Source organism: Brachybacterium sp. P6-10-X1 (genome assembly GCF_001969445.1).
Taxonomy (GTDB): Bacteria; Actinomycetota; Actinomycetes; order Actinomycetales; family Dermabacteraceae; genus Brachybacterium.
In genome coordinates this window covers 1,480,601-1,538,271 of record NZ_CP017297.1, presented here as the reverse complement: position 1 = coordinate 1,538,271, position 57,671 = coordinate 1,480,601, and the positions used below count along the sequence as shown (strand labels likewise).

Genomic DNA, 57,671 nt, shown 5'->3' with positions numbered 1-57,671 from the left:
TACCCGGGCCAGGTCCCACAGCCGCCGGCCCCGTCGTTCGGCGAGCCGGCCCAGCAGTCTCCCTACCAGGCGCCCGGCTACCAGGCGCCCGGTGCGTCGGCCGAGCCCGGCCCGACCGCGCCCGCGGAGGGACGGCCGGGGGCCCCGTCGACCGGCCCAGGAGCACCGAACGAGCTCACCGGTGATGCCTGGGGCGGAGCCGACGACGCCGTGGACGAGCAGACCCGGCTGACCGTTCCCGATGAATCGCTCGAGGATCTGGAGCAGACGCGGGTCTCCGCGGTGCAGATGCCTCCGGTCAAGACGCTGCGCCTGACGGCCGACGACGGCACAGATCGCGTGGTGGACAGGGCCGTGGTGATCGGTCGCAATCCCGCCTCGGACGGCCAGGACCTGCTGTTCGTGCTCAAGGACGACACCCGTTCGGTCTCCAAGACGCATCTGCGCATCGATGGCACCGCCGAGGCCGTCGTCGTCACCGACCTCGGGTCGACCAACGGCTCGAGCGTCGTGCGGGAGGATGGCTCGCGCGAGAGCCTGGTTCCGAACTCGCCGACGGTGCTGCCGTCCGGTGCGCAGGTCACCCTGGGTGACCGGACGCTGTCGGTGGAGAGGGAGCAGTGATCGAGCGGTCCCTGTCCGACCCCGATGTCCACGGAACGATCCGCGTCGTCTCCGCCTCGGCGACACACGTCGGGCACGTGCGGGGGACCAACGAGGACAGCATCCTCAACGCTTCCCCGATCTACCTGGTCGCCGACGGCATGGGGGGCCACAACGCCGGCGAGGTCGCCAGCGCCATCGCGGTCGAGGAGTTCGAGAAGCTCACGATCCAGGAGAACGTCACCGTCGAGCAGCTCGGTGAGGCGCTGAGCAGCGCCGCGGACCGGATCGGCGAGCTCGGGGGAGAGTCCACCCTGGGCGCGGGCACCACGGTCTCTGCAGTCGCCACGATGGTCCTGGACGGCATCGGCTACTGGGTGGTGCTCAATCTCGGCGACTCCCGGGTGTACCGCCTCTCGGGCGACATCTTCGAGCAGGTCAGCGTCGATCACTCCGTGGTCCAGGAGCTCATGGACCGGGGCGAGCTCACCCTCGAGGAAGCCCGTGTGCACCCGTATCGGCACATGGTCACCCGCGCGCTCGGCGCCGGCCCGGAGTCCGATCCCGATTACTGGCTCATCCCCGCCGAGGTCGGCGACCGGATGCTGATCTGCTCCGACGGACTCACCGGCGAGGTCGACGACTCGACCATCGAGCGCACGCTGCGCGGACCCGCCGACGTGCGGACCCTCAGCGAGGACCTGGTGCGCCTGGCCCTGGACGGCGGCGGCCGCGACAACGTCAGCGTCGTCGTCGTCGAAGCGGTCGAGGTGATCGGCCTGTCCCTGGCCTCCGAGGACACCGCCGGCAGCAGCGCCGACTCCGCGGACGAAGAGTTCGAGATCGACGAGGACACCCTGCCCCGGGCGATCCCCGAGACCGGAGGCAGCGGTCGATGACCGAGGAGACAGAGGCGACCGCTCCGGCCCCCCTGCTCGGACTCGGCACCTGGACCCAGCAGGGCCCCGCCACGCTCGTCGTCCGGGAGGCGGGTTGGGCGGTCCTGGTGCCCGGCACGCGCAAGGAGGTCATCGAGGCCGCCTGGACCGTGCTGGGCGACGCTCCTCCCGCCGCGGATCTCCTCGACGCGCTGGTCGAGAAGTCCGGCCTCGACGGGGTCGATGACCTTGCCGCGATCCTGTTCGCCATCGTCGACGGCACCACCGCCACCCTCGGGGTGAAAGGAAAGACCCCGCTCGCGGTCTATACCGCGGAGGGCTCCCAGCAGGTCGCCGGGACCGACGACGAACCGTTCGTCCTGACGACTCTCGAGGGCGTGCACCGCATCGCGTTCGGCGATCTGCCTGCCGAGGAGCCCGTGGGGGCCCCGCGCGTCTCCTCCGGCATCGCCCGGGTGCGGGGTTTCGTGCAGATGGTGATCGATCCCGCGGAGATGGACGAGGACGCCCGTGCAGCCCTCGTCGCGCAGGTCGAGGAGGACGGCAGATCCATCGAGGACCCGGAGGCCGCCGAGCGACGCGCCAACAGGCCCGCTCCGGCGCCCCGGCCCTCGACCGGCACGTCCTCCTCATCGAGCTCCTCGTCCCGTCGCACGCCGAAGCTCGCGGACCGGAAACCGGGGGAGATGCCCCCGTCGATCTCCCGAGGTGGGTCCTCCCGCGCCGCGACCCCGGAGCCCGCCTCCGACGGACCCAACATGTTCGACGGACTCTTCGCCGAGTCGACCCCGGCGGCCCCGGCTGCCGCTCCCGAGCCGTCGCCGCCGTCCGAGCAGGCACCTGCGCCCGCGACACCGTCCGAGCTGTCGCCCGCCGCAGCCGCTCCAGCACGTGAGCCCGCCGCGTCCGCACCGGATCCCGCCACACCCGCATCCGAGCCCGCCGCCTCGACGGCCTCGGCGGATGCGCCGGCTGTGTCTGCCGCGTCAGCCACACCGGCCGCCGATGACTCGGAATCCGGCGACGGTCCCGCCGGGCCCGGCGCGCGCCCTGCCGCCGAACCGGTTGCCGCGGGGCAGGCCACAGGGGCTGCGCCTGTCCCGACGGCATCGGAACCTCCTCGCCGACGACTGGTGAGCACCTCGCTGTTCGACCGCAAGCGACCCGGTCAGGCGCACCCGGCGACGGAACCTGCCGGTGCCCCCGCGACGACACCTCCCGAGGACCCGGCGGACGCGCCTGTGAAGCAGCCCGCTGCGAGCGCCGCCCCGGCTCCGGAGCCCGCTGCGAGCATCGAGAGCGCCCCCGGGGCGCCGTCGGAGGCTTCGGCCGGGCCGGCATCGCCCGCCCTGGAAGAATCGCCCACCCCTGAGGCCTCGCCGACGCCGCCTGCTGCACCGACTCCGCCGCCCTCGATCCCCACTCCCGCACCGCCCGAGGAGGACGAGGAGGTCGTGTCCTCGGACACCCAGGTCGCTCCGCTCGAGGACGAGGCAGAGCCCGAGACGGAGGAGGCCGAGGGATCCGGTGCTCCGGTCACCCAGATCGCCCCGGTCGACGACGGCGAGCAGGTCGATTGCGGCGAGCCGGGGCGCACCCCGCGCCCGCGTCGCGCCGATCCATCGGCCGGGTCCGCACCCACCGAGCTGGACAACACCGGTGCCTACGACGACCTGTTCGGCAAGACCGTCTTCCGGCGGATCGAGGACGCCGCGGTGCGGCCCGCCGAGGACGACGACCTCGCCGAGGACGATGCCCCGGGCACGCCCGCCGAGGACGTCGCCGCACCGCCGGGCGCCGAGCCGGAGGAGGTGCAGAGCGAAGGTGCTGCCGCGGTGCCGGACGCGCCGGCGCCAGCGTCGGCGTCAGCATCTTCGGGAGGCGATTTCATCGACTGGGTGCCCGGCGTCGGTCGCAAGGCCCCGGAGATCGCACAGACGGCCGCGCGCCGGGCGGCGGAGCCCCAGCACCCCGCGCCCGCCTATCCGCAGGTGCACATGGCCGACCGTCCTCCGGCACCGCAGCCCGGCGAGCAGCCGTCCGCGGCTCCGCAGCGGTACGACCAGCAGTCGTACAGTCAGCAGCCGTACGGCCAGCAGCCGTACGGACACCAGCACCAGGGTCCGCACCCAGGCCCGCAGCCCTCCGGAGAGCAGAGGGGCAGCGGGTACGCCGGTCAACAGATCGGGCACCCGGGCCCGGCAGGTTCCGCGCCCCAGCACGGCGCCCCACCGTCGGATCCCGGGGCGGCCGGGGACCGTCACGCGAACGCCCCGCATCCCGTCGCGCCCTCCGGCCCCCCGGCCCCACCGTCCGGCCCGCCTTCCCCGCCGTCCGGCCCACCCGGCCGGCCGGCCGGTGCACCCGGCCGGCCGGCCGGTGCGCCGTCGTCCGGCGACCCCGCGGCCCCCTTCGCGTCCTCGGCCTCCGGCGTCGGCCAGCCCCCCACGGGGGCGGTCGCCCTGTCGGGTCTGGTCTGCCCGCAGGGACACGCGAACTCCCCGGAGCGCTCGATCTGTCGCGCCTGCGGCACCCCGCTCCACGGCACGCCCCGCACGGTCGCCCGGCCACCGCTGGGTGCCATCGAGCTCTCCACCGGGGACCGGTTCGTGCTGGACCGCTCCGCGATCGTCGGGCGTCGGCCCCGAGCCTCCCGCGTCAGCGTGCACGACGTCCCGCAGCTGGTCACCGTGCCGAGCCCGCAGCAGGACATCTCCCGCTCGCACCTCGAACTGCGGCTCGAGGGCTGGCACGTGGTCGCGCTCGACCTGGGCACCACCAACGGCACCACGCTGTACCGGGAGGGCGCCGACCCGCTGCGGCTGCGTCCCCGGGAGGGCGTGGTGCTGCACGAGGGAGACGTCCTCGACCTCGGCGACGGCGTCCACCTGCGGATGAGGGAGCGGGCATGAGCAGCAGACCGCCCTCACCGCCGCCACAGCTCCCCGGCTACGAGTACGAGCAGATGCTCGGCTCGGGCGGGTTCGCCGATGTCTTCCTCTACCGTCAGGCGCGTCCCCAGCGCCAGGTCGCGATCAAGGTCCTGCTCTCGAACGTGCTGGACGAGTCGGTGCGCCGGCAGTTCGACGCCGAGGCCAATGTCATGGCGCAGATGTCGACCCACCCGTCGATCGTCACGATCCACCAGGCCGAGGTCTCCGACGACCACCGCCCGTACATCGTCATGGAGTACTGCCCGCGGCCGAACTACGGAGTGCGCTTCCGCAAGGAGCGGATCACCGTGGCCGAGGCGCTGCGGGTCGGTGTCCAGATCGCCGGAGCCGTCGAGACCGCGCATCGTGCGGGCATCCTCCACCGCGACATCAAACCGGCCAACATCCTGGTCACCGATTACAGCCGCCCCGCGCTGACCGATTTCGGGATCTCCATCGCCACCGCCAAGGGCCACGACGTCGAGGACTCCCAGGGCATGTCCATTCCCTGGTCGCCCCCGGAATTCTTCGCCGATCCACCCCGCGCGGATGTGCGCAGCGACGTGTTCTCCCTGGCCGCGACCGTGTACTCGCTACTCGCGGGCAGGACCCCGTTCGAGCGCCGAGCTCAGCGGAACACGGCTTCCGACCTCATCCACCGTATCGCCGCGGAGCCGCTGGAGCCCCTGGATCGGCCCGACGTGCCCCCGGAGCTGAACCGGGTGCTGTCGATCGCGATGGCGAAGGACCCCGCCGGGCGCTACGACACCGCGCTCGCCTTCGGCCGCGGCCTGCAGCAGGTGGAGCTGGCGCTGTCGCTGCCGGTCACCCAGATGGATGTGATCGACGACCGCGGCGCCCCCGCGCCGCACGGCACCGATGACGACGAGATGGACATGCACACCCGGATCCGGAAGGTCGCCACGGTCGACCCGGAGACGGGGACCACCGGGCACGGCGAGCACCGCCGACTGGACCCCTTCGCCGGGGTCGCCCCGGCTCTCGGGGCTCCCTCCCCGGCCGGTCCGGCCCCCGGGAGCTCGGCATCCTCGTCCCCCGGGGAGACGACCCAGCTGCGCCCCGCCGGAGCGAGGACCTCCGCCGGTCCCTCGCCGCTGCCACCGCAGCGGCAGCAGGAGGAGGAGACGCCGAGGACGCCCGCCTGGCCGTTCGTCACCCTGGCCGCGATCCTGGTCGTTCTGGTCGGCGTGGGAGCGACCCTCGGAGTGCGGTACTTCGTGGCCCCCGAGGAGGAGGAACGGCCGACGATCGCGGTCAACACCCCCGACGCCCCGCGCGAACCGCCGGGGAAGCCGGGCTCCGTCGGCGTCGAGCAGATCGCGCCCGCGACGGAGGGCGGCGGCACGGCGCGGGCACAGGTCGAATGGGTGTATCCCCCGGATTACGAGGAGGGCGACCACTTCCAGGTGTACTGGAAGGACCTCCCCGAGAACTACGAGAAGTTCGCCGGGCGCAAGGACGTGTACGGACAGAACTCGACGGTGCTCGAGATCCCCCCGGGGATCGAGGACCTCTGCGCCGAGGTGGTCACCGTCGACGAGAACGGGGGCGCGAGCGGAGCGGTGGAGGCCTGCCTGGACGGCGGGTGAACGGTACCGTGCACGTGAACGGAGGGTCGGGCGGCGCGCCTCGACCTGGCGAGCTGGAACGACAGAGGGGAAAGGCAGACGATGGCGTCGACGATTTCGGTCGAGTTCTGCGGTGAGTGGTATCGCGCGGAGGAGGGGGAGGAGCTGACCATCGGCCGCGAGGCCGATCTCACGGTCGATGAGGACAATCCGTTCCTGCACCGCCGGTTCCTGACCATCGTGCAGGTCGAATCGATGTGGTGGCTGGCCAACATCGGATCGAGGCTGTCGGCGACGATCACGGACGGCTCCGGATCCATGCAGGCCTGGTTGGCCCCGGGAGCCCGCATCCCGCTGGTCTTCGACGAGACGAAGGTCGTCTTCACGGCGGGGCCGACCACCTATGACTTCTCCGTCCACGCCGAATCCCCCGAGTTCGCGCGGACTGCGGGCCCGGACGACCCGGCGGGAGAGACCACCGTCGGGTCGGTGCAGCTCACCCCGAGCCAGAAGCTGCTGGTCCTCGCCCTGGCCGAGGGGATGCTGACCCGGGAGGGCTCGGGTATGAGCTCGGTGCCGACGTCGGCCCAGGCCTCCCAGCGACTCGGCTGGCAGATGACGAAGTTCAACCGCAAGCTGGACAACGTCTGCGACAAGCTCGACCGCCTCGGGGTGCGAGGACTGCGCGGAGGCCCTGGCAAGCTGGCCAGCAATCGGCGGGCACGCCTGGTCGAGCACGCGGTCTTCTCCCGTCTGGTCACCTCCGAGGACCTGCCGCTGCTGGACCAGGCCCAGGAGGAGGTCGGCCAGGAGGAGGACTGACCAGGAGGAGGCCGGCCAGGAGGAGGATTGACCAGGAGGAGGACTGACCAGCTCCGTCCGGGGACGAGGGCCCACAGTCCGGGGCCGATCTGCACGGACTGATCGACCGGCCGTTCCGGACCGGTCCAACGACACACGATGATGGAGCGGGCCGTCCGGGCTGGACGGCCCGGGAGGACGGGCGAGGAGCCCGCCAGGGGGAGGACGACGGATGCGCATCAAGCTCACGCTGCGCAGGCCCGAGGACCGGCTGACGGATCTCGAGGTCACGGCGGACGCCACGGCGTCCGTGGCCGATGTGGCCAACGCGCTGTATCTGGCCGATCCGCTGCGTGACGACGTCGAGGCCCCGGACGGACTGACCCTGCAGGTCCAGGACCCCGGCGCCGGGCCGGGCGCCAACGGCGTGCGGTCCCTGGACCGCGAGATCGACCTGATCCAGGCCGGGCTGCGCTCCGGCAGCGTCGTCTCGATCGCGCGCTCCTCCCAGGAGTACGCCACCCGCTCCGAGTCCCGCGGGGCGGCGGTGGCCCTGATGCGGGTGCTCTCCGGGCCCGAGGCCGGGCGTGAGTTCCCGCTGCCCAGCGGCTCGAGCGTCGTCGGCCGCGAAGGCGACCTCGACATCCGTATCGCTGACCCGATGCTCTCGAAACGCCATGCCCGCATCAACGTCGGTGACGCGATCGAGATCGTCGACCTGGAGTCCTCCAACGGCGTCGTCATCGGCGGCGAGCAGGTCCAGCGCGCCGTGATCGGTCCGGCCGACACGGTCCTGATCGGCCAGACCACCTTCTCGGTGATCGCCCTGCATCGATTGGGCGGGACCGCACCGAGCTCCCCGGTGGTCGAGTTCAACCGCTCCCCGCGCGTGGTGCCCCGCTTCCCCTATCGGCCGTTGAAGTCCCCGACGCCGCCGAAGGAACCGAGTCCGCAGTTCTTCCCGATCTTCATGATGTTCGCCCCGGTCCTCATGGGCGGACTCATGTTCTCGATCACCCGCAGCCCTTTCTCGCTCATGTTCGTGTTCATGATGCCGATGATGGCCACCGCCGGGTACCTCAACCGCAAGTTCCAGCAGAAGAAGCAGCTCGAGCAGCAGATCAAGAACTTCGAGGACGGGCTCGCCTCCCTGAAACGACGGGTCACCGCGGCCCAGGACCTGGAGCGCGCGGTGCGACTGGTCGAGACACCGTCGGCGGCGGACACGGTCGATGCGGCTTTCCGCCTGGGGCGTCTGCTGTGGACGCACCGGCCCGAGCACAACGCCTTCGCCACCGTGCGCCTCGGCCTCGGCGTGGCGGAGTCCCGCGTGGGCATCGAGATGCCTGCCGAGAACGACGCGATCCCCAAGTACTACGACATGCTCGACGACATGCATGAGGAGTACAGGATGATCGCGGGGGTGCCGATCTCCGCCCAGCTGCGCTACGCCGGCAACATCGGCGTCGCCGGCGGCGGACAGGAGGCCGACGGCGTGGCCCGTGGCATCGTCACCCAGATGTTCTCCCTGCACTCGCCGGCGGAGATGGCGATCGCTGGGATCACCTCGCGCTCCAGCCGCAGCATGTGGGAGTGGCTGAAGTGGCTGCCGCACACCTCGAGCCCGCACTCGCCGCTGCCCGGGGACCACCTCGCCGACACCCCGGGCCGCTGCACCTCGTTGCTCGCCCGGATCGAGGAGCTGATCGCCCAGCGCTCCGGCGACGCCCCGGCCGCGCTGCGCACCCCGATGACGCCGGACATCACGGCGGAGCCGGAGATCCCCCCGGAGCCCGCGACCCCGAACCTCGTCGTGGTGATCGAGGACGACGCCCCCGTCGACCGCGCCCGCCTGGTGCGCATCGCCGAGCGCGGACCCGACGTGGGCGTGCACGTGATCTGGTGCGCCTCGAACGTCGCGGCGCTGCCTGCCGCCTGCCGCACCTACGTCGCCGTCGAGGAGGCCGTGGAAGGTGCCAGCGCCGGACACGTGCGCCTGGGGGAGCGGTTCTACCCGGTGGCCGTCGAGACCGTCTCCGTCGAGGTCGCCGCCGGCGTCGCGCGGCACCTCTCCCCGGTGGTCGACGCGGGCGTGCCGATCGACGACGACTCGGACCTGCCTCGCGCCATCTCCTATCTCAAACTCGGCGGCATGGCGATGGCCGAGGACCCGGGCTACATCATCGAGCGGTGGAAGGAGAACAACTCCCTGATCCCGCGCGACGGGTCCGAGCCGCAGCGGCTCAAGCACGACGCGAACCTGCGGGGCCTGATCGGCCACAACGGTCAGGACGCCTACCACCTCGACCTGCGCACCAACGGGCCGCATGCACTGGTGGGCGGCACCACCGGTGCCGGCAAGTCGGAGTTCCTGCAGGCCTGGGTGATGGGCATGGCCACCGCCCACAGCCCGGACCGGGTGACGTTCCTGTTCGTGGACTACAAGGGCGGCGCCGCCTTCGCCGACGCGGTCGAGCTGCCCCATGCCGTCGGCCTGGTCACGGACCTCTCCCAGCACCTGGTGCGCCGGGCTCTGACCTCGCTGCGCGCCGAGCTGCAGTACCGCGAGCACCTGCTGAACCGCAAGAAGGCCAAGGACCTGGTATCGCTGGAGCGCACCGGCGACCCGGAGACGCCGCCCAGCCTGATCATCATCGTCGACGAGTTCGCGGCGCTGGCCAAGGAGATCCCCGAGTTCGTCGACGGGGTCGTCGACGTCGCCGCCCGCGGCCGCTCGCTGGGGCTGCACCTGATCCTGGCCACCCAACGTCCCGCCGGCGTCATCAAGGACAACCTGCGCGCCAACACGAACCTACGCATCGCGCTGCGGATGGCCGACGAGGCGGACTCCAAGGACATCCTCGGGGACAAGATGGCCGCCCACTTCGACCCGAGCATCCCCGGCCGCGCCGCCGCCAAGACCGGCCCGGGGCGGATCGCGACCTTCCAGACCGGGTACGCGGGCGGCTGGACCACCGACGAGCCCGAGCGGGCCCGCATCGACATCGTCGAGAAGGACTTCGGCACCGGCGAGCAGTGGGACATCCCCGCCCCACCCACCAAGGAGGTCACGGACCCCGGCCCCAATGACATCTCCCGCGTGGTCCACACGGTCATCGGTGCGGCCGAGCAGGCCGGGGTCCCCGCCCCGCGCAAACCCTGGTTGTCCGAGCTCGCCGATGCCTACGACCTGTCGCGGCTGCCCACCCGGCGCACCGACGAAGAACTGCTCATGGGCGTCATGGACGTCCCGGAGGACCAGGCCCAGCCCACTGTCTCCTACTACCCGGACCGGGACGGCAACATGGCTGTCTACGGCACCGGCGGCTCCGGCAAGTCCACCACGCTGCGCACGATCGCGATCTCCGCGGCGTCGACGGTGCGCGGCGGTCCGGTCCACGTCTACGGTCTCGACTTCGGGGCGTCGGGCCTGACGATGCTCGAGGAGCTGCCGCACGTCGGTTCGATCGTCGACGGTGACGACGAGGAGCGGGTGATCCGCCTGCTGCGCACCCTGCGCGAGATGATCGACGACCGTGCGCGGGACTTCGCCAAGGTCCGCGCCGGGTCGGTGGCGGAGTACCGTGAGCTCTCCGGCATACCGGACGTCCCACGCATCCTGCTGCTGGTCGACGGCATGGCGGCCTTCCGTGAGGCCTACGACTACTCGAGCCTGTCCAAATGGTTCACGGCCTTCGTGCAGATCGCGACCGACGGCCGTCAGGTGGGCGTGCACGTGATCGTCACGGGTGACCGTCCCAGCGCGATCCCCACCTCGCTGGGCTCCTCGATCCAGCGCCGGCTCATCCATCGCATGTCCAACGTCGACGACTACGCCGGGTTCGGCGAGCCCAAGGACGTGCTGGACGGCAACTCGCCGGCCGGACGCGCGATCCTGGCCGGACACGAGATGCAGGTGGCCGTGCACGGCGGGGACGCGAACGTCGCCATCCAGTCCAGGGAGGTCTCCAAGCTCGCCCGGGCCATGCGCCGGGCCGGGGTCCCCGAGGCGCCGGAGATTCGGCGTCTGCCCGAACGGGTGGAGTTCTCGCAGCTGCGCCCCGTGATCGACGGTCGCCCCGTGCTGGGACTGGCCGACGAGACGCTCGCCGAGATCACCGTCGAACCGCGCGGGGCGTTCATGGTCACCGGCCCCATGGGCTCGGGGCGCACCACCGCCATGCTGACCATCGCCTCGGGCCTGAAGGCGATGGAGACCCCGATGCGCCTGGTGCGGTTCTCCTCCCGCCGCACTCCACTGACCGGCCTGCCGGTATGGGACGTGGAGGGTTCGGACCCGGAGACCGTCCGCGAGCTCGCCGCCCAACTGCGACAGACCATCGAGTCCGGCGCTGTCGGCGAAGGGCGCCTGGCCCTGTTCATCGACGGCGTCACCGACTTCACCGGCAGCGGCGTCGAGAACGATCTCGACAAGCTGATCCGAGCCTGCACCCGGGAGGGACAGTTCGTCGTCGGCGAGAACGAATCCGCATCGTGGTCGCAGGCGTACGTGCTCGCCCAGCCGTTCAAGGCCGGACGGCGCGGACTGCTGCTCCAGCCCGGCGACATGGACGGCGATACCCTGCTGGGGACCAGCCTGGGGAGGATCCGTCGTGCGGACTTCCCGGCCGGCCGCGGATTCCTGATCCACAGCGGTCGCGCCATGAAACTGCAGGTCGCACAGATCACCGGCTGACCCCTCGGGGACCGCGCCCGCGCGCTCATGGTGCGCCGGCGCCGCCTGCGGACGAAGCATCCGGCACCCTCCGGCGAGTTATCCCCATGGGGACTCCTCCCCATGGTCCGGCCTGTCCATCCGCTCTACAGTGTGGATGTCGAACACGACGGATGGCCGGTGCACCCGACGGGTGCCGTCGCGAGAGAGCAGGAAGGGGAACCCACCGTGAACGCCACGAAGGGTATGAACGTCGAAGAGGTCCGCCGGATGTCGGGCCAGCTGCGCGAGGCCGCCGACGAGATCACGCGGATCGAGCAGGAGCTCACCTCGGGCCTGGAGGGGGTCGACTGGACCGGGCCCGACGCGGACCGCTTCCGCGGCCAGTGGTCCGGGGAGATGGTCCCCGCCCTGCAGCAGATCATGAATTCGGTGCACGAGCTGGGGGAGACGGCCGACCGCAACGCCGCCGAGCAGGAGGCGGCCTCCACGAGCTGAGACGACGCCACGCATCGAGGTGCCGAAGCGGTCTCGCGACCGCGCACGGAAGCCCGGACGGAATTCCGTCCGGGCATTCGTCGTCCCTGATATCTTTGTCGCCGTCACCCGTGGGAGGAACGGAGAATTCACATGGCCCAGCGCATCTCGTACCCGAGCGCGGACTTCCCCGGTCCGCCCCGGGTCGCCGTCGAGGTCCCGGACGACTGGGAGACGCTGATGGTCCCAGGAGTCCAGCTGGCCGTCGCCCAGCCCCGGACGGACGGGCGGTTCCGTGCGAACGTGGTCGTGACCGTGCAGCGCTTCGGCCCCGACTTCACCCTCGAGGCGGCCCGGGCAGGTCTCGAGCAGCGCAAGGCGACACTCCCCGAGCTCGAGGAGCTCGGCACCGGCGAGATCGAGGTCGAGGGGACCTCCTGGATCGCCAGCGAGTACGGCTACACCCAGCCCGGCCGGCCCACCGTGGTGCAGGCCGCCCGGTACGCCGTCCTGGATCGCGGGGGAGTCGCGATGGACGTGCTGGAGATCGTCGGCAGCTGCGGGGCGGAGTCGGCCGAGGACGAGATCGAGGTGGTCCGCACCATCCAGGACTCGGTGAGCATCGACCTGAGCTGACCACGGGAACCGGGCCGGACCTGGGCCCGGCCCGGGACGCCGCACCGGAGGGGCCGGCACGGGGAGCTCGGCACAGGGCGCTCGGCACGCGGAGCTCGGCACGGGGAGTTCGGCACGGGGAGTTCTCCCCATCGACCGCTGCGGGAGCCGCGCTTAGTGTGGGGTCATCACCTGGAGGATGGGGACGGGGAAGCGGCCGGTGGTCGTGGAGTTCGGCTCTGATGGGTGGGGATGTTGACTACCACGACATGGAGGACACCATGAAGAAGGGCATGAATCCGGAGGCCGTCGAGCAGATGGGTACTCAGATCACCGAGGCCGGTGAGCAGGTTCGTCAGATCTACTCGAAGGCTCAGGGGCGTGTGTCGGAGCTGGATTGGACCGGTGAGGATCGGGATCAGTACGTGAGCGAGTTCGAAGGTGAGCTCGGTCAGCTGGTCGATCAGCTGGTGCAGCAGACCACGGAGCTCGCGGATCGTGCGTCGCGGAATGCGAACGCTCAGCGTGAGGCGTCCGCCTGAGTTCTGGCGCGCGTCTTTCTTGTTTTCTTTTCTGATTTTTTGGTGAGGGGTTTGTGATGGCTTTCAAGGGTATGAATCCGGATGAGGGGCGCGAGGTCGCGAGTGCGATCAATGAGTCGGGCTCGCAGATTCTCGATGCGATCGACGCCGTGTCGAGCGTGGTCACCTCGGTCGAGTGGGTCGGCCCGGACTACGATGCGTATCTGGATGAGTGGAACTCGTTCGTCTCCGGTCCGGTGACGGGTCTGATCGAGGGTTTCCAGCGTCGTTCGGACAAGCTGAACGAGCATGCTGAGGAGCAGGACACCACCTCGAACAAGCAGTGATCGTCGATCGCGCGGCGATCTACTGATCGGCGATGTGAAGGCCCCGTTCCCCGTTGGTGGGGACGGGGCCTTCGCCGTGCCCGGGGTGCCGGCACCGCGAGCACCCGGGCACGGCGGTGCGCGCGGTCCGGAGGTCGTCGACCGGTGCGGTCAGCCGGTCGGCCATCGCCGCACTGCGGAGGGGCCCGTCCGGCCCGGGAGATGCCCGCGGCGGGGCGTTCGGCGGCCGAGTTCCGCGTCGTCCACAGTCGCTCCCAGCATCGAAAGCCAGGGTGACCTGGTGAAAGAGGCGATATTCGGGGTGGGGAGGGCGATGGGGAGTTGTCCCCATGGTCAGGGTGGGACGGTCGGTCTAGTGTGGGGTCATCACCTGGAGGATGGGGACGAGGAAGCGGCCGGTGGTCGTGGAGTTCGGCTCTGATGGGTGGAGATGTTGACTACCACGACATGGAGGACACCATGAAGAAGGGCATGAATCCGGAGGCCGTCGAGCAGATGGGTACTCAGATCACCGAGGCCGGTGAGCAGGTTCGTCAGATCTACTCGAAGGCTCAGGGGCGTGTGTCGGAGCTGGATTGGACCGGTGAGGATCGGGATCAGTACGTGAGCGAGTTCGAAGGTGAGCTCGGTCAGCTGGTCGATCAGCTGGTGCAGCAGACCACGGAGCTCGCGGATCGTGCGTCGCGGAATGCGAACGCTCAGCGTGAGGCGTCCGCCTGAGTTCTGGCGCGCGTCTTTCTTGTTTTCTTTTCTGATTTTTTGGTGAGGGGTTTGTGATGGCTTTCAAGGGTATGAATCCGGATGAGGGGCGCGAGGTCGCGAGTGCGATCAATGAGTCGGGCTCGCAGATTCTCGATGCGATCGACGCCGTGTCGAGCGTGGTCACCTCGGTCGAGTGGGTCGGCCCGGACTACGATGCGTATCTGGATGAGTGGAACTCGTTCGTCTCCGGTCCGGTGACGGGTCTGATCGAGGGTTTCCAGCGTCGTTCGGACAAGCTGAACGAGCATGCTGAGGAGCAGGACACCACCTCGAACAAGCAGTGATCGTCGATCGCGCGGCGATCTACTGATCGGCGATGTGAAGGCCCCGTTCCCCGTTGGTGGGGACGGGGCCTTCGCCGTGCCCGGGGTGCCGGCACCGCGAGCACCCGGGCGCCGTCGGCCGCGTGCAGCGCTTCTCGTCAGCGGTAGTTCGTGAACTGCAGCGCGACGTCCAGGTCCTTCTCCTTCAGCAGTGCGATGACGGACTGCAGGTCATCGCGGCTCTTCGAGGACACCCGCAGCTCTTCACCCTGGATGCGCGCCTTGACCGACTTGGGGGCCTCGTCGCGGATGAGCTTCGAGATCTTCTTGGCGTCCTCGGTCGAGATGCCCTCCTTGAGGGCGGCCACCAGACGCACCTCCTTCCCGGACTGCTTCGGTTCGCCGACGTCCAGCGCCTTCAGGGAGATCCCGCGACGGATCAGCTTGGACTGCAGGACGTCGAGCACCGCGAGCACCCGCTCCTGCGCATTGGCGGTCAGGACGATCTCGTCGCCGCTGAGCGCGACCGACGCTCCGGTGCCGCGGAAGTCGTAGCGCTGACCCACCTCCTTGATGGCCTGATTGACGGCGTTGTCGATCTCCTGGCGGTCGAGCTCGCTGACGATGTCGAACGATGAATCTGCCACGGTGGGTCCTTCCCTCCTGCCACCACCCTCGCGGGTGGGACTGTGCGGTCACCCTCGCGGGTGGAGCTGTCGTCATGGACCGGCCCGAGGGGGCTCGGGTCCTGTCCCTCTCCTGCATCCTCCTGTATCAGCGGGCACGCCCAACAGCCCTGGTCGGGGGCCTGGTCGACCCCTGTGACCTTCTTCATGCGCCACAGGGGGCCTCTGGGTTAGCGCCGTCGGCGGTGCGCCGGTATGCTGTTCCGAGTCCGCTGCCGGCGGCACCCCGATCTCGATCGGATGCTGACGGAAGCGAACGACGGCAGGTTACCCGAGTGGCCAAAGGGAGCTGACTGTAAATCAGCTGGCATTGCCTTCGTGGGTTCGAATCCCTCACCTGCCACCGCGGAGAGTCCTTGTGACTCGAAGCACCGGGACCAGCCCCCGAATTGCCTCGCGGCAGAGCGGCGGGTAAGGTTCACCAGGTTGCCCTGATAGCTCAGTCGGCAGAGCATCTCCATGGTAAGGAGAAGGTCAAGGGTTCGATTCCCTTTCAGGGCTCTGATGGATGCGGCGGCCCGGTCTCATTCGAGATCGGGCCGTTCTCATCGGTCACGCCGGGGTAGCTCAGACGGTTAGAGCGCACGACTCATAATCGTGAGGTCGCGGGTTCGATCCCCGCCCTCGGTACCACGCCGGTCCTACCGGAGTGCATGTTCCACATCCCCCGAGCACGGGGACCCACGAGGTGCGCCGCTGGGCGCGCCACCCGGACGAAAGAGGCGAACCGTGGCGAGCAAGACCTCCGACGTGCGTCCCAAGATCACCATGGCTTGTGTCGAGTGCAAGGCGCGCAACTACATCACCAAGAAGAACCGTCGCAACACCCCGGATCGGCTGGAGCTGTCGAAGTTCTGCCCGACCTGCGGCAAGCAGACGGCGCATCGCGAGACCCGCTGAGCGGGCCGCGCGCACCACACCAAAGGCCACACGGGCATGTCCCGGGTGGCCTTTCGTGCGTCCGGAGCCTGGTCGCGGCAGCGTGGGCCCGGAGCACGAGATTCTGCGACCGACGGTGAGGCCCCCGGCCGACAGCGAGATCCCACCGAGGGTGAGATCATCGATCGGACAGCGGCCGGCGGCCCCTCATCCCGGCCGTCGGCCCGACGCCCACCGTCCACCGTCGGCCCTGCGCCGCGTCCCCCGGGAGAGTTCATGACGACCACCCCTGATCCCGCCTTCGCCGGCCGCACGTATCCGGCCGGCCCCGTGCACACCGTCTCCGCCGCGAAGGTCGCCGAGTTCGCCCGTGCCACGGGCTCGAGCTCCTCGCTGCACACCGAGGCCGACGCCGCGCGCGAGGCCGGTCACGCCGATGTGGTCGCCCCTCCCACCTTCCTGGTCTCCCTCGCCCAGGCCACCGAGGCCCGGTACATCGAGGACCCCGCCGCCGGCATCGATTTCACCCGGGTCGTCCACGGCCAGGAGTCCTTCTCCCTGCACCGCCCCGTGGTGGCCGGCGACCGCCTGGTCCCCACGCTGACCGTCGAGTCCGTCCGCGCCGCCGGCGGGCACACGATGATCACCACCCGCGTCGACATGACCGACGAGGCCGGCGCGGAGGTCGCGAGCGTGACGAGCATGATCGTCGTGCGCGGCGACTGACCGGCCCAGCACCCCGCCGTCCCGTCGAGCCAGGACCCCGCCGTCCCGTCGAGCCCGCACCCGCCGTCCCCTCGTCCGTTCGTCCCCGCCCGACAGGCTGCGACGCCACGACCCCAGGAGCAGAGATGACCGCCACACCCACCACGCCCGCCGCCGGACCCGAGCGGCTGGATCTCACCGACCTGAGCATCGGTCAGGAGCTCGCGCGCACCCGCCACCAGATCACCCGGGACTCCCTGGTGCGCTACGCCGGGGCCTCCGGCGACTTCAACCCCATCCACTACAACGACACCGTCGCGGCGGAAGCCGGCCTGCCCGGCGTCATCGCCCACGGCATGCTCACCATGGGCACCGCCCTGACGGGACTGCTCGATCGGCTCGGTGACCCCACCCTCGTGCGCGAGTACTCGGTGCGGTTCACCAACCCGATCCCCGTGCCCGCGACCGGTTCGGTGACCCTCGAGGTCGTCGCCGTCGTCGGGGCGATCGACGGGGCGGCCGGGACCGCTCGTGCGGACCTCACCGCCGAGGTCGACGGCACCAAGGTGCTCGGACGTGCTCGCGCCACGATCGTCACCGCCTCTGCGGGCACCTCGGCATGAAGCTCTCCGACCTCACCACCCTCCGCATCGGCGGCCCCGTCACGCACCTGGTCGAGGCCCGTACCGCCGAGGAGGTGATCGACGCGGTCTCCGCGGCCGACGAGGCCGGGCGCCCGCTGCTGGTCCTGGGTGGCGGCTCCAACCTGGTCGCCTCCGACGAGCCGTTCGACGGCACCGTGGTGCTGCTGCGCGATCCCGAGGACCCGCCGCTGCTGGATGCCACCTGCGAGGTCGGCGCCTCCGGCGAGCCCGACGGCATCCCCGTCGACCCCGCCGAGCTCACTCCGCTCGATCCCACCTGCGGCGGAGCGATCGTCGAGTACTTCGCGGGCGTGGACTGGGACCGGGCGGTGCGCTATGCGATCGCCCGCCAGATGGTCGGCATCGAGGCGCTCTCAGGGATCCCCGGCACCGTCGGCGCCACCCCGATCCAGAACGTCGGCGCCTACGGCCAGGAGGTCTCCGCGACGATCTCCCGCGTGCGCACCTGGGACCGTGAGCGCCGGGCCGTGCGCACCTTCTTCGCCGCCGACTGCGACTTCTCCTATCGCGACAGCGTCTTCAAACGCACCCGCCACACCGGTCCCGTGCCCTCGGCCACGGGTCGCTACGTGGTGCTCTCGGTGACCTTCCAGCACACCCTCGGCCACCTCTCCGCCCCGATCCGCTATGCCCAGCTCGCCGACGCGCTCGGCGTCGAGGTGGGGGATCGGGCACCCATGCAGGACGTTCGACAGGCGGTGCTGGCCCTTCGCGGTTCCAAGGGCATGGTGCTCGATCCGGTCGACCACGACACCTGGAGCGCCGGCTCCTTCTTCACCAACCCGATCCTGGAGGCCGAGCGGGCCGCGGATCTGCCCCAGGAGGCGCCGCGCTACGACGTCGGGGACGGCCGCGTGAAGACCAGCGCGGCGTGGCTGATCAGCCACGCCGGTATCGAGCGCGGGCACGCGGTGGGCGGGCGGGCCGCGGTCTCGACCAAGCATTCGCTGGCCCTGACCAACCGCGGCGGCGCGAGCAGCGAGGAGCTCGTCGCCCTCGCGCGCGACGTGCAGGTCCGCGTCGAGCAGGCCTACGGGATCCGACTGGTCCCGGAACCCGTCCGACTGGGCCTGCAGCTGTGAGCTCGGCCTAGGATATGGGGGCGGCGCCCGCCGTCGTCCCGCCCGTCACCGCAGGAGGCCCCGTGAACGTCCTCGACCAGTCCCTCGCCGAACTCGACCCGGACATCGCCGGCGTCCTCGATCGTGAGCTCGCCCGCCAGCAGCGCACGCTGGAGATGATCGCCAGCGAGAACTTCGTCCCGCGCGCCGTGCTCCAGACCCAGGGATCCGTCCTGACCAACAAGTACGCCGAGGGGTATCCGGGTCGTCGCTACTACGGCGGCTGCGAGGAGGTCGACGTCGCCGAGGAGATCGCGATCCAGCGCGCGAAGGACCTCTTCGGTGCCGAGCACGTCAACGTCCAGCCCCACTCGGGCGCCACCGCGAACGCCGCCGTGATGCACGCCCTGGCCCGTCCCGGCGACAAGCTGATGGGCCTCTCGCTCGCCCACGGCGGCCACCTCACCCACGGCATGAAGATCAACTTCTCCGGCCGCCTGTACGACATCGTCGCCTACGAGACCGATCCCGCAACCGGTCTGATCGACATGGACGCGGTGCGCGAGCTCGCCGTCGCCGAGCAGCCCAAGGTCATCGTCGCCGGCTGGTCCGCCTACACCCGCCAGCTCGACTTCGCGGCCTTCCGCGAGATCGCCGACGAGGTCGGCGCCGCCCTCTGGGTGGACATGGCCCACTTCGCGGGCCTGGTCGCGGCCGGTCTGCACCCGAGCCCCGTCCCCTACGCGGACGTCGTCTCCACCACGATCCACAAGACCATCGGCGGCCCTCGCTCCGGCATGATCCTGTGCACCGAGAAGTGGGCGAAGAAGATCGACTCCGCCGTGTTCCCGGGCCAGCAGGGCGGCCCGCTGATGCACGTCGTCGCCGCCAAGGCCGTCGCCCTGAAGGTCGCCGCCTCCGAGGAGTTCGCGGACCGCCAGGCCCGCACCCTCGAGGGCGCGAGGATCCTCGCCGAGCGGTTGCAGGCCGAGGACACCGCGGCCTCCGGCGTCAAGGTCCTCACCGGCGGCACCGACGTCCACCTCGTGCTGGTGGACCTGGTCGACAGCGAGCTCGACGGCCAGCAGGCCGAGGATCGTCTCCACGAGGTCGGCATCACCGTGAACCGCAATGCGGTCCCCAACGATCCGCGCCCGCCGCGCGTCACCTCGGGCCTGCGCATCGGCACCCCGGCCCTGGCCACCCGTGGCTTCGGCGCCGCAGAGTTCACCGAGGTCGCCGACGTCATCGCCCTGGCGCTGACCGGGGGCGCCGACGTGGAGACCCTGCGCGCCCGCACGGCGGCTCTCGCCGCGGCGAAGCCGCTGTACGCGGATCTGCAGCAGTACTGATCGATCCGTGGGGCCCGGCACACCAGCGCCGGGTCCCACGGCCGTCCCCTCGACGCCCCACCCCGCAACTCCCACCCACCGCCCCTCTGCGACTCCCACCCACCACCTCTCTGCGACTCCCACCCACCCCCATCAAAGGAGCGCCATGACGGCACAGATCCTCGACGGCAAGGCCACCGCGAAGGCGATCAAGGAGGAGCTCGCCGGGCGCGTCGCGCGACTCGTCGAGGCCGGGCACGAACGACCGGGCCTGGCGACCGTCCTGGTGGGGGAGGACCCCGGCAGCGCCGCCTACGTGCGCGGCAAGCACCGCGACAGCGAGCAGATCGGCCTGCACTCGATCCAGAAGACCCTCCCGGCCGACGCCGCGCAGGCGGACGTCGAGGCACTCGTCGACGAGCTGAACGAGGACCCCGCCTGCACCGGGTACATCGTCCAGCTGCCGCTTCCGGAGCATATCGACACCGACGCGATCCTCGAGCGGATCGACCCCGCCAAGGATGCCGACGGCCTGCACCCGATGAACCTCGGCCGCCTGGTGCTGAACGCCTACACCCCGATCCACACGCCCCTGCCCTGCACGCCGCGGGCCGTCATCGAGCTGGTCGAGCGCCACGGTCTCGACTTTCGCGGCAAGGACGTCGTGGTCGTCGGCCGTGGCATCACGGTCGGCCGCTCCATCGGCGCCCTGCTGACGCGGCGCGAGTACAACGCGACCGTCACCCTGTGCCACACCGGCACCGCCGACCTGTCCGCCCAGCTGCGCCGCGCCGACGTGATCGTCGCCGCCGCCGGCAGCGCGCACCTGGTGCGCCCCGAGGACGTCAAGCATGGCGCGATCGTGCTCGACGTCGGCGTCTCGCGCCGTGAGGACCCCGCCGGCGGCAAGGCGAAGCTGATCGGCGACGTCGACCCGGACGTCGTCGATGTCGCCGCCTGGCTCAGTCCCAACCCCGGCGGCGTGGGTCCCATGACCCGTGCCCTGCTGATGAAGAACGTCGTCGAGGCGGCCGAGCGCGCCGCCGGGATCGAGGAGACCGCATGAGCCTGACCATCGCCACCGTCAACGTCAACGGCTTGCGAGCCGCCGTCCGCAAGGGCATGCCGGAATGGATCGCCGAGACCGCGGCGGACGTCATCACCCTGCAGGAGGTGCGGGCTCCCGAAGAGCTGCTCGCCGGCCTCGTCGGTGAGGGCTGGAGCATCGTCGGCGAGGCCTCGCAGCTGAAGGGACGCGCCGGGGTGGCGATCGCCGTGCGCTCGAGCCGCGAGGACGTCGATCTCGAGACGGTGCGCCACGGGCTGCCCGGGCTCGAGGGCGACGCGCATACCGGGCGCTGGATCGAGGTGGACCTCGCCGATCCGTTCGGGGACGGGCGCGACCTCACCGTCATCTCCTGCTACATGCATTCGGGCAACACCGAGAAACCGCAGACCATGGTCGACAAGTACGCGTTCCTCGACACCATGATGGTCCACCTCGAGCAGCTGCGGTCCGACGGTCGCCACGTGGTCCTGACCGGAGACATCAACATCGCCCACACCGAGTGGGACATCAAGAACTGGAAAGGCAATCTCAAGTCCGCCGGCTTCCTGCCGGAGGAGCGGGAGTACCTCGACCGCCTCACCACGGACGCCGGCTTCGTGGACGTCCACCGCACCGTGCACGGCGACGGCCCCGGGCCCTACACCTGGTGGTCCCAGCGCGGGAAGGCCTTCGACAACGACTCGGGCTGGAGGATCGACTACCAGCTGGCCACCGAGGACCTCGCCGCCCGGGCGAGCTCGGCCCAGGTCGATCGTGCCCCCAGCTACGACACCCGCTGGTCCGATCACGCGCCCCTGGTGATCTCCTACTCCTGACCGACGGTCCGACCCTGCCGGAGACCTCGCGCCGCCTGTCGCCGCCCTCCCCGGCGCGGGGGGCGGCGTCGCCGTCCGACCGGTGCGAGGCCGCCATGGTGCTAGCCTCGTCCTCGTCAGGCGGGCTCACGGAGGAGTCGACGCCGGTGCTCTCACAAGGGGCACGAAACCGCAGGCGGACCTGGGGCGAGACATATACGGACCACTCAGCTGCGTTCCGCATACATCTCGGAAGGACCCCCATGGCCATCGTCTCCACCCATGTCGCCCGCACCCTCGCCCAGCACGTCCACCATGTGTTCGGCCTGATGGGCAACGGCAACGCCTACTTCCTCGACGCCCTGCTGCGAGGGACCGACGCCACCTACACGGCGGTGCGCCACGAGGCCGGCGCCGTGGTGGCCGCCGATGCGCACTTCCGCACCTCGGGCCGCCTGGCAGCGGCCACGACCACCTACGGCGCCGGGTTCACCAACACGCTGACCGCCCTCGCCGAGGCCGCCCAGGCCCGCATTCCCCTGGTGCTGGTGGTCGGCGACGAGCCCACCTCGGGCCCACGCCCCTGGGACGTCGACCAGATCGCGCTGAGCTCCGCCGTCGGCGTGCGCACCTACACCGTCGGGCGGATCGACGCCGCGGCGGCGACCGTGACCGCGATCGAGCACGCCCTGTCCTATCGTGTGCCCGTGGTGCTCGCGATCCCGTATGACGTCGCCCAGCTGGACATCGGGCCCGTGCCGGAGGTCCCGGGTCCCGGGGAGCCCGAGCCGCTCGCCCCCGCTGCCGACTTCACCCGGGCGGCGCTCGCACGCCTGGCCGCGGATCTCTCGGCGGCCGAGCGCCCGCTGCTGCTGGCAGGGCGCGGCGCCTGGCTGTCGGGAGCCGGTCCGGCCCTCGGTGAGCTCGCCGCGGCGACCGGCGCCCTGACCGCCACCAGTGCGCTGGGGCGCGGCATCTTCCCCGAGGACCGCTATGACCTCGGCGTCGCCGGCGGCTTCGGCGCCCCCGGCGCCATGGAGCGCGTGCGCGAGGCCGATGTGGCCGTGGTGGTCGGCGCCGACCTCAATCAGTTCACCATGCGCTTCGGCGAGCTGTTCCACCCGGACACCGCCGTATGGCAGATCGATACCGCTCCGGCCGCGACCCACGCCCGGGTGGGCGGATTCGTGCGCGCCGACGCCCGCCTGAGCACCGAGGCGATCACCCGCGCCCTGGACTCCGTGGAGCGCCCGGCGCGGCCGTGGCGGGAGACTGTGGACGCACCTCGGCTGCGCAGCCACGCCGTCGGCCCCGAGCTCGCCGACGACGGCCGCCTGGACCCGCGAGCCGCCGCCGCCCGACTGGCCGAGCTGCTGCCCGAGGATCGCGTGGTCGTCTCGGACGGCGGCCACTTCATCGCCTGGGCCAACATGTACTGGCCCATCGCCGAGCCCCACCGGATGGCGATGGTGGGCACCGCCTTCCAGTCGATCGGCCTGGGCTGGCCCAGCGTGCCCGGCGCCGCCCGCGCCAACCCCGACTCCACGGTGGTGCTGACGACCGGCGACGGGGGAGGGGCCATGGCTCTGGCCGACCTCGAGTCGGCCGTCCGCAGCGCCGGAGGCCGGGGCATGGCGGTGGTGTGGAACGACGCCGCCTACGGCGCCGAGGTGAACCTCTACGGGCTGAAGGGCCTCGTGCGCGAGCCCATGCTGATCCCCGAGATCGACTTCGCCGCCCTCGGGGCCGCGGTCGGAGCCGAGGGGGTCGTCGTGCGCACCCTGGCCGACCTGGAGCGGGTGGCGACCTGGGCCGCCGAGCCGCCCGAGCAGCGCCCCTTCCTCGTGCTGGATCTGCGGATCTCCGGCTCGGTCATCGCGCCGTACCAGGAAGAGGTCATCCGCGTGAACTCCTGAGCCGGCCCGCTCGGGTGCGGCGTTCCCGGGGGAACGCTCCTCCGTGCGGGCCCGCTCCTGCGGGGTCGGGTCGACCTCATCTCCGGTGAATAGCACGACACCCCGCCCGGATCTCCGGACGGGGTGTCGTGCATCAGGTCGAGCGGCGCGAGGGGAGAGCGTCGCCGCCCCTGCGCGACGGGTCAGACGCGGCCGCGGATCACGGCCTGCTTCACCTCGGCGATCGCCTTGGTCACCTGGATGCCTCGCGGGCACGCCTCGGTGCAGTTGAAGGTGGTGCGGCAGCGCCACACGCCCTCCTTGGAGTTGAGGATCTCCAGGCGCTGCTCGCCGGCGTCGTCGCGGGAATCGAAGATGAACCGGTGCGCGTTGACGATCGCGGCGGGCCCGAAGTACTGCCCGTCGGTCCAGAACACCGGGCAGGAGGAGGTGCAGGCGGCGCAGAGGATGCACTTGGTGGTGTCATCGAACCGCTCACGTTCCTCGGCCGACTGCAGACGCTCCCGGCTGGGCTCCTGGCCCTGGGCGACCAGGAACGGCATGACCTCCTTGTAGGAGTCGAAGAACGGCTCCATGTCGACGATCATGTCCTTCTCCACCGGCAGCCCCTTGATGGGCTCGACGGTGATCGGCTTGTCGATGTCGAGGTCCTTCAGCAGGGTCTTGCAGGCCAGACGGTTGCGACCGTTGATGCGCATCGCGTCGGAGCCGCACACGCCGTGGGCGCAGGAGCGGCGGAAGGTCAGTGACCCGTCCTGATGCCACTTGATCTCGTGCAGGGCGTCGAGCACACGGTCGGTGCCGTGCATCGTGACGGTGAAGTCCTCCCAGTGGGTTCCCTTGTCGTCCTCCGGGTTGTAGCGCGCGATGCGCATCGTCACCTGGAACGTGGGGATCTCCTCCGCGTCGGACTGCGGGGACTCGGCCTGGGGCTTCTCGGCGACGGCAGTCATCAGAAGGTACGCTCCTTCGGCTCGTAGCGGGTGATCACGACGGGTTTGGTGCCCAGCCGGACCGTGGTGCCCTCGGACCCTTCCTCACCCTCCAGGGTGCGGTAGGCCATGGTGTGCTCGAGGTAGTTGACGTCATCGCGCGCATCGAAGTCCTCGCGGAAGTGGCCGCCGCGGGATTCCTTGCGGTTCAGCGCTCCGAGCGTCACGACCTCGGCGAGGTCGAGCAGGAAGCCCAGTTCGACGGCCTCCATGAGGTCGAGGTTGTAGCGCATCCCCTTGTCCTGGATCGCGACGGTCTCGTAGCGCTTCTTGAGCGCCTCGATGTCGCCCAGGGCCAGACGGCAGGTCTCGTCGGTGCGGAACACCTGGACGTTGGCGTCCATCGTCTCCTGCAGCTCGCGACGGATGTCGGCGATGCGGTCCTCGGTGGCGGGCCGGTCGCGCAGCCGCTGCAGCAGCTCGTCGGTCGGGAGCTGCACGCCCTCAGGCAGCTCCGGCATCTCGACCGTCTCGGCGTGCTCCGCGGCGGCGATGCCGGCGCGGCGGCCGAACACGTTGATGTCCAGCAGCGAGTTCGTGCCCAGGCGGTTGCCGCCGTGCACGGAGACGCAGGCGGTCTCGCCGGCCGCGTACAGACCGGGGACGACGTCGGTCGCGTTGCGCAGGACCTCGCCGCGGATGTTGGTGGGGATGCCGCCCATGCCGTAGTGCGCCGTGGGGAAGACCGGCACCGGCTCGGTGTACGGCTCCACCCCGAGATACGTGCGGGCGAACTCGGTGATGTCCGGGAGCTTCGCATCGATGTGCGCGGGCTCGAGGTGGGTCAGGTCCAGCAGGACGTAGTCCTTCTTGGGGCCGCAGCCCCGACCCTCGCGCACCTCGTTGGCCATCGCCCGGGCGACGACGTCGCGCGGGGCGAGGTCCTTGAGCGTGGGGGCGTAGCGCTCCATGAAGCGCTCCATCTCGCTGTTGCGCAGGATGCCGCCCTCGCCGCGGGCCGCCTCCGAGAGCAGGATGCCCAGGCCGGCCAGACCCGTCGGGTGGAACTGGAAGAACTCCATGTCCTCCAGCGGGATGCCGCGGCGGAAGGCCATCGCGGGGCCGTCACCGGTGAGGGTGTGGGCGTTCGAGGTGGTCTTGAACATCTTCCCGAACCCGCCGGAGGCGAACACCACGGACTTCGCCCGGAAGACGTGGATCTCGCCGGTGGCCAGCTCGTAGGTGACCACGCCGGAGGCGCGCACGCCCTCGTCGGTGCGCGGGTCCCCGGTCATCAGCACGTCGAGCACGTAGTACTCGTTGAAGAACTCCACGTTCTGCTTGACGCAGTTCTGGTAGAGGGTCTGGAGGATCATGTGGCCGGTGCGGTCGGCCGCGTAGCAGGAGCGGCGCACCGGCGCCTCGCCGTGCTCGCGGGTGTGCCCGCCGAAGCGCCGCTGGTCGATCCGGCCCTCGGGCGTGCGGTTGAACGGCAGGCCCATCTTCTCCAGGTCGAGCACCGCGTCGATGGCCTCCTTGGCCATGACCTCGGCGGCGTCCTGATCGACCAGGTAGTCACCGCCCTTGACGGTGTCGTAGGTGTGCCACTCCCAGTTGTCGTCCTCGACGTTGGCCAGCGCGGCGCACATGCCGCCCTGCGCCGCACCCGTGTGGGAGCGCGTGGGGTAGAGCTTGGTGACGACCGCGGTGCGGGCGCGGCCGGAGGATTCCAGCGCCGCGCGCATGCCGGCGCCGCCGGCGCCGATGATGACCACGTCGTAGGTATGGGTCTGCATGTCTGGTGACTGCTCCGTTTCGAGGTCGACCGGGAAGAAGGTACTGGGGCCGGGTGGGCCTGCGGGGGAGGGCTCAGCCTGTGCAGAAGGAAGGCAGCAGGCTCGGCTCGGCACCGGTGGGGCACGGATCGAAGGTGAAGATCACCAGCGTGCCCAGGACGATGGTGACGACCACCGCGAAGTACAGCAGGCCCTTGAGGGTCAGTCGCAGCGTCGAGTTGCGGGCGTAGTCGCTGATGATCGTGCGGACGCCGTTGCCGCCGTGGATGAGGCCCAGCCAGAGCATCAGCAGGTCCCAGACCTGCCAGAACGGGGAGGCCCATTTGCCGCCGACGAAGGCGAAGTCGATGCCCTTGACCCCTTCGCCCAGCCACAGGTTCACGAACAGATGGCCGAAGACGAGGATCACGAGCAGGACGCCGGAGATGCGCATGAACAGCCAGGACAGCATCTCGGAGTTGACGCCCCGCTGGCCGGTGCGGGCGTAGCGGGTCTTGGGATCAGGGATCGCGGGGGAGGACTGTGCGCTCATGATCACGCTCCGAACATGTGCATCAGATGGCGGGGGACGAAGCCGAGCATCAGGACCACCCAGAGGACCACGACGCCCCAGAACAGCTTGCGCTGGTGGGTCGTTCCCTGGGACCAGAAGTCCACGAGGATGATGCGCAGGCCGTTGAGGGCGTGGAAGACGATCGCCGCGACCAGACCGACCTCACCGAGGCCGAACACGATGGTCTTGTAGTGTCCGATCACCTCGTTGTACGCCTCCGGGGAGACCCGCACCAGCGCGGTGTCCAGGACGTGCACGAGGAGGAACAGGAAGATGAGCATTCCTGAGATGCGGTGGGCGACCCAGGACCACATGCCCTCGCGTCCGCGATAGAGCGTCCCGGATTGGGCTGATGCCACGGAGATCCTCCAGAAGCGACGAGGTGGCGGCGGGAGCGGGATGCGCCGCCGCAGAGGTGGGGCGCGCGGGCCCCCGGGACGGGCCCGGACGACCTTCGCGGCGCTCGGGGCGCCTGGCGGGCGCCCGTTTCACGACACGGCGACATCATCATCGCCCCCGACAGGGGCAGAGCCAGCGTAGCACCATGACGTGCAGGTTCTGTGCATCCCGGAGTGCCGCGAACTCGGCTCGCTGCCGCCGGGGCGCGTCCCGATCGCCCGGTTCCGGACCCCGGATACGCTGGCCATATGCCTCAGGCTCCTTTCGTCCCCGTGATCCCGGCAGGCGGCGCCGGCACCCGGTTGTGGCCGCTCTCACGCCGCACGCATCCGAAGTTCCTGCTCGACCTCACCGGCTCCGGTCGGTCCCTGCTGCAGCAGACCCTCGACCGTCTGGTCCCGCTCGCGGACCGTGCCCCGATCGTCGTCACCGGTGTCGAGCACGCCGAGGCGGTGACGGCCCAGGCCACGACGCTCGCCGACCACGGCGGGCCGCGGGCGCGGGTCCTGGCCGAGCCCTCACCGCGCAGCTCCATGCCGGCGATCGCCCTGGCCGCAGCGCTCGTGGAGCGTGAAGAGCCCGACGCGGTGATCGGCTCCTTCGCGGCGGACCACCTGATCGGCGACCAGGAGGCCTTCGCCCGCGCCGTGATCACCGCGCGGGAGGCGGCCGATCTCGGCTACCTGGTCACCCTCGGCATCGCCCCCACGCACCCGGCCACGGGATTCGGCTACATCGAGCAGGGAGCGCAGGGCACGGGGGCCGCCGCGCTGCGTGCGGTCGGCGCCCATCCCGTCGCCCGCTTCGTGGAGAAGCCGGACCGCGACCGGGCCGACCAGTTCCTCGCCGCAGGCACCTTCTCCTGGAACGCGGGCATCTTCGTGGCCCGCGCCCGCGTGCTGCTGGACGAGCTCGCCGCGCAGATCCCCTCCCTCGCCCGAGGAGCCCGCGGGATCGCTGCCGCGCACGGCACGGCCCGGTACCAGGACGTGCTGGAGCGGACCTGGCCGCAGCTGACGAGAATCGCGATCGACCACGCCCTGGCCGAGCCGCTCGCGGCCGCGGGGAAGGTCGCCCTGGTGCCCGCGGACTTCGCCTGGGACGACGTCGGCGACTTCGCCGCGCTCGCCCGCCAGCTGCGCGAGGATCCACCGTCGGGCCCCGGCGGCGTGGGGGAGCCGGGCGCGGGCGGTGCCCCCGCCGATGTCCAGGTGCTGGGCATCGCCGACGTCTCCGCCGTCTCCTCCACGGCGACGGTGTACGGCTCCGGCGATCGCCACATCGCCCTGGTCGGGCTGGAGGGCATCAGCATCGTCGACACCGAGGACGTCCTGCTGGTGCTCGCCGACGAACGGGCCCAGGACCTCTCCCGTCTCGTCGCGGGACTGGACGGGACGGGGCACGGTCGCCTGCGCTGAGGGCGGAGACCGGACCTGTCGCGGGTGGTGCTCGCACGGCGGGCCCGCGGGGGTCACCTCCTGAGCGACCTTCGGAAACGCCGCGGTCTCGCGCTCGCGTCGATTGCATAACGGTTCCCATCCAGCCGCCGGCACGGCCTCCGACGCGGCCACGGCGGGGCTATGGTCCTTCCGGAACGCGACAGAGCAGTCGCCCGAGACGACTCGGGGCCCGATCGGTCCCGGCACTCCTGCGGAGGAACCCATGAAGAGCTTCACGCGCGCGCTCGCCCTGATCGGCGCCGGCGCACTCACCCTCGCCGCCTGCGGCACCGCCCCCGAGGAGAGCGCAGGCGGCAGCGGCTCCAGCGACGGCGGAAGCAGCAGCGACTACAAGGCCTGCATGGTCTCCGACTCCGGCGGCTGGGACGACAAGTCCTTCAACGAGTCCAGCTACAACGGCCTGCTGGCCGCCGAGAAGAACCTCGGCGTCGAGACGGCCTCGGCCGAGTCGACGACCACTTCGGACTTCGCCCCCAACATCAACAACATGGTCACCGAGGGCTGCGACCTCGTGATCACGGTCGGCTTCCTGCTGGCACCCGCCACCGGGAACGCGGCCCAGGCCAACGAGGACACCAACTTCGCGATCGTCGACTCCACGGCGCAGGACGCGGACGGCAACCCGATCGAGCTCGAGAACGTCAAGCCGATCGAGTTCAACACCGCCGAGGCCGCCTTCCTCGCCGGCTACCTCGCCGCAGGGATGACCGAGACCGGCAAGGTCGCCACCTACGGCGGCATGAACATCCCCACCGTCACCATCTTCATGGACGGCTACGTCGACGGCGTCGCGTACTACAACGAGACCAAGGACGACGACGTGCAGGTCCTCGGGTGGAACAAGGAGACCCAGGAAGGGTCCATCGTGGGCACCTTCGAGGACCAGTCCAAGGGCAAGGCCGTCTCCGACGAGTTCTACAACGCCGGCGCGGACATCATCATGCCGGTCGCGGGCCCCGTGGGCGCCGGCACCCTGGCCTCCGCCAAGGAAGGCGATGACCGCACGGTGATCTGGGTCGACGCCGACGGCTACGAGACCAACTCCAGCGACGAGGCCGCCCAGGAGGTCATCCTCACCTCCGTCATGAAGGAGATGACCACCGCCGTCGAGGACGTCATCACCACCTCGTCCGAGGGTGAGTTCGATGCGAAACCCTACGTCGGCACCCTCGCCAACGGCGGCGTGGGCCTGGCCCCGTTCCACGAGTACGAGGACGACGTCCCCGCTGAGCTCGTCACCGAGCTCGACGCCCTCAAGCAGGACATCATCGACGGCAAGGTCACCGTCGAGTCCACGGCGTCCCCCCAGGGTTCCTGAGACGAGAGGGCCCCGGGGCGGCCCCGGCCCCGACCGGGTCGGGCCGGCCCGTCCGACCGCCCGGCCGATGATCTCGGCCGACGCCGGCACCGCGGCCGATGATCTCGGCCGACGCCGACGGACGACGAAAAGAGAACCGTGAAGCTCGAACTGCGCGGGATCACGAAGACCTTCGGGTCCTTCGTGGCCAACGATGCCATCGACCTGGTCGTCGAACCCGGGGAGATCCATTCCCTGCTGGGGGAGAACGGCGCGGGCAAGTCGACCCTGATGAACGTGCTGTACGGGCTGTACCGGCCCGACGGCGGCGAGATCGTGATCGACGGCGCCCCGAGGTTGTTCTCCGACCCCGGGGACGCGATGGCGGCCGGCATCGGCATGGTCCACCAGCACTTCATGCTGGTGCCGGTGTTCACCGTCGCCGAGAACATGGTGCTCGGCCACGAACCGACCCGCGGCGGTCTGCTCGCCCTCGCCGCGGCCCGCCGGCTCGTACGCGAGATCTCCGCCCGCTTCGGCTTCGACCTCGACCCCGACGCGCTGGTCGAGGACCTCCCCGTCGGCGCTCAGCAGCGGGTGGAGATCATCAAGGCCCTCAGCCGCCACGCCGAGGTGCTGGTGCTCGACGAGCCCACCGCGGTGCTCACCCCGCAGGAGACCGACGAGCTGATGGCGATCATGCGTCAGCTGCGCGACGAGGGCACCTCGATCGTGTTCATCACCCACAAGCTCCGGGAGGTCAAGGCCGTCTCCGATCGCATCACCGTGATCCGCCGCGGCCAGGTCGTCGGGGAGGCCGACCCGTCGGCCGATCAGGCCGAGCTGGCCTCGCTCATGGTCGGCCGCCAGGTCTCCCTCGCCCAGGACAAGGTCGAGGCCGCTCCCGGGGAGATCGCCCTGACGGTCGAGAACCTCCGGGTCACGGACGACGCCGGGGTCCGCACCCTCGAGGGCGTCTCCTTCGAGGTGCGCCACGGCGAGGTGCTCGCCATCGCCGGGGTGCAGGGCAACGGACAGACCGAGCTCGCCGAGGCGCTGATGGGCCTGGAGACCACCGTCCACGGCTCCGCCCGGCTCGAAGGACGAGAGCTCGTCGGCCGCAGCACCAAGCAGGTCCTCGACGCCGGCGTCGGATTCGTCCCCGAGGACCGCACCCATGACGCGCTCGTGCCCGACTTCTCCGTCGCGGAGAACCTCGTGCTGGACCAGCACGACCGGCCGCCCTTCGCCTCCGGCCTGGCGATGCACCTGGGTGAGGTCCGCGAGAACGCCGAGAGGCTGATCCCGGAGTACGACGTGCGCACGCAATCGGCAGCGTCCGCGGTGTCCTCGCTGTCCGGCGGCAACCAGCAGAAGGTCGTGATGGCCCGTGCCCTGAACCGGACGCTCTCGCTGCTGATCGCCTCCCAGCCCACCCGCGGCGTCGACGTCGGCTCCATCGAGTTCCTGCACCGCCGCATCCTCGACGAGCGCGATCAGGGGACCCCGGTGATCATCGTGTCCACCGAGCTCGACGAGGTGACCCAGCTCGCCGACCGCATCGCCGTGATGTACGGCGGCAGCATCCTCGGCATCGTCCCGGGCGACGAGGACCGCGACGTGCTCGGCCTGATGATGGCGGGCTACACGGTCGACGCCGCGCGCACCGCCGTCTCCGAAGGTGCCCGCACCACCGACTCGCAGCTCGCCGACGAAGGGGAGATCGTATGAGCACCGCCGTCGACGAGCCCGCCAGCAGCGGGTCCGCCCCCGGGGTCGGCTCCGGGGGCACCGAGACGCCGCCGCCGCCCGAGGAGCGGGCCGAGACGAGTCTGAGCCGGACGCTCCAGCGGATCGCCCGCGGCGACCTGCTGGTCGTCGTGATGAGCTTCGTGTTCGCCTTCCTGATCGGATCGGTCCTCATCGTCATCGCCGACGAGGAGGTCCGCGCCACCCTCGGCTACTTCTTCGACCGGCCCTCCGACGCCGTGACCGCGATCTGGCAGTCCGTCACGCACGCCTACGGGGCCATGTTCCGCGGCGCCGTGTTCGACGGCCCCGGCTTCGCCCGGGTGGCCGAGGATCTGCGGGACGCCGGCGGCAGCGGCACCTATGTGCTCTTCCCCGCCCTCGCCACCGGGCTGCGCCCCCTGACCGAGACCCTGACGGTCGCCACCCCGCTGATCATCGCCTCCGCCGGCATGGCCGTCAGCTTCCGCGCCGGGCTGTTCAACATCGGCGGCACCGGCCAGCTGATCGTCGGGGCCATGGCCGCCGGCTACATCGGCTTCACCTGGAACCTGCCGATCGTCGTGCACCTGCTGCTCGCGCTGCTCGGCGGCGTGCTCGCCGGAGCCGTCTGGGGCGGCATCGCCGGTTTCCTCAAGGCCCGCTTCGGCGCCAACGAGGTCATCAGCACCATCATGCTGAACTGGATCGCGACCTACCTGCTGTTCTTCGCCCTGAAGACCGCCGCCTTCACCGGAGCGAACCAGGCCCAGCCCACCTCTCCCTCGATCGCAGACTCCGCGGCGCTGCCGCATCTGCTGGGCTCCGGCTTCCGCCTGCACGCCGGGCTCTTCCTCGCCGCCGGCTGCGCCGCGGCGCTGTGGTGGCTGATGAGCCGCTCCACGCTCGGCTTCCAGTTCCGCGCCGTGGGCTCGAACCCGCGCGCCGCCCGGGTCGCCGGCATCTCCCCGGCCCGCACCTCCTTCCTGGTCCTCGCCGTCGCCGGAGCGCTCGTCGGCCTCGCCGGGGCGGTGCACGTGCTGGGCACCGAGAAGCGCCTGACCGAGGGCATCGCCGGCAGCATCGGCTTCGACGCCATCACGGTGGCCCTGCTGGGCCGCTCAGGCCCCGTCGGGATCGTGCTGGCGGGACTGCTGTTCGCCGGTCTGTCCACCGGCGGCCGCTTCATGGAGACCAATCAGGGCGTCCCGCTGGATCTCGTGCAGGTCATCCAGGTGCTGGTGGTGCTGTTCATCGCCGCCCCGCCGCTCGTGCGCACGCTGATCGGCCTGCGTCGCATCGACCACCCCGGCGTCGGCGCCCGCGTACGCCGGGCACGGACGACGGCCCCGGCGCCCGCCGCCTCCACCGCAGCGGGAGGCGCGGTCCCGCCCGACGCCGGAACTCCCGACGCCGGAACTCCCGACGCCGGATCCCCCGCCGAGCCGCCCTCGGACACCCCGCTGGACGCCGGCCCCGCCGATGACCCGCTCCCGGACACCCCGCCCGATCCGACCCGGCCCGCGACCGACGGCGACGAGCCCACCGACGCGCAGGGAGACCAGCGATGACCACCTCACCCGCCGTCGTCCAGGACGATCCCGGGATCCGCGCGGACCACACCGACGTCCGCCCGGACAACTGGTGGCACCTGCCCGTGACCACCACCGTGCTCGGCGCTGTCGCCCTGGTGCTCTTCGGACTGCGCGGCATCCCCGGTGCCGAGTCCGTCTACGCCCTCGCCCGATCCCGGGACATCAACCCCGGGGGGCTCGTCCCGCAGAGCATCACGGTCCCCTCCATGGGCACCGCGATCGTGCTGTCCGTGATCGCCCTGGCCGTCTCGGCGGCCCTGTGGGCGCTGCACGCCCGCGTCGCCCGCCCCCGCCCGGCCGTGCGCCTCACACTCCTCGCGGTGTTCGCCCTCGCCTGGATCCTCGCGTTCCTGACCTGGGTGATCTCCGAGCGCACCCTCGGCGTCGCGACCCTGCTGCAGGGCACCCTGGCCCTCGCGGTGCCGCTGGCGTTCGGAGCGCTGTCCGGGGTGCTCTCCGAGCGCGCCGGCGTCATCAACATCGCCATCGAGGGCCAGCTGCTCTTCGGCGCCTTCGGCGCGGCCCTGATCGGCTCGCTGGCCGGCAGCGCGTGGATCGGCCTGATCGCCGCGCCCCTGATGGCGCTGGTGATGGGCGCGCTGCTGGCGATGTTCGCCGTCGGCTACCGCGTCCAGCAGATCATCGTCGGCGTGGTGCTGAACGTGCTCGCCATCGGCGTGACGTCCTTCTTCTTCGGCACCGTGATGCGGCAGAACCCCGGAATGTTCAACTCCCCGCTGCGCCTGCCCACGCTGCGCATCCCGGTGCTCGCCGACATCCCGGTCATCGGCCGGGTCCTGTTCGAGCAGAACGTGCTGGTCTACCTGATGTGGATCATCGTCGCAGCCCTGACGGTGGCGCTGTTCCGCACCCGCTGGGGCCTGCGCGTGCGGTCCGTCGGCGAGCATCCGCGCGCGGCGGACACCGTCGGCATCAACGTCAACCGCACCCGCTGGATCAACGTGATGCTGGGATCGGCGGTCGCGGGCCTCGGCGGCGCGACGCTGACCATCGGCACCGGGGTCGCCTTCGGCGAGGAGATGTCCGCCGGCAAGGGGTATATCGCGCTCGCCGCGATGATCCTGGGCCGCTACCACCCGATCGGCGCGCTGTTGGCCGCGCTCACCTTCGCGTTCGCGGACTCGCTCCAGCTGCGCCTGGGCACGATGTCCGCCGCCGAGGGCGGCGTCGACATCCCCGGCGACTTCCTGCTGATGCTCCCGTACGTCGTCGCCCTGTTCGCGGTGGCGGGGGTCGTCGGCCGGGTGCGGGTGCCGGCGGCCAACGGCACCCCGTACGTCAAGCAATGAGACCATCGGGAGCATGAGCACCACATCGGACTCCGAGGCGCTGCTGGCCGCGGCCCGCGAGATCGCCGAGCGCGCCTACACCCCGTACTCGCACTTCCGGGTGGGCGCGGCGGCGCTGACCACCGACGGCCGCCTGGTGCGCGGGTGCAACGTCGAGAACGCCGGCTACGGCGTCACCCTCTGCGCGGAATGCGGGCTCATCAGCGAGCTCATCGCCGGCGGGGGAGGGCGCCTGGCGCGCTTCGTCTGCGTCGGCGGCGCCGAGCACCTCGGCCGCGAGGAGCGCGAGGTGGTCATGCCGTGCGGTCGATGCCGTCAGCTGCTGTCCGAGCACGCCGCCGACGACCTCGTGATCCTCACCCCCGAAGGACCGCTGCCCATGGATGCCGTGCTGCCGCAGGCCTTCGGACCCGCCGACCTGCGTCCCTGACCGGTTCCCGCCCGACAACCTCTCCAGACTGCCCGAGCCGCGGACCACCAGGCCGCGGCCGACGTCCCGATCACCCGAGGAGCACGCCCCATGACCACCGGATCCCCCGAGCCCGCCCCGTCCGCTCCCGTCTCGTCGGCTCCCGCGCCGTCGACCCCCGCCGTCGAACCCTTCGACGCCGTCGACGTGATCCGCGCCAAGCGCGACCGCGACCGCCTCAGCGACGAGCAGATCGACTGGGTGATCGACGCGTACACCCGCGGCGTGGTCGTCGAGGAGCAGATGTCGGCGCTGGCCATGGCGATCTTCCTGAACGGCATGGAACGCCGCGAGATCGCCCGTTGGACGGACGCGATGATCGCCAGCGGCGAGCGGATGGACTTCCGGTCCCTGTCCAAGCCCACCACCGACAAGCACTCCACCGGGGGCGTGGGCGACAAGATCACGCTCCCGCTGGCCCCGCTGGTGGCCAGTTACGGCGTCGCGGTCCCGCAGCTGTCCGGGCGCGGACTCGGCCACACCGGCGGCACCCTGGACAAGCTCGAGGCGATCCCCGGCTGGCGAGCCGCCCTGTCGAACGACGAGATGATGGCGCAGCTCGAGGACGTCGGCGCCGTCATCTGCGCGGCCGGCTCCGGTCTCGCCCCGGCGGACAAGAAGCTCTACGCGCTGCGCGACGTCACCGGCACCGTCGAGGCGATCCCGCTGATCGCCAGCTCGATCATGTCCAAGAAGATCGCCGAGGGCACCGCGGCGCTCACGCTGGACGTCAAGACGGGTGCCGGGGCCTTCATGACCGAGGAGGCCGACGCCCGCGAGCTCGCCCGCACCATGGTCGAGCTCGGCACCGATGCGGGGGTGCGCACCGTCGCCCTGCTGACCGACATGTCCGCCCCGCTCGGCCGCACGGCCGGCAACGCCCTCGAGGTGCGCGAGTCCCTCGAGGTCCTCGCCGGCGGCGGACCGGCCGACGTCGTCGAGCTCACCTGCGCCCTGGCTCGCGAGATGCTCGAGGCCTCCGGGATCCACGAGCCCGACGTCGAGGCGGCGCTGTCCGACGGTCGCGCGATGGACACCTGGCGGGCGATGATCGCCGCCCAGGGCGGGGACGTCGACGCCCCGCTGCCGACGGCCGGGCACGTCGAGGAGTTCCGGGCCCGCGAGGACGGCGTGGTGACCGGGCTGGATGCGATGGGCGTGGGCGTGGCCGCCTGGCGCCTGGGAGCCGGGCGCTCCCGTCCCGGAGAGGCCGTGCAGGCCGCCGCCGGCGTGGAGATCACGGCGCACATCGGGGACCAGGTGCGCTCCGGCGACGTCCTGGCCCGGCTGCACACCGACACCCCGGAGCGCGTGCCCCGAGCCCTCGAGGCGATCGACGGGTCCTGGACCCTCGCGGCTCCCGGATCCGCGGTCGGGGAGCGCAGGATCGTGCGGGACCGCATCGCGTGAGACGGCCCCTGGGAGGGAGGGACCTCAGCGGAGGGCGGGACCCCAGGGGACGGTGAGAGCTCAGAGCGCCCGCAGCGCCGGGAGGATGTGCTCGAGCATCAGCGGGGCCAGGCGCGGTCCCGTGCCCGGATCGTCCACTCGCACCCACCGGTGGTCGGCCAGCTCGGCCCGGACGGCGACCGGTTCGGGCAGCTCCCGGCGGCAGACGAACACGCTCGAGCGCACCAGGGTGTCCGGTTCGTTGGCGGCGACCGCCTCGAAGTCTCCCAGCGGTTCGAGGTCGCGGGGGTCCAGGTGCACGTCGATCTCCTCGGCCACCTCCCGCACCGCCGCCCCGAGAGCCGTCTCTCCCTCCTCGAGCTTGCCGCCCACCTGCATATAGGTGCCCGTGCCGCGCTTGCGCACCGCGAGCACCTCCGAGCCGTGGCCGCCGGGCCGCAGGAAGCAGACGGCCGTGATCCGCAGGACGTCGCCCTGCGGATCGCCCGGACGGTGGCCGGCCTCCGCCTCGGCGAGGGATGTCAGGGCGCGGAGGCGGCGCACCCCGGAGGTCAGCCCTTCCGGACGCATCCCGGCGCGGATCCAGCCGGTGAGATCGCCGCGCTGATCCCGGGCCAGCCCCCAGCCGCGGCGCAGCAGCGTCAACGGCGGTTTGCGATGCTCGCGCAGGTCCCGGGCCAGGCGCAGTGCGAAGACCACCGGGACGGGCCGATGCAGCACGATCGCGTCAGCCAGCAGACCAGCGGCGGCCAGCGGGGCGATCAGCTCGGCGGCGAAGATGCCCTCGGCGATGACCACGGGGGCACGGCCGGCCGTCAGACGCGTGCTGCCGACCCGGCGAGAGGCGGAGATCGAGTACTCGGGGACGTCGGCCGCGCCGTCGTGCGCGAGGGCGGTGAGCGCCTCGAGCGCGGCACCGGCGTCCCAGGAGGCCGGGTCGTCCCAGTCCACGATGCCGAACCGTCGGGGGAGGCCCGGGTCGTCGTGCTCGCGGTAGAACTCGTCCAGACCCAGCACGGGCAGCCCCGAGCGCTGCGCCATCAGACCCTTCCCGCTGCCGGAGGGACCGGCGAGCAGGACGATGCGTCGCGGCCGGTGGGGGAGGGATCCGGGAGTCGTCACGGGCGTCGAGTCTAAGCGATGGGGCCGGGCGGAGCGGCTGACCGAGCCGACGGGACGGGGACCGCGAGGGCCTCCACGGAGGCCATGTGGGAGGACATGGCCGCCCCGGCGGCCGCCTCGTCCCCGTCGAGGATCGCCTGCACGATGCGGGCGTGGTCCTCGTGCTCGGCGCCGACCAGCCCGTGCTGATCCCGGGTGGCTCTCAGGTCCCGCATGGCGCGGAACAGCGGCGTGCTGACGGCCTCGAGGATGCCGTGCAGGGCCCGGTTCCCGCTCAGCCGCGCGATCTCCTGATGCAGTCGCAGGTCGAGCTCGGGATAGAGTCGGGAGTCGTCCAGGGCCTCGTCCATCTCCGCCAGCAGCCGGCGCAGCCGGGCCCGGGCGGCCTCGGTGGCCGGCGGGTCCTCCGTCGCGGCGACGGAGAAGCGCCTCGCGGCCACCTGCGCCGCACGGATCTCGAGCGGGCTGCGCAGGTCCATCAGCGCGGTGAAGCCGTCACCGGGGGAGTCGCGCACGGCGCGGGAGAGGTAGAAGCGGACCACGGAGCTGTCCGGTGCCCGCACCGTGGCGCTGCGGCCGTTGGCGATCTCGATGATCCCCAGGGCGGCCAGGGCGCTGAGAGCTTCGCGCACCACGGTCTTGGACACGGCGAAGCGCTCCGCCAGCGCCCCGGTCGAGGGGAGCGCGTCCCCGGCCCCGAGGCCCCGCTCGTCGATCAGGTCCAGGACGGCCCCCCGCGCCTGATCCGACAGCGAGGTCCGCCCCAGCTCCGTCGACCCCGGGGGATCGTCCCCGGCGGTCAGATAGCGCCGGGCCGAGTCGCCGAGCAGGTCGGCCATCGGCTCCTCGGTCGGCTCAGAACGCATTGACCAGTCCGATGACGCCCACGACGATGATGGCGATCGCGGAGATCCACAGCAGCACCGAGGTCGGCCGGCCGTCGCGGATGCGCGGGTCGGTCTGCGTCCGCGCGAGGTAGAGCGTCGCGATCGCCGCACCGATCAGGTAGACCGCGTTGAGGATGCCGGCGATGATCACCAGGGCCAGCGGGGAGGACACCGCCGTGCCCAGGAGGCCCCAGCCGATCGGCAGGATCACCATGATGACCCGCTGCCAGCGGTCGCGGGCGACCTGGTCCCGCCAGTCGTAGGCGCCGAAGATCGACAGCGTGTGCCCCACCTGGCGGCCGAGGCTGGGGACATTGGCGAGGATCGTCTTGAACAGGGCGAGTCCCGCACCGAGCAGGAAGAGGACCCCGCCCCAGGTGCCGACCGCGGAGTCGAAGATCGAGGAGATCGTGGTCATGACCTCGTTGCCCTCGGGGACGATCCCCTGGGGGTGCAGCACGGCGGCGCCGAGCATGTAGAAAGCGGCGGTGGAGGCGGTGTAGATCGCCCAGGACACCCACGCGTCGACCTTCATCACGGAGATCCAGCCGCGGGCGCGGGCGACCCAGCTCTCGGTGCCGTCGTTGGGTCCGGTCCAGCTCGCGTAGCCCTTCTCGACGACCCAGTAGGTGTAGGCGGTGGTCTCGCCGGCGCCCACGCCGGTCATCCCGAACATGGCCAGGGCGATGCCGGCCGATCCCAGGGCGATCTCGAAGCGCATGCCGTCGGCCACGTCGCCCAGGGTCCAGGCGAACTCGGTGCCGTGCAGGAGGAAGAGCATCACGACGGCGAAGACCGTCACCAGCAGCACCAGGACGGTGGAGATGTTCTCGACCACGGCGTAGCGGTTGGCGACGTGGATCGCGATCGCGACTACGACGAGGATGGCGACCCAGCTGCCGATCGACAGCATCGAGTAGGGCTCGGGGCCGATCGGGAACAAGGAGCTGAAGGCGAAGGCGGAGGCGCTGATGACCCCCGCCTGGCCGATGAAGAACTGCAGGAACATCAGCAGCACGAGCCAAGAGATCCACCCGCGCTTCGCGACGCGCGGTGGGACGTCGTCGTAGCCGTCCAGGGCGACGCGGCCGGTGGAGATCGACCATCGGGCCAGCTCGACCTGCACCCAGACCTTGAGGAAGGTGGAGACCAGTACGAGCCACAGCAGCATGAAGCCGACCTGCGCGCCGAGCGTGGTCGCGGTGAGCAGCTCGCCGGAGCCGACGACGGCTGCGGAGGTGATCATGCCGGGGCCGAGGAACTTCAGCTTGCCCCGGAAGCTGCGCGGCGGCTCGGTGGTCTGCGACCCGTCGACGACATAGGGGTCGACGTGGGCGGCGATGGTCGTGCGAGCGGGTGGGCTCGCGGCTGCGGCAGGACCGGACGGTGGTGCGGGCGTCGACATCGACGGGACTCCTCGGGGCCAGGACGGGGATGATCTCGTGCTGCGCGCTCCGACGGGCCGCGCTGCGCCGATGCCCGGCAACCTATCACATAGGTAGAGAGGTGAGCGGTCGGTGCGATGGCGACGAGCGGTCTGCGGCACCGGGTCCCCGTCCGCTCGAGGGTCTGGAAGCCGCGCCGGCCGATGATCGCCGCGAGCATCTCCATGTGCTTCACGCCGGCGTCGGTGCTGGACCGACGTCCCTGGCCGTGGTCCCTGGCCACCGGCCCGGTCCCGAGGTCGTGATCCGATCATCGCCGCCACGGATGCGCGGCGACGGGGCTGTCTGCCAAGATCGCACCATGACGACTTCCGATCGCGCCCAGCTCGCCGCCCTCATCGACCACACGCTCCTCAAGCCCGAGGCGACGCGGAACGACGTCACCGCGCTGCTGCGCGAGGCAGAGGACCTGGGCACCTACTCCGTGTGCATCTCCCCGTCGATGCTCCCGGTGCGGACCACCGTGAAGGTGGCGACCGTCTGCGGCTTCCCCTCCGGCCAGCACGCCGCGGCGATCAAGGCCGCAGAGGCCGCGGACTCCGTGGCCAAGGGCGCGGACGAGGTCGACATGGTCCTGAACGTGGGCCTCGCCCGAGCGGCTGCCTACGCGGACGTCGAGGACGAGATCCGGGCCGTGCGGGAGGCCGCCCCGGCGCCGGCGGTGCTGAAGGTGATCATCGAATCCGCCGCCCTGACCGACGAGGAGATCGTCGCGGTCTGCGAGGTCGCCGAGCGCGCGGGGGCCGACTTCGTGAAGACCTCCACCGGCTTCCACCCCGCCGGCGGCGCCACCGAGCACGCCGTGCAGCTCATGCGCCGCACCGTCGGCGACCGGCTCGGGGTGAAGGCCTCCGGCGGGATCCGCACCCGCGAGGCGGCCGAGGCGATGGTCGCCGCCGGGGCGAGCCGACTGGGGCTGTCCTCCTCGCGGGCGATCCTCGAGGGCGGCACCGGCAGCGGGTACTGACCTCGGCGGATCGCCCCGGCCCAGGTCCGCCGCGCCGGCCGGACTCCTCGGCGCCCGGCCGGCGCGGCGTCACCGAGGTCAGGCCCGCCCGAGCGCCTCGCGCAGCTCGCCCTGGAGCTGGTCCAGGCGCTCGCCGGAGCGCGCCCGCAGCCGCGTCATCTCCGTCGCGGACGTTCCCGCGGGAACGTGCTGGACCACCTCGAGGTAGCACTTCAGCTTCGGCTCCGTGCCCGAGGGTCGCACCACCACGCGCGTGTCCTCCGCGCTGAGCAGCAGCATGCCCTCGGTCGGCGGCAGCCCGGTGGTCGGGACCGATCCCTCGGAGAGGTCCTCGGTGGTGGTCACCGCGGAGCCCAGCAGCTGTGTCGGCGGGGTGGTGCGCAGCCGCCGCATCATCGCGGGGATCAGGGCGAGGTCCTCGACCCGGATCGACAGCTGCGAGGTCGCGAACAGGCCGTGCTCCGCGGCCAGCTCGTCGAGCCGAGCGATCAGCGTCGTCCCCTCGGCCCGCGCCAGCGCGGCCATCTCGGCGACCATGAGCGCAGCGGAGAGCCCGTCCTTGTCGCGCACCACCTCGGGCAGCACGCAGTAGCCGATCGCCTCCTCGTAGCCGTAGACGATGCCCGGTGCCCGCGTGATCCACTTGAAGCCGGTCAGGGTCGTGGCGGGCTCGAGACCCGCCTGCTGCGCGACCCGGCCCAGCCAGCGGCTGGAGACGATCGAGCGGGCGAGGACCCCGTGATACCCATGGCGGCGGATCAGGTGATCCCCCAGCAGCACGCCCAGCTCGTCGCCGGTCAGCATCCTCCAGTCGCTGAGGTGCTCGTCGCGCACGGCGGCCGCGCAGCGGTCGGCGTCGGGATCGTTGGCGATCACCACGTCGGCCTCGACCGTGCGGGCCAGGTCGAGGGCGAGATCGATCGCGCCCGGCTCCTCGGGGTTCGGGAAGGGGACCGTGGGGAAGTCCGGATCGGGATCGGCCTGCTTGGCCACCGTGTGCACCTCGGCGAAGCCGGTGCGGGCCAGCGCGGCCAGCGCCGTCTCGGTGCCGACGCCGTGCATCGCGGTGTGCACGATGCGCACCTGCCGCGGGCCGGCCGGGTCCGGCAGCGCACAGATCGCCGTGAGGTAGTCCTCGTGCAGCTGATCGCTCAGCAGCTCCCAGCCCGAGTCGGCGACGGGGATCGAGCTCGCCGGGCCGACGGCGGCGATGCGGGCGGCGATCCGTCCGTCCGACGGCGGCACGATCTGCACGCCGCGACCGGTCTCGTCGGCGGCGCGGCCGCCGAGGTAGACCTTGTACCCGTTGTCCGCGGGCGGGTTGTGACTGGCGGTGACCACGATGCCGGCGTCGGCCTCCAGATGCCGCACGGCGAACGCCACCAGGGGAGTGGGACCGTGGCGCGGGAACAGCCCGACCCGGCAGCCGGCCGAGGTCAGGATCGCCGCTGAGGCGCGGGCGAAGTCCCGGGAGTTGTACCGGGCGTCGTACCCGATCACGACCAGCGGCTCGACCAGGGACAGGTCCTCGAGCAGGTGGTCGGCCAGGCCGCGGGCCGCACGGGAGACGACCGCGAGGTTCATGCGGTTCGACCCCGGGCCCATTCGGCCGCGCAGACCGGCGGTGCCGAACTCCAGCTCGCCGGAGAACGCATCGGCGAGCTCCTCGATCGCCGGCTCACGCCCGGCCAGGGCCTGCTCGAGCAGGGAGGTCAGCGCCGCACGGGTCGCGGGGTCGGGGTCGTCCGCGAGCCAGGCCTCCGCGCGCTCGTGGAGGGCCGGATCCAGGGCGGTGGGAGCGGTGGGGTCGTCGTCGGGAGCCATCACGCCCGCCCGTCGGCCGCGGCCGACGGGGCGCCGCCGGTGATGCGGCGGACGGTCTCGGCCAGCAGCGCCGAGATCCGCGGCCCTGCGTCGCGGCCCGCCTCGAGGACCTCCTGATGGCTCAGCGCCTGGGCGCTGATGCCCGCCGCCAGGTTCGTCACCAGGGAGATGCCCAGCACGTCCATCCCGGCCTCGCGGGCGGCGATCGCCTCGAGGGCCGTGGACATGCCGACCAGGTGCGCACCGAGGGTCCGGGCCATCTGCACCTCCGCGGGGGTCTCGTACGTCGGCCCCCGGAACTGCATGTACACCCCCTCGTCGAGGCCGGGATCGACCTCGCGGGCGATGTCCCGCAGCGCTGGGGTGTACAGGTCGGTGAGGTCCACGAAGTTCGCTCCCTCCAGCGGCGTCGCCCCGGAGAAATTGATCTGGTCGGCGATCAGCACCGGGGTTCCCGGGGTCCACGAGGGGTCGATCCCGCCGCAGCCGTTGGTCAGCACCATGGTGCGGGCGCCGGTGGCCGCGGCCGTGCGGACGCCGTGCACCACCGCGTCCACGCCGGCCCCCTCGTAGAAGTGGGTGCGGGCACCCAGGACCAGAGCGCGGGCGCCGCTGCCGGCGACGCGGATCGAGCGGAGGGTGCCCACGTGGCCGGCGACCGCCGGGGGCCGGAACCCGGGGATCGTGGTGGCGTCGGCCTGCCAGACGGTCTCGCCGAGCAGGTCCGCGGCGCCGGCCCAGCCGGAGCCCAGCACCAGGGCGAGGTCATGGGAGGCGACGCCGCTGGCCTCGGCGATCGCGGCGGCGGCGTCGCGGGCGAGTAGGTACGGGTCGGAGGGGGTCTCAGTCATGGATCGAAGGTAACGCAGCCCGCCGCCTCCCCGCCGCAGAAACGGGCCCCGGCCTCGGCGCGGTGAGCCACAATGGAGGATGTGAGCGATCCCAGCACCGCCCTTTCGTCGGACCCCCACCGTGTCGCCGGTGCCGGTGACCGTTCGCGGGTGGTGATCATCGGCGGCGGTCCCGGCGGTTACGAGGCCGCGCTGACCGCGGCGCGCCAGGGAGCCGAGACCGTCCTGGTCGAGGAACGGGGCATCGGGGGCGCGGCCGTGCTCACCGACGTCGTCCCCTCCAAGACCCTCATCGCCACGGCCGACGTCCTCGACGTCGTCGGCACCTCCCGGCAGCTCGGGATCCGCGACGCCGAGGACGGCTCCGCCCCCGGGGCCGGCAGCCTGGACGTCGACCTCGGCGCGGTCAACGCCCGTGTCCAGCGTCTCGCCGCGGCACAGTCCGCGGACATCCGCGCGAGCCTGGTGGAGGCCGGGGTGCAGGTCGTCGACGGTCGCGGTCGCCTCGCCGGGGCCTCCGCCGTGGAGGTCCTCGACGGCGCGGGCGCGGTCAGCGAGTCCTTCGGGGCCGACGTGATCCTGCTGGCCGTCGGCGCCCGCCCGCGCGAGCTGGGGACCGCGCCCTGCGACGGGGAGCGGATCCTGAACTGGACGCAGGTGTACGCGCTGGAGAGCCTGCCCGAGCACCTGATCGTGGTCGGCTCCGGTGTGACCGGTGCGGAGTTCGCCAGCGCCTACCGGGCCCTGGGCAGCGAGGTCACCCTGGTCTCCTCCCGAGCGAAGGTGCTGCCCGGCACCGACGGGGACGCGGCCGACGTGCTCGAGGACGCCTTCGCCCGGCGCGGCGTGCACGTGCGATCCCGATCGCGAGCGGCCTCCGCGCGCCGGACGCAGGACGGCGTGATCGTCACCCTCACCTCGGGAGAGGAGATCGCCGGCAGCCATGCGCTGATGGCACTCGGCGGGATCCCCTGGACCTCCGATCTGGGTCTTGTGGAAGCAGGCGTGCGGGTCGAGGACAGCGGCCACATCGACACCGACAGGGTCTCGCGCACCTCGGTGCGCGGGATCTACGCCGCCGGTGACTGCACCGGGGTCTACCCGCTGGCCTCGGTCGCCGCGATGCAGGGGCGCATCGCCATGCACCACGCCCTGGGCGATGCCGTCTCCCCGCTGATCTCCGCGCAGGTCTCCTCGGCGATCTTCACCAGCCCGGAGATCGCCGTGGTCGGGGTGAGCGAGCAGGACGTGGCCGGCGGCGTCGTCGCCGGCGAGGTGCTCACCCTGCCGCTGGACACCAATCCCCGCGCGAAGATGCAAGGACTCTCCGAGGGCTTCGTGAAGCTCATCGTGCGCCCCGGGTCGCACACCGTGCTCGGCGCCGTGGTGGTCTCCCCGCGGGCCAGCGAGCTGATCCTGCCCTACACCCTGGCGGTCGCCCACCGTCTCACCGCGGACCAGGTCGCCGACACGTCCACCGTGTACCCCTCGCTGACCGGCTCCCTCGCGGAGGTCGCGCGCCGGGCGAGCATCACCGCGACCCGCTGACCGGCGCGGCCGGTCGGCCAGTCGGTCGTCAGCCCGTCGGCCCGCTCAGCCCGGCGCGATGCTCCCGAGCCGAGGATCCGGCACCGTTCAGTCGTCGATCTGGCAGAGCACGGCGCCCGCGGAGACGGTCGCGCCGATCTCGGCGGCCAGGTTCTTGACGATCCCGGAGCGGTGCGCCGTGATGGGCTGCTCCATCTTCATCGCCTCGAGGACGATTAGCAGGTCGCCGTCGGCCACGCTCTGGCCCTCCTCGGCGACGATCTTCACGATGGTCCCCTGCATGGGTGCCGTCACCGCGTTGCCCCCGGCGGCGGAATCGCCCACCCCGCGATGGCTGCGTTTGCGGCGCTGGTGCACCGGCTGCTGGGGCGCGCGCAGGGAGGCGGGGAGGCTGATCTCGACCCGGCGGCCGTCGACCTCGACCACGACGGCCTCGCGGTCCTCGGGCTCGTCGGGCTGGGCCGGCAGCGGGGCGGCCGGGAGATCGTTGTGGAACTCGGTCTCGATCCAGCGGGTGTGGACGGTGAAGGGCTCCTCCGGGCCGGCCGGTGCGAAGGCGGGGTCCTCGACCACGGCCCGATGGAAGGGCAGGACCGTCGGGAGGCCGTCGACGCGGAACTCGGCCAGCGCCCGACGGGAGCGCTCGAGGGCCTCCTGCCGCGTGGCCCCGGTGACCACGAGCTTGGCCAGCATGGAGTCGAAGGCGCCGGAGATCTCGTCTCCCGCGCGCACGCCCGACTCGATGCGCACACCGGGGCCGGAGGGCACGTCGTAGCGCTGGATCCGGCCCGGGGCGGGCATGAAGCCGCGGCCCGGGTCCTCACCGTTGATGCGGAACTCGAAGGAGTGCCCGCGCGAGACGGGATCCTCGGCGGAGATGGTCTCGCCGGCGGCGATGCGCAGCTGTTCGCGCACCAGGTCGACGCCGGCGACCTCCTCGGTCACGGGATGCTCGACCTGCAGGCGCGTGTTGACCTCGAGGAAGGAGATGGTGCCGTCGGCCCCGACGAGGAACTCGCAGGTACCGGCCCCGACGTATCCGGCCTCGCGCAGGATCGCCTTGGAGGAGGAGACCAGCTGCGCGTTCTGCTGGGAGGAGAGGAAGGGCGCGGGCGCCTCCTCGACCAGCTTCTGATGACGGCGCTGCAGGGAGCAGTCCCGGGTGGAGACCACCTGGACGGTGCCGTGCATGTCCGCGAGGCACTGGGTCTCCACGTGCCGGGGCGCGTCGAGGTAGCGCTCCACGAAGCACTCGCCGCGCCCGAAGGAGGCGACCGCCTCGCGCACGGCGGAGTCGAACAGCTCGCGGACCTCGGACTCCTCCCGGGCGACCTTCAGGCCGCGGCCACCGCCGCCGAAGGCGGCCTTGATCGCGATCGGCAGACCGTTGGTGCGGGCGAAGTCCACGACCTCGTCGGAGTTCTGGACGGGATCCTTGGTGCCGGCGACCAGCGGCGCGCCGGCCTTCTGGGCGATGTGGCGGGCCGAGACCTTGTCGCCGAGCTTCTCGATGGCCGACGGGGGCGGGCCGATCCAGGTCAGCCCGGCGTCGATGACCGCTTGGGCGAAATCGGCCCGCTCGGAGAGGAACCCGTAGCCGGGATGGATCGCGTCCGCCCCGGAGCGGTGGGCGATGTCCAGGATCTTGTCGACGACCAGGTAGGAGCTGGCGGCGGTGGTGCCGCCCAGGGCGTAGGCCTCGTCGGCGATCTGCGTGTGCAGCGCGTCGCGGTCCGGATCGGCGTACACGGCGACCGAGCGGAGCCCAGCATCCCGGCAGGCTCGGGCGACCCGCACCGCGATCTCCCCACGGTTGGCGATCAGCACCGTGGACAGGGGGCGGGGCTTGGAAGAGCGTGCGGGCATGGGCGAGGGTTCCTTCCGGGAGTCAGCAGAGGCCGAGTCTAGTACCGCACGGGCTCACACGGTCGCAGGTGACGACCCGGTGGCAGGGGAGTCGTCGGGGGCGGTGGGCAGCAGTGCGTCATCCCACAGCTCGTGGACGGCGATGCCGATCTCGCCGAGCATCCGTCGCAGCAGCGGCAGGGAGAGGCCGACGACGGCGTGCGGGTCGCCCTCGACACCCTCGAGGAACGGCCCGGCCACGCCGTCGAGGGTGAACCCTCCGGCGACGCCGAGGGGCTCGCCGGTGGCGACATAGGCGTCGATCTCCTCGTCGGTCACGTCCGCGAAGGTGACGCGGCAGCTGGCGGTGGCCCCGAAGGTCGCCGCCGTGCCGCCGTCGGCCTCGTCACGGTCATCGACCAGCCAATGCCCGGAGTGCAGGGTCGCCGTACGCCCGCGCATCGCCTGCCAGCCCCGGATTGCTCGTGCGGGCGTGTGGGGCTTGCCGATGGAGACGCCGTCGAGCTCGAGCATCGAGTCGCACCCGAGCACCACGTAGCCGCCCTCGCTGCGGGCGGTCGCGGCCAATGCCTTCTCCCGGGCCAGCAGCAGGACCTCCACCGCGGAGGTGAGGACATCCTCGGGGTCCCCGGAGGCGGCGGCGCGCTCGCGGGCGGTGGTGAGGATCGCCTCTTCGTCGAGGTCGACCGGCAGGGTGCCGTGCTCGATGCGGGCGGCGCGCAGGGTGGCGCGCCGGCCGGCCGAGGCGGAGGCGAGCAGCAGCAGCGGATCGTGCTCGAGCGGCCCGTCGGCGACGCCGTCCGGGGACGTCGCGGCGTGACGGTCGGTCATGACAGGGCTCCTTCGAGGACGGAGAGCGGCAGACTGCCCAGTTCGAGGGCACGGCGGTGGAAGTCGCGGGCCGGACCGGCGTCCCGCTCGCGCAGCTGCTCCCAGATGCGCTGGCCGATCTTGTAGGAGGGGGCCTGCCCGGGCCAGCCCAGGTAGCGGTGCAGCTCGAAGCGCTGCTCGGCCTCGGTGACGCCCCAGTGGACGCTCATGAAGTCCCAGGCCTTCTCGTAGCTCCATCCGCCACCGGCGGATCCGGCGATCCCCTCGGGCATCGGCAGGCCGACGTGCAGCCCGATGTCGAGCACGACGCGTCCGGCCCGGAGCCGCTGCGCATCGAGCATGCCGAGCCGGTCCCCGTCGTCGGCGAGGTAGCCGAGCTGATCCATGAGCCGCTCGGCGTACAGCGCCCAGCCCTCGCCGTGGCCGGAGACCCAGCACATCAGCGCACGCCAGCGGTTCAGGGTGCTCGCCTGCAGGGTCTGGGTGCCCACCTGAAGGTGATGGCCGGGAACGCCCTCGTGGTAGACGGTCGTGGTCTCCAGCCAGGTGCGGAACTCGGTGGTGGAGGCGGGGACGTCCCACCACATGCGGCCGGGCCGGGTGAGATCCTCACTGGGGCCGGTGTAGTAGATCCCGCCCGAACCGGTCCTCGCGATGCGGCACTCGAGACGATGCAGGGGCTCGGGGATGTCGAAGTGGGTACCGGCGAGGTCGTCGATCGCGCGGTCGCTGAGCTGCTGCATCCAGGCCTGCAGCTCGTCGGTGCCGTGCAGCACCCGGGCAGGGTCGCGGTCCAGGGCCTCCTTCGCGGCGGCGACGGAGCGACCTCCTCCGGTCCCGTAGCGCTCGTTGATCCGCTCGGCGACCTGTTCCTGCTCGGCGACCACGGAGCGCAGCTCCTCGATCCCCCAGGCGTAGGTCTCGTCGACGTCGATCTGCATCCCCAGGAAGGTGCGCGAGGCGAGGGAGTAGGCGTCCCTCCCCACCGCGTCCTCCGTCGGGGCGCGCTCGGCGAGGGACTCCAGCACCTCGGCGAGCTCGAGGTAGCCCTCCGCGGCGGTGCGGGACGCGGCGGCGACCCGACCCCGCTGCGTCTCGTCCCCGACGGCGTCGGCGGCGAAGGTGTCGAAGAAGCTGCCGGGGGCCGCGTAGCCGCGGGCCTGCTCCGCGCCGAGGTGCAGCTGGCGGCGAGAGGAGAGCACGCCATGGTCCGCGGCGTCGTGCAGCGACTCGGCCCAGCTGGACAGCGACCGGGGCAGGGCGGCCATCCGTTCGGCGATCACCTGCCAGTCCTCGGCGGTCGCGGTCGGCATCTGGTCCAGCGCGTCCCGGGACTGCAGGGGCGAGGCCAGGTTGTTGACGGTGGCGACGTCCAGACGCTGCTCGGCGAGCTCGATCTCCAGCCCCAGCCGCTCGCTCAGGGCGGCCCGGGTCACGACATCCGTCGCATCCTCGTCGGGAACCTCCGCGATCCGTCGCAGCAGAGAGCGGGCGGCATCGGTGCGCTCGGCGGACGCGGCCGGGGAGAAATCGGTGACGTCGCCGTCGTGGCCGGGGATGCCGAGCTCGGTGGCCAGGAACGGGTCCAGGCGGACGCTGAGGTCGACGTGCTCGTCGGCGAGGCGGTCCAGGGCGGTGGAGGCCCGGACAGGACCGGGGAAGGGGGGCTCGGACATGGGGCGAGTGTAGTGGGCACCGACCGAGCCCCGGGCCGAGGTCGCCGCGCCCGTGTCGCGAGGCACGGGACGGCTCAGCGGTCGGAGAACTGCCAGGCCGCGGCGGAGGCGTGGTGGCGCAGGGCGTGCGAGCGCGGATGGCTGTGCACGGGGTCGCTCCAGGCGCCCGGTCCGCCGACGCGCCCCTCTGCCAGGGCCCGTTCGTCCGCCTCCAGGCGACTGGTCACGCTCATCGCCGAGACGACGACGGCGATCGCCGCCAGCTCGTCGGCGGCCAGACTGCCCCGGACCAGACGGACGTCGGCGTGGGGCGCGACCGGCTGCTCGGAGGATGGATCCTGCTCGCTCACAGCGGGATGTTCCCGTGCTTCTTGGTGGGCAGGGAGTCGCGCTTGGTGCGCAGCGCCCGCAGCGCCCGCGCGATCTCGAGGCGGGTCTCGGCCGGGCGGATCACACCGTCGATCCAACCGCGCTCGGCGGCGGTGTACGGGGTGGCGAACTGCTCCTCGTACTCCGTCTCCAGCGCCGTGCGCTCGGCCGCGACGTCCCCGCCCTCCTCCTGCACGGTGCGCAGGTGCTGACGGTGCAGGATGCTGACCGCTCCCTGCGAGCCCATCACGGCGATCTGTGCCGTGGGCCAGGCGAGGTTGATGTCCGCCCCGAGGTCCTTCGAGCCCATCACGATGTACGCGCCGCCGTAGGCCTTGCGGGTGATGACCGTGACCAGCGGGACGGTGGCCTCCGCGTAGGCGTACAGCAGCTTCGCGCCGCGCCGGATGATGCCGCCGAACTCCTGGTCGGTGCCGGGCAGGAAGCCGGGCACGTCCACGAAGGTCAGCACCGGGATGTTGAACGCGTCGCACAGGCGCACGAACCGCGCCGCCTTCTCGGAGGCGTCGATGTCCAGGGTGCCGGCCAGGTGCGAGGGCTGATTGGCGATGATGCCCACGCTGTAGCCCTCCACGCGCCCGAACCCGACCAGGATGGACTGGGCGAACAATGGCTGGACCTCGAGGAACTCCTCGTCGTCCAGGACCGTGCGCAGCACCGTGAGCATGTCGTAGGGCTGGTTCGGGGAGTCCGGGATGAGGGCGTCCAGCGCGGTGTCCTGCGGCGTGGGCGTCTCCTCGAAGCGCACCGGGAAGGACGGCGCCGGACTGAGGGTGTTGGCCGGCAGGTAGCTGAGGAGGTCCTTGACGTACTCGATGGCCTCGTCCTCGTCGGGGGCCATGTAGTGCGCCACCCCCGAGCGAGAGGAATGCGTGCGGGCCCCGCCGAGCTCCTCGAAGCCGACGTCCTCCCCGGTCACGGTCCGGATCACATCGGGGCCCGTGATGAACATGTGCGAGGTCTTCTCGACCATCACGATGAAGTCGGAGAGGGCTGGGGAGTACACGGCGCCGCCGGCCGCCGGGCCCATGATCATGGCGATCTGCGGGACCACGCCCGAGGCGCGGGTGTTGCGCCGCATGATGCCCGCGAAGGCGGCCAGCGAGGCCACTCCCTCCTGGATGCGGGCGCCGCCGCCGTCGAGGATGCCGATGACCGGCACCCCCGTGGTCAGGGCGAGGTCCTGGATCTTCTGGATCTTTCGTCCGTGCGCCTCCCCGAGGGAACCGCCGAAGACCGTGAAGTCCTGGGCGTAGACGCACACCTGGCGGCCGTCGATGGTGCCGTGGCCGGTGACGATGCCGTCGCCGTCGGGCCGCTTGGCGTCGATGCCGAAGCTGCGGGCCTGATGGCGCACGAAGCGGTCGGTCTCGACGAAGGATCCGTCGTCCAGCAGATCGGCGATGCGCTCGCGGGCCGTCTTCTTGCCCCGGGCGTGCTGCTTCTGGACGGCGACCTCGTCGGCGGCGGAGACCACGGCGGCGTCGCGCTCGCGGAGGTCCTCGAGTCGCTGGGCGGTGGTGAGCGGCCGCGGGGCGTCGGTCACGGAGCCTCCTGCTGCGGCCCGTGGGGCCGCCATCAATCCGGGGAGATGAACACCGGGATACTACGCTACGAACAGTCGACGAGGGGTGTCGGCGACCGGTACGGACCGGGCGCGCACCCCGTCTCGTCGGGCATGTCTCCGACCAGGTCGATCCCGTGTGAGAGTCGTCATCAGGACGACAGGAAGGGGCGTGAGGACAGTGGACCGTTCCGATGCCGACTCCGCCGTCGATCCCGACTCCGATGTCGACCCCGCCGTCGACCCCGGCTCCGATGCCGCCCCCGACCCCGGGGCGCTCCCGACCCCCGTGATCCATCGGCGGACGCGGGTGCACTCGACGCAGGACGAGGCGGCGCGGCTGCTGGGCGCAGGGCTCGATGCGCCGTTCGCGGTCGCCACCGGCGAGCAGACCGCCGGCCGCGGTCGGCTGGGCCGACGCTTCGCGAGCCCGGCCGGCGGCAATGTGTACCTGACCTACGTCCACCGCACCTCTCTCCCCCCGCAGCGGCGCACCTGGATCCCGTTGGTGGCGGGACTCGCCGCGCTCGGGGCCGTCACGGAGGCGGTCGGGGCACAGGGCCCGGATCTGGGTCTGAAATGGCCCAATGACCTCCACGTCGCCGACGGCCGGAAGCTGGGCGGGATCCTGGTCGAGGGGCGGGGGAGCGACGTCGTGCTGATCGGCATCGGACTGAACGTGCGCGGACCGGTCCCTGACGGGGACGGCGCGGAGGTCCCGGGCGCCGCCTGGCTGCTCGGGGACGGCGGGATCCGCCGCCGGGGCGGCGGTCGCGGGGAGGCGGCCGACGGGGAGGCGGCCGATGCCGAGGGGGTGCGCCGACGGATCGAGCAGCACCTCGTGGACGCGCTCGCCGCCGAACTGGGGGCGCTGGAGTCCACCACGGGGGACGCGGAGGCGGCCGGATCCGCGCACCGTTACACTATGACGTGCCTCACACTCGGGCAGTCGGTGCGGGTCGATCCGCTGGGATCGGTCGGTGCGGGCGGAGCACGGTCTCCCTCGCTGCACGGGATCGCCCGGGCCGTAGACGGGCACGGTCGCCTGGTGGTGGACCTCGAGACCGGGGGCCGCCGGGCCGTGGACGTCGGCGACGTGAGACATGTGAGGCCGGGCGGACCCGCTCGGCTCGCGACGGGCGCCGCGGGCGGCGCTGGACAGGAGGAGCACGGCACGTGACGGGCGGAACCGAAGACCTGGAGCACACGACCACCTCCGCGGGGCCATCCCCGTCGGAGCCGGCGAGCGTGCCCCCGGAGCAGTCCCCCGATCTCGTGCAGACGTCGCTCGACGACCAGGAGATCCTCGACCTCAACCGTCGCTTCGCCGAGGTGCGCCGCAGCGTCGGCGCGCTCGAGAAGGTGCTGCTGCAGGGCCCGCGCAAGTTCTCGCGTCGGGATCTCGCCGAGCAGCAGGACATCCCGGAGCGGCTGGCCGCCGTGTACTGGCGCTCGCTGGGCTTCAGCCCGGTCGACGAGGACACGGTGGTGTTCACCGAGGAGGACGCCTACTCGATCGGTGACCTCTCGGCGATCGTCGAGGAGGGGGTGCTCTCCGAGCGGGCCTTCGCCAGCATCACCCGCGGGCTGGGCTTCCACATGGGACGGCTGGCCATGTGGATCACCGAGGCGCTGGTCGACGAGGCCAAGCACGCCGACGGGGCCGACGACGCCGAGGCCCGCCAGCAGATGCTCGACTCGATCCCCGAGCTGCTCGAGACCCTCGAGTCCCAGGTCATGTTCGCCTTCCGTCGGCAGCTCGCGGCCTATGCCGCGCGGGCCGGCTCCGAGGTGCTCCACCGCGACACCGACGAGCTGTTCCCCCTGCAGCGGGCCGTCGGCTTCGCGGACCTGGTGCAGTTCACCCGATTGGCCCAGGACCTCTCCGGCAGCGAGCTCGCCGACGTCGTCGGTCGTTTCGAGGCGGTGAGCCGCGACGTCATCTCCGTCGGCGGCGGCCGCGTGGTCAAGACCGTCGGCGACGAGATCATGTTCCTGGCGGACACGCCCGAGGACGGCGCGCAGATCGCCGTCAGCCTCGCCGAGGTCATCACGGCGGACTCCCGGCTGCCCCCGATCCGGGTGGGCATGTCCTGGGGATCGATGTTCTCCCGGTACGGTGACGTCTTCGGGCCCAAGGTCAACCTCGCCGCCCGGATGGAGTCCGTGGCCCGGCCGGGAGCGGTCATGGTCGATGCCGAGACCGCCGAGTCCGTCACCCAGGCGCTGCCGGGAGGCTTCGCCCTCAGCGAGGGCGAGGACGTGGAGCTCCACGGCATCGGGACGGTGCAGGTCAAGGCGATGCGTCGCGACCGCTCGGCACCGCTGGACCTGGGTCTGTGAGGACGGGGCCGCGCGCCCCGTCATCCGCTGCGACATAGGATGGATTGCGTGACACGACTGCTTCTCGTCGAGGACGACTCGGCCATCGCTGAACCTCTCTCCCGCGCCCTGGACCGCGAGGGGTACACCGTCACGCGCGCCTCGCGCGGGATGGATGCGCTCGCGATCGCGGCCGGAGGGGACCCGATCGACGTCGTGATCCTCGATCTCGGACTGCCCGATCTGGACGGCCTCGAGGTCGCCCGCCGTCTGCGCAAGGGCGGCCTCGAATCGCCGATCCTGATCCTCACCGCCCGGGCCGACGAGGTCGATGCGGTGGTCGGGCTCGACGCCGGCGCCGACGACTACGTCACCAAGCCCTTCCGCCTCGGCGAGCTGCAGGCCCGCATCCGGGCCCTGATGCGGCGCACCCAGGCGGTGGAGGAGACCGGCGACGCCTTCGACGTCAACGGCGTGACGCTCGACGTGTCCGCCCGCCGCGCCTACGTCGACGGCGAGGAGCTGAGCCTGTCGGCCAAGGAGTACGACCTGCTGACCGTGCTGGTGCGCGAGTCCGGCAGCGTCGTCACCCGCGACGACCTCATGCGCGAGGTCTGGGGCGCCGAGTGGTGGGGCTCGACCAAGACCCTCGACATGCACGTCTCCTGGCTGCGCCGGAAGCTCGGCGACGACGCCACCAACCCGCGCCGGATCACGACGGTCCGCGGCGTCGGCTTCCGCTTCGAGACCGGAGCGGAGAGCTGACGGGTGTGGCAACGCGTCCTGCAGGCCACGATCATCACCGTGGTCCTGGCGGTGCTGCTGCTGGGCATCCCGCTGGGCTGGTCCTGGCTGCAGCTGGCCAAGCAGAGGCTCTCCGACGAGGCGAGCGACATCCTCGACGACGTGCGGGTCGCGACCGACGCACGGCTGAGTGAGGGCAGGCCCCTGGACGAGGCCCTGCTGCAGGGCATCGTCGACGAGCAGACCGATCTGAACATCGCCATCTCGGTGACCACGCGCGAGGACGACACGATCACGGCGGGTGATCCTCCTGGGGACGACCCGCTCGAGGTCCGCGTTCGCGGATCCGAGCAGCAGGACATCGTGGTGTCCGTCCCGCAGTCCGACGTGCGCGCGCACACCGCCAGCGCCTGGGTGATCATCGTGGTCGCCGGCCTCTCCGCGCTCTCCGTGGGCGCGTCCGTGGCCCTGTGGCAGGCCCAACGGATCTCGATGCCGCTGGCCCGGCTGAACCGGCGCGCGGAGGAGATGGGCTCCGGGCGCGCCCGCGGCCCGTGGAGTCCCTCGGGGATCAGTGAGATCGACGACGTCGCCGAGGAGCTGATCCGCTCGGGCGCGATGCTGACCGAGCGCCTGGAGGCGGAGAGCCAGCTCGCGTCCAACGCCTCGCATCAGCTGCGCACCCCGCTGACCGCCTTGTCCATGCGGCTGGACGAGATCCTCGCGACCAGCTCCGAGGAGTGGGTGCGCGAGGAGGCGCGCATCTCCCTGGAGCAGATCGACCGCCTCACCGAGGTGGTCCACGACCTCATCAACGCGCCGCGCTCCTCGCAGAACCGCACGCCCGGCGTGGTCGAGCTGCGCTCCGTGCTGACCCAGCAGAGCGAGGAGTGGTCGCCGGCCTACCGCCGCGCCCACCGCGAGCTGCGCATCCAGGTGCCGCGCAGCGCCGCCGTCTGGGGATCGACCGGTCCGCTCACCCAGGTCGTGGCCACCCTGCTCGAGAACGCCCTGACGCACGGCGACGGCCGCACCACGGTGAAGGTGCGCCGCAACGAGCACTCCACGGTGGTGGAGGTGACCGATGAGGGCGGCGGCATCGACCCCGAGCTCGGCACGCGCATCTTCGAGCGCTCCATCTCCGGGCGCAGCTCCTCGGGCACCGGCGTCGGCCTGGCCCTGGCCCGCACCCTGGTCGAGGACGATGGGGGACGTCTCGAGCTCCTCACCGAGACCCCCCCGACCTTCGGTGTGTTCCTCATCTCCGCCCCCGGGGAGGACGTGGTGGATCCGGAGGTCGTCGAGGACCCTCCGAGCGGGGCCGGCGACGATCTCGAGAGCCTCCCGCAGGGGTCCGTGGTCCGGCGCCGCCCGCGCTCACGGGCCTGAGGCTCGTACACTGACCGCCGTGTCGACCACCCCGCAGCCCTCCGCTCCCTCTCCCGCTGCCGATCCGCCCCGTGGGGCCCGCCGGGTCGGCATCGTCGGCGCCGGTCAGCTGGCCCGCATGATGCTGGGCCCCGCCATCGAGCTGGGCCTGACCACACCGGTGCTCGCCACGGACGCCGGCGAGAGCGCCGCCGCCGTGGCCGGCCAGATGCGCCTGGGCCGGCACGACGACGAGCACGCCGTGCGCGCCCTCGCCGCCGACGTCGAGGTGATCACCTTCGACCATGAGCACGTGCCCGCCGAGATCCTCGAGGCGGTCCGGTCCGAGGGTCTGGCCGCGGTGCGACCGGGCCCCGCAGCCCTCGCCCACGCCCAGGACAAGCTGGTCATGCGCGAGCGCCTGACGGCGCTCGGCCACCCCTGCCCGCGATGGTGGCGGGTCGGCTCCCGCGAGGACCTCGCCGAGGCGCTCGCGGCGACCGCGGGACGCCTCGTGGTCAAGACCCCGCGGGGCGGCTACGACGCCCACGGCGTCCGCATCATCGACGGCCCGGACCAGGCCGACGACTGGCTGTCCGCGCACGGGGAGCTGCTCGCCGAGGAGCTCGTCCCCTTCGCCCGGGAGCTCTCCGCGCAGGTCGCCCGCCGGCCCGGGGGAGAGGCGGTCGCCTACCCCGTCGTGCAGTCGCTCCAGAAGGACGGCGTCTGCTACGAGGTCGTCGCCCCCGCCCCCGGCCTCGACGACGACGCCCAGCAGCGCATCCAGGCCCTCGCCCTCGCGGTCGCCGAGGATCTCGGCGTGGTCGGGATGCTCGCCGTCGAGCTGTTCGAGACCGCCGACGGCGCGGTCAGCGTCAACGAGCTCGCGATGCGCCCCCACAACACGGGCCACTGGTCCATGGACGGAGCCGTGACCGGACAGTTCGAGCAGCACCTGCGCGCCGTCGCCGACCTCCCGCTGGGCTCGACCGCGCCTCGCGGCCCCGTCGCCGTGATGGTCAATCTGCTCGGCGGTGCCGCCGAGGACCTCGCCCCCGGCGCCCACGCCGCCCAGGCCGCCGATCCGGAGCTGAAGATCCACCTGTACGGCAAGGCGGTCCGTCCCGGCCGCAAGATCGGCCACGTCACCCTGGTGGGAGAGGACGCCGCGGACCTGCTCGCGCGAGCCCACCGCGCCGAGCGCCAGATCATCGACGGGCCCGCCACCGCGGGTGCCACGGGCCCGAACACCTCTACCACGGGTGCCACGGGCGCGGACACCTCTGGCCCGGGTGCCACCACCCCTGACGCCTCGCCCGCGCATCCCACCTCTGCAGGCCCCTCGAAGGAGATCCGATGACCGAGACCGCGCCCCGACCCCAGGTCGGCATCGTCATGGGATCCGACTCCGACCACCCGGTCATGAGGGCCGCTGAGGAGGTGCTCGCCGAGTTCGGCATCGAGGTCGAGGTCGACGTCGTCTCCGCCCACCGCATGCCCGAGGACATGATCACCTGGGGGCGCTCCGCCGCCGAGCGCGGCCTGCGCGTCGTCATCGCCGGCGCCGGCGGTGCGGCCCACCTGCCCGGCATGCTCGCCGCCCTCACCCCGCTGCCCGTGATCGGCGTGCCGGTGCCGCTGAAGCACCTGGACGGCATGGACTCGCTGCTCTCGATCGTCCAGATGCCCGCCGGGGTGCCGGTGGCGACCGTCTCCATCGGCGGGG

At 71.6% G+C, this 57,671-nt stretch carries 50 protein-coding genes and 3 tRNA genes (2 of these 53 running past the window's edge); 38 read left to right on the top strand and 15 right to left on the bottom strand.

Annotated features, from left to right (window positions below; all coding sequences use genetic code 11):
- The 12 genes from BH708_RS07055 to BH708_RS07000 all read left to right on the top strand — a co-directional run.
- Positions 1-624: the final stretch of an RDD family protein gene (locus BH708_RS07055; RefSeq protein WP_076807698.1), read on the top strand. Its footprint begins 1,494 nt before the window's first position; the window shows 624 of its 2,118 coding nt (coding positions 1,495-2,118); its start codon lies beyond the left edge, outside the window; the stop codon is at positions 622-624.
- Positions 621-1,502 carry a PP2C family serine/threonine-protein phosphatase gene (locus BH708_RS07050; RefSeq protein WP_076807696.1) on the top strand — a complete coding sequence of 294 codons (882 nt, stop codon included), beginning with the start codon at positions 621-623 and terminating at the stop codon, positions 1,500-1,502. Before BH708_RS07055 ends, BH708_RS07050 begins: the two co-directional genes overlap by 4 nt.
- Positions 1,499-4,414 (top strand): FHA domain-containing protein, encoded by a 2,916-nt coding sequence (locus BH708_RS20300; RefSeq protein ID WP_076807694.1) that lies wholly within the window; start codon positions 1,499-1,501, stop codon positions 4,412-4,414. Before BH708_RS07050 ends, BH708_RS20300 begins: the two co-directional genes overlap by 4 nt.
- Complete coding sequence (locus tag BH708_RS07040; protein WP_076807692.1) at positions 4,411-6,045, top strand: serine/threonine-protein kinase; 1,635 nt, start codon at positions 4,411-4,413, stop codon at positions 6,043-6,045. Before BH708_RS20300 ends, BH708_RS07040 begins: the two co-directional genes overlap by 4 nt.
- Before the next feature lie 81 nt (positions 6,046-6,126).
- Positions 6,127-6,846, top strand: coding sequence for a hypothetical protein (locus BH708_RS07035; RefSeq protein WP_076807691.1), 720 nt, complete (start codon positions 6,127-6,129; stop codon positions 6,844-6,846).
- Positions 6,847-7,057: 211 nt separating this feature from the next.
- A complete protein-coding gene (locus tag BH708_RS07030) occupies positions 7,058-11,521 on the top strand; it encodes an FtsK/SpoIIIE domain-containing protein (RefSeq protein WP_076807689.1) in 4,464 nt (1,487 codons plus the stop codon).
- A 207-nt stretch (positions 11,522-11,728) separates the two neighbouring features.
- Positions 11,729-11,998 (top strand): WXG100 family type VII secretion target, encoded by a 270-nt coding sequence (locus tag BH708_RS07025; protein WP_253705501.1) that lies wholly within the window; start codon positions 11,729-11,731, stop codon positions 11,996-11,998.
- A 132-nt stretch (positions 11,999-12,130) separates the two neighbouring features.
- The gene (locus BH708_RS07020) at positions 12,131-12,613 is read left to right on the top strand and encodes a hypothetical protein (protein WP_076807685.1); all 483 of its coding nucleotides are present in this window, start codon (positions 12,131-12,133) and stop codon (positions 12,611-12,613) included.
- Between the two features lie 221 nt (positions 12,614-12,834).
- Positions 12,835-13,134 carry a WXG100 family type VII secretion target gene (locus tag BH708_RS07015; protein WP_083713350.1) on the top strand — a complete coding sequence of 100 codons (300 nt, stop codon included), beginning with the start codon at positions 12,835-12,837 and terminating at the stop codon, positions 13,132-13,134.
- Between the two features lie 56 nt (positions 13,135-13,190).
- The gene (locus BH708_RS07010; RefSeq protein ID WP_083713348.1) at positions 13,191-13,460 is read left to right on the top strand and encodes a hypothetical protein; all 270 of its coding nucleotides are present in this window, start codon (positions 13,191-13,193) and stop codon (positions 13,458-13,460) included.
- A 420-nt stretch (positions 13,461-13,880) separates the two neighbouring features.
- Positions 13,881-14,180: a WXG100 family type VII secretion target gene (locus BH708_RS07005; protein WP_083713350.1), complete on the top strand. Its 300-nt coding sequence runs from the start codon at positions 13,881-13,883 to the stop codon at positions 14,178-14,180.
- 56 nt (positions 14,181-14,236) lie between these two features.
- Positions 14,237-14,506: a hypothetical protein gene (locus BH708_RS07000; protein ID WP_083713348.1), complete on the top strand. Its 270-nt coding sequence runs from the start codon at positions 14,237-14,239 to the stop codon at positions 14,504-14,506.
- Positions 14,507-14,643: 137 nt separating this feature from the next.
- Here the strand turns inward: BH708_RS07000 and BH708_RS06995 are convergent, their stop codons facing one another.
- Positions 14,644-15,132, bottom strand: coding sequence for a YajQ family cyclic di-GMP-binding protein (locus tag BH708_RS06995; protein WP_076807682.1), 489 nt, complete (start codon positions 15,130-15,132; stop codon positions 14,644-14,646).
- Between the two features lie 300 nt (positions 15,133-15,432).
- Between BH708_RS06995 and BH708_RS06990 the strand changes: the two genes are divergently transcribed.
- The 11 genes from BH708_RS06990 (at position 15,433) to BH708_RS06940 (ending at position 23,591) form a co-directional block, all read left to right on the top strand.
- Positions 15,433-15,514, top strand: a tRNA-Tyr gene (locus BH708_RS06990).
- Positions 15,515-15,599: 85 nt separating this feature from the next.
- Positions 15,600-15,672, top strand: a tRNA-Thr gene (locus BH708_RS06985).
- Positions 15,673-15,727: 55 nt separating this feature from the next.
- Positions 15,728-15,804, top strand: a tRNA-Met gene (locus BH708_RS06980).
- A 96-nt stretch (positions 15,805-15,900) separates the two neighbouring features.
- Positions 15,901-16,071 (top strand): 50S ribosomal protein L33, encoded by a 171-nt coding sequence (gene rpmG / locus BH708_RS06975; protein WP_076807681.1) that lies wholly within the window; start codon positions 15,901-15,903, stop codon positions 16,069-16,071.
- A 255-nt stretch (positions 16,072-16,326) separates the two neighbouring features.
- Entirely contained in the window at positions 16,327-16,776 is a 450-nt protein-coding gene (locus tag BH708_RS06970; RefSeq protein WP_076807679.1) for a MaoC family dehydratase N-terminal domain-containing protein, read from the top strand.
- Positions 16,777-16,901: 125 nt separating this feature from the next.
- Positions 16,902-17,378 carry a MaoC/PaaZ C-terminal domain-containing protein gene (locus tag BH708_RS06965; RefSeq protein WP_076807677.1) on the top strand — a complete coding sequence of 159 codons (477 nt, stop codon included), beginning with the start codon at positions 16,902-16,904 and terminating at the stop codon, positions 17,376-17,378.
- A complete protein-coding gene (locus BH708_RS06960; RefSeq protein WP_076807675.1) occupies positions 17,375-18,502 on the top strand; it encodes a UDP-N-acetylmuramate dehydrogenase in 1,128 nt (375 codons plus the stop codon). The genes BH708_RS06965 and BH708_RS06960 overlap by 4 nt, the downstream gene beginning before the upstream one ends.
- Before the next feature lie 62 nt (positions 18,503-18,564).
- The gene (glyA, locus tag BH708_RS06955; protein ID WP_076807674.1) at positions 18,565-19,833 is read left to right on the top strand and encodes a serine hydroxymethyltransferase; all 1,269 of its coding nucleotides are present in this window, start codon (positions 18,565-18,567) and stop codon (positions 19,831-19,833) included.
- Positions 19,834-19,978: 145 nt separating this feature from the next.
- On the top strand, positions 19,979-20,878 hold the full coding sequence (locus BH708_RS06950; protein WP_076807672.1) for a bifunctional methylenetetrahydrofolate dehydrogenase/methenyltetrahydrofolate cyclohydrolase: 900 nt from the start codon (positions 19,979-19,981) through the stop codon (positions 20,876-20,878).
- A complete protein-coding gene (locus BH708_RS06945) occupies positions 20,875-21,696 on the top strand; it encodes an exodeoxyribonuclease III (protein WP_076807671.1) in 822 nt (273 codons plus the stop codon). The genes BH708_RS06950 and BH708_RS06945 overlap by 4 nt, the downstream gene beginning before the upstream one ends.
- Before the next feature lie 242 nt (positions 21,697-21,938).
- On the top strand, positions 21,939-23,591 hold the full coding sequence (locus tag BH708_RS06940; RefSeq protein ID WP_076807669.1) for a thiamine pyrophosphate-binding protein: 1,653 nt from the start codon (positions 21,939-21,941) through the stop codon (positions 23,589-23,591).
- A gap of 182 nt (positions 23,592-23,773) precedes the next feature.
- On the opposite strand, the gene BH708_RS06935 is transcribed toward BH708_RS06940, so the two are convergent.
- The 4 genes from BH708_RS06935 to sdhC all read right to left on the bottom strand — a co-directional run bounded on the left by BH708_RS06935 (position 23,774) and on the right by sdhC (position 27,231).
- On the bottom strand, positions 23,774-24,544 hold the full coding sequence (locus BH708_RS06935) for a succinate dehydrogenase iron-sulfur subunit (protein WP_076807667.1): 771 nt from the start codon (positions 24,542-24,544) through the stop codon (positions 23,774-23,776).
- Complete coding sequence (gene sdhA, locus BH708_RS06930; RefSeq protein WP_076807665.1) at positions 24,544-26,319, bottom strand: succinate dehydrogenase flavoprotein subunit; 1,776 nt, start codon at positions 26,317-26,319, stop codon at positions 24,544-24,546. The genes BH708_RS06935 and sdhA overlap by 1 nt, the downstream gene beginning before the upstream one ends.
- A gap of 73 nt (positions 26,320-26,392) precedes the next feature.
- Positions 26,393-26,851, bottom strand: coding sequence for a succinate dehydrogenase, hydrophobic membrane anchor protein (gene sdhD, locus BH708_RS06925; protein ID WP_076807663.1), 459 nt, complete (start codon positions 26,849-26,851; stop codon positions 26,393-26,395).
- A 2-nt stretch (positions 26,852-26,853) separates the two neighbouring features.
- Complete coding sequence (gene sdhC / locus BH708_RS06920; protein ID WP_076807662.1) at positions 26,854-27,231, bottom strand: succinate dehydrogenase, cytochrome b556 subunit; 378 nt, start codon at positions 27,229-27,231, stop codon at positions 26,854-26,856.
- Between the two features lie 288 nt (positions 27,232-27,519).
- Here sdhC and BH708_RS06915 point away from each other — a divergent pair, with 288 nt between their 5' ends.
- The 7 genes from BH708_RS06915 (at position 27,520) to BH708_RS06885 (ending at position 36,540) form a co-directional block, all read left to right on the top strand.
- Positions 27,520-28,689 (top strand): mannose-1-phosphate guanylyltransferase, encoded by a 1,170-nt coding sequence (locus BH708_RS06915; protein WP_076807660.1) that lies wholly within the window; start codon positions 27,520-27,522, stop codon positions 28,687-28,689.
- A gap of 244 nt (positions 28,690-28,933) precedes the next feature.
- Positions 28,934-30,049, top strand: a complete 1,116-nt coding sequence (locus tag BH708_RS06910; protein WP_076807658.1) for a BMP family protein — start codon at positions 28,934-28,936, stop codon at positions 30,047-30,049.
- 138 nt (positions 30,050-30,187) lie between these two features.
- On the top strand, positions 30,188-31,759 hold the full coding sequence (locus tag BH708_RS06905; RefSeq protein WP_076807657.1) for an ABC transporter ATP-binding protein: 1,572 nt from the start codon (positions 30,188-30,190) through the stop codon (positions 31,757-31,759).
- The gene (locus BH708_RS06900) at positions 31,756-33,327 is read left to right on the top strand and encodes an ABC transporter permease (RefSeq protein WP_076807655.1); all 1,572 of its coding nucleotides are present in this window, start codon (positions 31,756-31,758) and stop codon (positions 33,325-33,327) included. The genes BH708_RS06905 and BH708_RS06900 overlap by 4 nt, the downstream gene beginning before the upstream one ends.
- Entirely contained in the window at positions 33,324-34,661 is a 1,338-nt protein-coding gene (locus BH708_RS06895) for an ABC transporter permease (RefSeq protein ID WP_076807654.1), read from the top strand. The genes BH708_RS06900 and BH708_RS06895 overlap by 4 nt, the downstream gene beginning before the upstream one ends.
- 13 nt (positions 34,662-34,674) lie before the next feature.
- Positions 34,675-35,091, top strand: a complete 417-nt coding sequence (locus BH708_RS06890) for a cytidine deaminase (RefSeq protein WP_076807652.1) — start codon at positions 34,675-34,677, stop codon at positions 35,089-35,091.
- 90 nt (positions 35,092-35,181) lie between these two features.
- Positions 35,182-36,540, top strand: coding sequence for a thymidine phosphorylase (locus tag BH708_RS06885; protein ID WP_076807650.1), 1,359 nt, complete (start codon positions 35,182-35,184; stop codon positions 36,538-36,540).
- Positions 36,541-36,600: 60 nt separating this feature from the next.
- Here BH708_RS06885 and BH708_RS06880 read toward each other — a convergent pair whose 3' ends face one another.
- Genes BH708_RS06880 through BH708_RS06870 form a run of 3 tightly spaced genes read right to left on the bottom strand, consistent with a single transcriptional unit; the run spans position 36,601 to position 39,954 of the window.
- On the bottom strand, positions 36,601-37,662 hold the full coding sequence (locus BH708_RS06880) for an NUDIX domain-containing protein (protein ID WP_076807648.1): 1,062 nt from the start codon (positions 37,660-37,662) through the stop codon (positions 36,601-36,603).
- Positions 37,663-37,673: 11 nt separating this feature from the next.
- Complete coding sequence (locus BH708_RS06875; RefSeq protein WP_076807646.1) at positions 37,674-38,501, bottom strand: FadR/GntR family transcriptional regulator; 828 nt, start codon at positions 38,499-38,501, stop codon at positions 37,674-37,676.
- Positions 38,502-38,517: 16 nt separating this feature from the next.
- On the bottom strand, positions 38,518-39,954 hold the full coding sequence (locus BH708_RS06870; RefSeq protein ID WP_076807644.1) for an Nramp family divalent metal transporter: 1,437 nt from the start codon (positions 39,952-39,954) through the stop codon (positions 38,518-38,520).
- Between the two features lie 341 nt (positions 39,955-40,295).
- Between BH708_RS06870 and deoC the strand changes: the two genes are divergently transcribed.
- Complete coding sequence (gene deoC, locus BH708_RS06865) at positions 40,296-40,961, top strand: deoxyribose-phosphate aldolase (RefSeq protein WP_076807643.1); 666 nt, start codon at positions 40,296-40,298, stop codon at positions 40,959-40,961.
- Positions 40,962-41,039: 78 nt separating this feature from the next.
- On the opposite strand, the gene BH708_RS06860 is transcribed toward deoC, so the two are convergent.
- Together BH708_RS06860 and BH708_RS06855 are read right to left on the bottom strand one after the other, a co-directional pair.
- Entirely contained in the window at positions 41,040-42,785 is a 1,746-nt protein-coding gene (locus BH708_RS06860; RefSeq protein WP_083713345.1) for a phospho-sugar mutase, read from the bottom strand.
- Positions 42,785-43,636 (bottom strand): purine-nucleoside phosphorylase, encoded by an 852-nt coding sequence (locus tag BH708_RS06855; RefSeq protein WP_076807641.1) that lies wholly within the window; start codon positions 43,634-43,636, stop codon positions 42,785-42,787. The genes BH708_RS06860 and BH708_RS06855 overlap by 1 nt, the downstream gene beginning before the upstream one ends.
- Before the next feature lie 81 nt (positions 43,637-43,717).
- Between BH708_RS06855 and BH708_RS06850 the strand changes: the two genes are divergently transcribed.
- Positions 43,718-45,184, top strand: coding sequence for an NAD(P)H-quinone dehydrogenase (locus BH708_RS06850; protein WP_253705500.1), 1,467 nt, complete (start codon positions 43,718-43,720; stop codon positions 45,182-45,184).
- Between the two features lie 87 nt (positions 45,185-45,271).
- Here BH708_RS06850 and BH708_RS06845 read toward each other — a convergent pair whose 3' ends face one another.
- From BH708_RS06845 to BH708_RS06825, 5 genes are all read right to left on the bottom strand, one after another.
- A complete protein-coding gene (locus tag BH708_RS06845) occupies positions 45,272-47,050 on the bottom strand; it encodes a biotin carboxylase N-terminal domain-containing protein (RefSeq protein WP_076807639.1) in 1,779 nt (592 codons plus the stop codon).
- A gap of 54 nt (positions 47,051-47,104) precedes the next feature.
- Positions 47,105-47,881, bottom strand: coding sequence for a nucleoside triphosphate pyrophosphatase (locus BH708_RS06840; protein ID WP_076807637.1), 777 nt, complete (start codon positions 47,879-47,881; stop codon positions 47,105-47,107).
- The gene (locus tag BH708_RS06835) at positions 47,878-49,557 is read right to left on the bottom strand and encodes a DUF885 domain-containing protein (RefSeq protein ID WP_076810910.1); all 1,680 of its coding nucleotides are present in this window, start codon (positions 49,555-49,557) and stop codon (positions 47,878-47,880) included. The genes BH708_RS06840 and BH708_RS06835 overlap by 4 nt, the downstream gene beginning before the upstream one ends.
- A gap of 74 nt (positions 49,558-49,631) precedes the next feature.
- Positions 49,632-49,907: a hypothetical protein gene (locus BH708_RS06830; RefSeq protein WP_076807636.1), complete on the bottom strand. Its 276-nt coding sequence runs from the start codon at positions 49,905-49,907 to the stop codon at positions 49,632-49,634.
- Positions 49,904-51,493, bottom strand: coding sequence for an acyl-CoA carboxylase subunit beta (locus BH708_RS06825; protein WP_076807634.1), 1,590 nt, complete (start codon positions 51,491-51,493; stop codon positions 49,904-49,906). The genes BH708_RS06830 and BH708_RS06825 overlap by 4 nt, the downstream gene beginning before the upstream one ends.
- Positions 51,494-51,683: 190 nt before the next feature.
- Here BH708_RS06825 and BH708_RS06820 point away from each other — a divergent pair, with 190 nt between their 5' ends.
- The 6 genes from BH708_RS06820 to purE form a co-directional block, all read left to right on the top strand.
- Entirely contained in the window at positions 51,684-52,691 is a 1,008-nt protein-coding gene (locus BH708_RS06820) for a biotin--[acetyl-CoA-carboxylase] ligase (protein ID WP_253705499.1), read from the top strand.
- Complete coding sequence (locus tag BH708_RS06815) at positions 52,688-53,854, top strand: adenylate/guanylate cyclase domain-containing protein (protein WP_076807631.1); 1,167 nt, start codon at positions 52,688-52,690, stop codon at positions 53,852-53,854. The genes BH708_RS06820 and BH708_RS06815 overlap by 4 nt, the downstream gene beginning before the upstream one ends.
- A gap of 48 nt (positions 53,855-53,902) precedes the next feature.
- Positions 53,903-54,598, top strand: a complete 696-nt coding sequence (locus BH708_RS06810) for a response regulator transcription factor (protein WP_076807629.1) — start codon at positions 53,903-53,905, stop codon at positions 54,596-54,598.
- A gap of 3 nt (positions 54,599-54,601) precedes the next feature.
- Positions 54,602-55,966, top strand: coding sequence for an ATP-binding protein (locus BH708_RS06805; protein ID WP_076807627.1), 1,365 nt, complete (start codon positions 54,602-54,604; stop codon positions 55,964-55,966).
- Positions 55,967-56,084: 118 nt separating this feature from the next.
- Positions 56,085-57,305, top strand: a complete 1,221-nt coding sequence (locus tag BH708_RS06800; RefSeq protein ID WP_253705559.1) for a 5-(carboxyamino)imidazole ribonucleotide synthase — start codon at positions 56,085-56,087, stop codon at positions 57,303-57,305.
- A protein-coding gene (gene purE / locus BH708_RS06795) for a 5-(carboxyamino)imidazole ribonucleotide mutase (RefSeq protein WP_076807624.1) crosses the window boundary here: on the top strand, positions 57,302-57,671 show its 5' portion. The gene runs 149 nt beyond the window's last position; the window shows 370 of its 519 coding nt (coding positions 1-370); its start codon is at positions 57,302-57,304; its stop codon lies beyond the right edge, outside the window. The genes BH708_RS06800 and purE overlap by 4 nt, the downstream gene beginning before the upstream one ends.

Coding starts and splice junctions, on each gene's coding strand:
- BH708_RS20300 (WP_076807694.1), top strand. CDS start 1,499: ATGACCGAGGAGACAGAGGCGACCGCTCCGGCCCCCCTGCTCGGACTC.
- BH708_RS07040 (WP_076807692.1), top strand. CDS start 4,411: ATGAGCAGCAGACCGCCCTCACCGCCGCCACAGCTCCCCGGCTACGAG.
- BH708_RS07035 (WP_076807691.1), top strand. CDS start 6,127: ATGGCGTCGACGATTTCGGTCGAGTTCTGCGGTGAGTGGTATCGCGCG.
- BH708_RS07030 (WP_076807689.1), top strand. CDS start 7,058: ATGCGCATCAAGCTCACGCTGCGCAGGCCCGAGGACCGGCTGACGGAT.
- BH708_RS07020 (WP_076807685.1), top strand. CDS start 12,131: ATGGCCCAGCGCATCTCGTACCCGAGCGCGGACTTCCCCGGTCCGCCC.
- BH708_RS07015 (WP_083713350.1), top strand. CDS start 12,835: ATGGGTGGGGATGTTGACTACCACGACATGGAGGACACCATGAAGAAG.
- BH708_RS07010 (WP_083713348.1), top strand. CDS start 13,191: ATGGCTTTCAAGGGTATGAATCCGGATGAGGGGCGCGAGGTCGCGAGT.
- BH708_RS07005 (WP_083713350.1), top strand. CDS start 13,881: ATGGGTGGAGATGTTGACTACCACGACATGGAGGACACCATGAAGAAG.
- BH708_RS07000 (WP_083713348.1), top strand. CDS start 14,237: ATGGCTTTCAAGGGTATGAATCCGGATGAGGGGCGCGAGGTCGCGAGT.
- BH708_RS06970 (WP_076807679.1), top strand. CDS start 16,327: ATGACGACCACCCCTGATCCCGCCTTCGCCGGCCGCACGTATCCGGCC.
- BH708_RS06965 (WP_076807677.1), top strand. CDS start 16,902: ATGACCGCCACACCCACCACGCCCGCCGCCGGACCCGAGCGGCTGGAT.
- BH708_RS06960 (WP_076807675.1), top strand. CDS start 17,375: ATGAAGCTCTCCGACCTCACCACCCTCCGCATCGGCGGCCCCGTCACG.
- BH708_RS06950 (WP_076807672.1), top strand. CDS start 19,979: ATGACGGCACAGATCCTCGACGGCAAGGCCACCGCGAAGGCGATCAAG.
- BH708_RS06945 (WP_076807671.1), top strand. CDS start 20,875: ATGAGCCTGACCATCGCCACCGTCAACGTCAACGGCTTGCGAGCCGCC.
- BH708_RS06940 (WP_076807669.1), top strand. CDS start 21,939: ATGGCCATCGTCTCCACCCATGTCGCCCGCACCCTCGCCCAGCACGTC.
- BH708_RS06935 (WP_076807667.1), bottom strand. CDS start 24,544: ATGACTGCCGTCGCCGAGAAGCCCCAGGCCGAGTCCCCGCAGTCCGAC.
- sdhA (WP_076807665.1), bottom strand. CDS start 26,319: ATGCAGACCCATACCTACGACGTGGTCATCATCGGCGCCGGCGGCGCC.
- sdhD (WP_076807663.1), bottom strand. CDS start 26,851: ATGAGCGCACAGTCCTCCCCCGCGATCCCTGATCCCAAGACCCGCTAC.
- BH708_RS06915 (WP_076807660.1), top strand. CDS start 27,520: ATGCCTCAGGCTCCTTTCGTCCCCGTGATCCCGGCAGGCGGCGCCGGC.
- BH708_RS06910 (WP_076807658.1), top strand. CDS start 28,934: ATGAAGAGCTTCACGCGCGCGCTCGCCCTGATCGGCGCCGGCGCACTC.
- BH708_RS06900 (WP_076807655.1), top strand. CDS start 31,756: ATGAGCACCGCCGTCGACGAGCCCGCCAGCAGCGGGTCCGCCCCCGGG.
- BH708_RS06895 (WP_076807654.1), top strand. CDS start 33,324: ATGACCACCTCACCCGCCGTCGTCCAGGACGATCCCGGGATCCGCGCG.
- BH708_RS06890 (WP_076807652.1), top strand. CDS start 34,675: ATGAGCACCACATCGGACTCCGAGGCGCTGCTGGCCGCGGCCCGCGAG.
- BH708_RS06885 (WP_076807650.1), top strand. CDS start 35,182: ATGACCACCGGATCCCCCGAGCCCGCCCCGTCCGCTCCCGTCTCGTCG.
- BH708_RS06875 (WP_076807646.1), bottom strand. CDS start 38,501: ATGGCCGACCTGCTCGGCGACTCGGCCCGGCGCTATCTGACCGCCGGG.
- BH708_RS06870 (WP_076807644.1), bottom strand. CDS start 39,954: ATGTCGACGCCCGCACCACCGTCCGGTCCTGCCGCAGCCGCGAGCCCA.
- deoC (WP_076807643.1), top strand. CDS start 40,296: ATGACGACTTCCGATCGCGCCCAGCTCGCCGCCCTCATCGACCACACG.
- BH708_RS06860 (WP_083713345.1), bottom strand. CDS start 42,785: ATGGCTCCCGACGACGACCCCACCGCTCCCACCGCCCTGGATCCGGCC.
- BH708_RS06855 (WP_076807641.1), bottom strand. CDS start 43,636: ATGACTGAGACCCCCTCCGACCCGTACCTACTCGCCCGCGACGCCGCC.
- BH708_RS06845 (WP_076807639.1), bottom strand. CDS start 47,050: ATGCCCGCACGCTCTTCCAAGCCCCGCCCCCTGTCCACGGTGCTGATC.
- BH708_RS06840 (WP_076807637.1), bottom strand. CDS start 47,881: ATGACCGACCGTCACGCCGCGACGTCCCCGGACGGCGTCGCCGACGGG.
- BH708_RS06835 (WP_076810910.1), bottom strand. CDS start 49,557: ATGTCCGAGCCCCCCTTCCCCGGTCCTGTCCGGGCCTCCACCGCCCTG.
- BH708_RS06800 (WP_253705559.1), top strand. CDS start 56,085: ATGATGCTGGGCCCCGCCATCGAGCTGGGCCTGACCACACCGGTGCTC.